The organism is Kitasatospora sp. CMC57 (assembly GCF_045866025.2).
Taxonomy (GTDB): domain Bacteria; phylum Actinomycetota; class Actinomycetes; order Streptomycetales; family Streptomycetaceae; genus Kitasatospora.
Genome location: NZ_AP035881.2, coordinates 2,966,926 through 3,023,616, shown reverse-complemented (window position 1 = coordinate 3,023,616; position 56,691 = coordinate 2,966,926). Strand labels below are relative to the sequence as shown.

50 protein-coding genes (2 of these 50 cut by a window edge) are annotated in these 56,691 nt (G+C 70.6%); 33 read left to right on the top strand and 17 right to left on the bottom strand.

The annotated features are described in order from the left end of the window. From ACKUU6_RS13250 to ACKUU6_RS13235, 4 genes are all read left to right on the top strand, one after another. A protein-coding gene (locus ACKUU6_RS13250) for a cystathionine gamma-synthase (protein ID WP_407988712.1) crosses the window boundary here: on the top strand, positions 1-266 show its final stretch. Its footprint begins 889 nt before the window's first position; the window shows 266 of its 1,155 coding nt (coding positions 890-1,155); the start codon falls outside the window, past its left edge; its stop codon occupies positions 264-266. Between the two features lie 125 nt (positions 267-391). Beyond that, the gene (gene ilvA / locus ACKUU6_RS13245; RefSeq protein WP_407988711.1) at positions 392-1,603 is read left to right on the top strand and encodes a threonine ammonia-lyase; all 1,212 of its coding nucleotides are present in this window, start codon (positions 392-394) and stop codon (positions 1,601-1,603) included. Positions 1,604-1,844: 241 nt separating this feature from the next. After that, entirely contained in the window at positions 1,845-2,852 is a 1,008-nt protein-coding gene (locus tag ACKUU6_RS13240) for an ATP-binding cassette domain-containing protein (RefSeq protein ID WP_407988710.1), read from the top strand. Continuing rightward, positions 2,852-3,709 (top strand): ABC transporter permease, encoded by an 858-nt coding sequence (locus ACKUU6_RS13235; RefSeq protein WP_407988709.1) that lies wholly within the window; start codon positions 2,852-2,854, stop codon positions 3,707-3,709. The genes ACKUU6_RS13240 and ACKUU6_RS13235 overlap by 1 nt, the downstream gene beginning before the upstream one ends. A gap of 87 nt (positions 3,710-3,796) precedes the next feature. Here the strand turns inward: ACKUU6_RS13235 and greA are convergent, their stop codons facing one another. Both greA and ACKUU6_RS13225 read right to left on the bottom strand, forming a co-directional pair. Continuing rightward, complete coding sequence (greA, locus tag ACKUU6_RS13230) at positions 3,797-4,294, bottom strand: transcription elongation factor GreA (protein ID WP_407988708.1); 498 nt, start codon at positions 4,292-4,294, stop codon at positions 3,797-3,799. A 220-nt stretch (positions 4,295-4,514) separates the two neighbouring features. Then, entirely contained in the window at positions 4,515-4,922 is a 408-nt protein-coding gene (locus ACKUU6_RS13225) for a DUF4307 domain-containing protein (RefSeq protein ID WP_407988707.1), read from the bottom strand. A 144-nt stretch (positions 4,923-5,066) separates the two neighbouring features. Here ACKUU6_RS13225 and mca point away from each other — a divergent pair, with 144 nt between their 5' ends. The 5 genes from mca to ACKUU6_RS13200 are packed head-to-tail and all read left to right on the top strand — an operon-like array spanning position 5,067 to position 10,128. Beyond that, entirely contained in the window at positions 5,067-5,951 is an 885-nt protein-coding gene (gene mca, locus ACKUU6_RS13220) for a mycothiol conjugate amidase Mca (RefSeq protein WP_407988706.1), read from the top strand. Positions 5,952-6,003: 52 nt separating this feature from the next. Beyond that, the gene (locus ACKUU6_RS13215; protein WP_407988705.1) at positions 6,004-6,201 is read left to right on the top strand and encodes a hypothetical protein; all 198 of its coding nucleotides are present in this window, start codon (positions 6,004-6,006) and stop codon (positions 6,199-6,201) included. Between the two features lie 36 nt (positions 6,202-6,237). Further along, positions 6,238-8,292 (top strand): thioredoxin domain-containing protein, encoded by a 2,055-nt coding sequence (locus ACKUU6_RS13210; protein WP_407988704.1) that lies wholly within the window; start codon positions 6,238-6,240, stop codon positions 8,290-8,292. Positions 8,293-8,319: 27 nt separating this feature from the next. Further along, positions 8,320-9,159, top strand: coding sequence for a GNAT family N-acetyltransferase (locus ACKUU6_RS13205; protein WP_407988703.1), 840 nt, complete (start codon positions 8,320-8,322; stop codon positions 9,157-9,159). 45 nt (positions 9,160-9,204) lie between these two features. Beyond that, positions 9,205-10,128, top strand: coding sequence for a hypothetical protein (locus tag ACKUU6_RS13200; RefSeq protein ID WP_407988702.1), 924 nt, complete (start codon positions 9,205-9,207; stop codon positions 10,126-10,128). Here the strand turns inward: ACKUU6_RS13200 and ACKUU6_RS13195 are convergent. Further along, the gene (locus ACKUU6_RS13195; RefSeq protein WP_407988701.1) at positions 10,125-11,054 is read right to left on the bottom strand and encodes a hypothetical protein; all 930 of its coding nucleotides are present in this window, start codon (positions 11,052-11,054) and stop codon (positions 10,125-10,127) included. The two genes, ACKUU6_RS13200 and ACKUU6_RS13195, sit on opposite strands and share 4 nt — an antisense overlap. 249 nt (positions 11,055-11,303) lie before the next feature. Between ACKUU6_RS13195 and ACKUU6_RS13190 the strand changes: the two genes are divergently transcribed. From ACKUU6_RS13190 to ACKUU6_RS13180, 3 genes are all read left to right on the top strand, one after another. Continuing rightward, positions 11,304-11,942, top strand: coding sequence for a papain-like cysteine protease family protein (locus ACKUU6_RS13190; protein WP_407988700.1), 639 nt, complete (start codon positions 11,304-11,306; stop codon positions 11,940-11,942). Positions 11,943-11,955: 13 nt separating this feature from the next. Further along, positions 11,956-12,795: a hypothetical protein gene (locus ACKUU6_RS13185; RefSeq protein ID WP_407988699.1), complete on the top strand. Its 840-nt coding sequence runs from the start codon at positions 11,956-11,958 to the stop codon at positions 12,793-12,795. Positions 12,796-12,970: 175 nt separating this feature from the next. Next, entirely contained in the window at positions 12,971-13,249 is a 279-nt protein-coding gene (locus ACKUU6_RS13180; protein ID WP_407988698.1) for a hypothetical protein, read from the top strand. Here the strand turns inward: ACKUU6_RS13180 and trhA are convergent. After that, positions 13,220-13,885: a PAQR family membrane homeostasis protein TrhA gene (gene trhA, locus ACKUU6_RS13175; RefSeq protein WP_407988697.1), complete on the bottom strand. Its 666-nt coding sequence runs from the start codon at positions 13,883-13,885 to the stop codon at positions 13,220-13,222. The two genes, ACKUU6_RS13180 and trhA, sit on opposite strands and share 30 nt — an antisense overlap. A 268-nt stretch (positions 13,886-14,153) precedes the next feature. Between trhA and ACKUU6_RS13170 the strand changes: the two genes are divergently transcribed. Beyond that, complete coding sequence (locus tag ACKUU6_RS13170; RefSeq protein WP_407988696.1) at positions 14,154-15,983, top strand: phosphoenolpyruvate carboxykinase (GTP); 1,830 nt, start codon at positions 14,154-14,156, stop codon at positions 15,981-15,983. Positions 15,984-16,109: 126 nt separating this feature from the next. Here the strand turns inward: ACKUU6_RS13170 and ACKUU6_RS13165 are convergent, their stop codons facing one another. Beyond that, positions 16,110-17,324: a pyridoxal phosphate-dependent aminotransferase gene (locus ACKUU6_RS13165; protein WP_407988695.1), complete on the bottom strand. Its 1,215-nt coding sequence runs from the start codon at positions 17,322-17,324 to the stop codon at positions 16,110-16,112. An 82-nt stretch (positions 17,325-17,406) separates the two neighbouring features. Between ACKUU6_RS13165 and ACKUU6_RS13160 the strand changes: the two genes are divergently transcribed. The 6 genes from ACKUU6_RS13160 (at position 17,407) to ACKUU6_RS13135 (ending at position 27,943) form a co-directional block, all read left to right on the top strand. Beyond that, positions 17,407-18,018, top strand: coding sequence for a prepilin peptidase (locus ACKUU6_RS13160; protein WP_407988694.1), 612 nt, complete (start codon positions 17,407-17,409; stop codon positions 18,016-18,018). Between the two features lie 177 nt (positions 18,019-18,195). After that, the gene (locus ACKUU6_RS13155; RefSeq protein WP_407992117.1) at positions 18,196-21,240 is read left to right on the top strand and encodes a TnsA-like heteromeric transposase endonuclease subunit; all 3,045 of its coding nucleotides are present in this window, start codon (positions 18,196-18,198) and stop codon (positions 21,238-21,240) included. Then, positions 21,237-22,379 carry an AAA family ATPase gene (locus ACKUU6_RS13150; protein ID WP_407988693.1) on the top strand — a complete coding sequence of 381 codons (1,143 nt, stop codon included), beginning with the start codon at positions 21,237-21,239 and terminating at the stop codon, positions 22,377-22,379. Before ACKUU6_RS13155 ends, ACKUU6_RS13150 begins: the two co-directional genes overlap by 4 nt. After that, on the top strand, positions 22,376-24,592 hold the full coding sequence (locus ACKUU6_RS13145; RefSeq protein WP_407988692.1) for a TniQ family protein: 2,217 nt from the start codon (positions 22,376-22,378) through the stop codon (positions 24,590-24,592). The genes ACKUU6_RS13150 and ACKUU6_RS13145 overlap by 4 nt, the downstream gene beginning before the upstream one ends. A gap of 364 nt (positions 24,593-24,956) precedes the next feature. Beyond that, positions 24,957-26,753 carry a GmrSD restriction endonuclease domain-containing protein gene (locus ACKUU6_RS13140; RefSeq protein WP_407988691.1) on the top strand — a complete coding sequence of 599 codons (1,797 nt, stop codon included), beginning with the start codon at positions 24,957-24,959 and terminating at the stop codon, positions 26,751-26,753. A gap of 80 nt (positions 26,754-26,833) precedes the next feature. Then, positions 26,834-27,943, top strand: a complete 1,110-nt coding sequence (locus tag ACKUU6_RS13135; RefSeq protein ID WP_407988690.1) for a hypothetical protein — start codon at positions 26,834-26,836, stop codon at positions 27,941-27,943. Between the two features lie 310 nt (positions 27,944-28,253). On the opposite strand, the gene ACKUU6_RS13130 is transcribed toward ACKUU6_RS13135, so the two are convergent. Then, positions 28,254-29,846, bottom strand: a complete 1,593-nt coding sequence (locus ACKUU6_RS13130; protein WP_407988689.1) for a chitinase — start codon at positions 29,844-29,846, stop codon at positions 28,254-28,256. Positions 29,847-30,193: 347 nt separating this feature from the next. On the opposite strand from ACKUU6_RS13130, the gene ACKUU6_RS13125 reads away from it, so the two are divergent. From ACKUU6_RS13125 to ACKUU6_RS13105, 5 genes are all read left to right on the top strand, one after another. Further along, the gene (locus tag ACKUU6_RS13125) at positions 30,194-30,988 is read left to right on the top strand and encodes an isoprenyl transferase (protein ID WP_407988688.1); all 795 of its coding nucleotides are present in this window, start codon (positions 30,194-30,196) and stop codon (positions 30,986-30,988) included. A 28-nt stretch (positions 30,989-31,016) separates the two neighbouring features. Continuing rightward, positions 31,017-31,142 carry an undecaprenyl diphosphate synthase family protein gene (locus tag ACKUU6_RS13120; protein WP_407988687.1) on the top strand — a complete coding sequence of 42 codons (126 nt, stop codon included), beginning with the start codon at positions 31,017-31,019 and terminating at the stop codon, positions 31,140-31,142. Positions 31,143-31,310: 168 nt separating this feature from the next. After that, complete coding sequence (locus tag ACKUU6_RS13115) at positions 31,311-32,645, top strand: PhoH family protein (RefSeq protein WP_407988686.1); 1,335 nt, start codon at positions 31,311-31,313, stop codon at positions 32,643-32,645. Positions 32,646-33,063: 418 nt separating this feature from the next. Continuing rightward, complete coding sequence (locus ACKUU6_RS13110) at positions 33,064-33,744, top strand: transglycosylase SLT domain-containing protein (protein ID WP_407988685.1); 681 nt, start codon at positions 33,064-33,066, stop codon at positions 33,742-33,744. A 363-nt stretch (positions 33,745-34,107) separates the two neighbouring features. Further along, entirely contained in the window at positions 34,108-35,391 is a 1,284-nt protein-coding gene (locus ACKUU6_RS13105; protein WP_407988683.1) for an AI-2E family transporter, read from the top strand. A 70-nt stretch (positions 35,392-35,461) separates the two neighbouring features. Here ACKUU6_RS13105 and ACKUU6_RS13100 read toward each other — a convergent pair whose 3' ends face one another. Continuing rightward, the gene (locus tag ACKUU6_RS13100) at positions 35,462-35,998 is read right to left on the bottom strand and encodes an alkyl hydroperoxide reductase (protein WP_405019030.1); all 537 of its coding nucleotides are present in this window, start codon (positions 35,996-35,998) and stop codon (positions 35,462-35,464) included. A gap of 3 nt (positions 35,999-36,001) precedes the next feature. Continuing rightward, a complete protein-coding gene (locus tag ACKUU6_RS13095; protein ID WP_407988682.1) occupies positions 36,002-36,553 on the bottom strand; it encodes a peroxiredoxin in 552 nt (183 codons plus the stop codon). Between the two features lie 130 nt (positions 36,554-36,683). On the opposite strand from ACKUU6_RS13095, the gene ACKUU6_RS13090 reads away from it, so the two are divergent. From ACKUU6_RS13090 to ACKUU6_RS13080, 3 genes are all read left to right on the top strand, one after another. Beyond that, positions 36,684-37,622, top strand: a complete 939-nt coding sequence (locus ACKUU6_RS13090; RefSeq protein ID WP_407988681.1) for a LysR substrate-binding domain-containing protein — start codon at positions 36,684-36,686, stop codon at positions 37,620-37,622. 61 nt (positions 37,623-37,683) lie between these two features. Beyond that, entirely contained in the window at positions 37,684-38,775 is a 1,092-nt protein-coding gene (locus ACKUU6_RS13085; protein ID WP_407988680.1) for an AAA family ATPase, read from the top strand. Beyond that, a complete protein-coding gene (locus ACKUU6_RS13080; protein WP_407988679.1) occupies positions 38,772-39,485 on the top strand; it encodes an HNH endonuclease in 714 nt (237 codons plus the stop codon). Before ACKUU6_RS13085 ends, ACKUU6_RS13080 begins: the two co-directional genes overlap by 4 nt. A 45-nt stretch (positions 39,486-39,530) precedes the next feature. On the opposite strand, the gene ACKUU6_RS13075 is transcribed toward ACKUU6_RS13080, so the two are convergent. The 3 genes from ACKUU6_RS13075 to ACKUU6_RS13065 all read right to left on the bottom strand — a co-directional run bounded on the left by ACKUU6_RS13075 (position 39,531) and on the right by ACKUU6_RS13065 (position 45,605). Then, positions 39,531-41,363: a SpoIIE family protein phosphatase gene (locus tag ACKUU6_RS13075; RefSeq protein WP_407988678.1), complete on the bottom strand. Its 1,833-nt coding sequence runs from the start codon at positions 41,361-41,363 to the stop codon at positions 39,531-39,533. 43 nt (positions 41,364-41,406) lie between these two features. Beyond that, positions 41,407-42,135, bottom strand: a complete 729-nt coding sequence (locus ACKUU6_RS13070) for a class I SAM-dependent methyltransferase (protein ID WP_407992116.1) — start codon at positions 42,133-42,135, stop codon at positions 41,407-41,409. A 500-nt stretch (positions 42,136-42,635) separates the two neighbouring features. Further along, a complete protein-coding gene (locus ACKUU6_RS13065; protein WP_407988677.1) occupies positions 42,636-45,605 on the bottom strand; it encodes an AfsR/SARP family transcriptional regulator in 2,970 nt (989 codons plus the stop codon). 182 nt (positions 45,606-45,787) lie between these two features. Here ACKUU6_RS13065 and ACKUU6_RS13060 point away from each other — a divergent pair, with 182 nt between their 5' ends. Continuing rightward, positions 45,788-46,015 carry a hypothetical protein gene (locus tag ACKUU6_RS13060; RefSeq protein WP_407988676.1) on the top strand — a complete coding sequence of 76 codons (228 nt, stop codon included), beginning with the start codon at positions 45,788-45,790 and terminating at the stop codon, positions 46,013-46,015. Between the two features lie 50 nt (positions 46,016-46,065). Here ACKUU6_RS13060 and ACKUU6_RS13055 read toward each other — a convergent pair whose 3' ends face one another. After that, on the bottom strand, positions 46,066-47,733 hold the full coding sequence (locus tag ACKUU6_RS13055) for a fumarate hydratase (RefSeq protein WP_407988675.1): 1,668 nt from the start codon (positions 47,731-47,733) through the stop codon (positions 46,066-46,068). 212 nt (positions 47,734-47,945) lie between these two features. On the opposite strand from ACKUU6_RS13055, the gene ACKUU6_RS13050 reads away from it, so the two are divergent. Both ACKUU6_RS13050 and ACKUU6_RS13045 read left to right on the top strand, forming a co-directional pair. Then, the gene (locus tag ACKUU6_RS13050; RefSeq protein ID WP_407988674.1) at positions 47,946-48,638 is read left to right on the top strand and encodes a DUF1707 SHOCT-like domain-containing protein; all 693 of its coding nucleotides are present in this window, start codon (positions 47,946-47,948) and stop codon (positions 48,636-48,638) included. Between the two features lie 274 nt (positions 48,639-48,912). After that, the gene (locus ACKUU6_RS13045; RefSeq protein ID WP_407992115.1) at positions 48,913-49,302 is read left to right on the top strand and encodes a WhiB family transcriptional regulator; all 390 of its coding nucleotides are present in this window, start codon (positions 48,913-48,915) and stop codon (positions 49,300-49,302) included. A 94-nt stretch (positions 49,303-49,396) separates the two neighbouring features. Here ACKUU6_RS13045 and glpX read toward each other — a convergent pair whose 3' ends face one another. Beyond that, on the bottom strand, positions 49,397-50,434 hold the full coding sequence (gene glpX / locus ACKUU6_RS13040; protein ID WP_407988673.1) for a class II fructose-bisphosphatase: 1,038 nt from the start codon (positions 50,432-50,434) through the stop codon (positions 49,397-49,399). Between the two features lie 230 nt (positions 50,435-50,664). Between glpX and ACKUU6_RS13035 the strand changes: the two genes are divergently transcribed. Further along, entirely contained in the window at positions 50,665-51,171 is a 507-nt protein-coding gene (locus ACKUU6_RS13035) for a DUF4245 domain-containing protein (RefSeq protein ID WP_407988672.1), read from the top strand. A 64-nt stretch (positions 51,172-51,235) separates the two neighbouring features. Here the strand turns inward: ACKUU6_RS13035 and ACKUU6_RS13030 are convergent, their stop codons facing one another. Together ACKUU6_RS13030 and ACKUU6_RS13025 are read right to left on the bottom strand one after the other, a co-directional pair. Continuing rightward, complete coding sequence (locus tag ACKUU6_RS13030) at positions 51,236-51,829, bottom strand: malonic semialdehyde reductase (RefSeq protein WP_407988671.1); 594 nt, start codon at positions 51,827-51,829, stop codon at positions 51,236-51,238. Positions 51,830-51,966: 137 nt separating this feature from the next. Continuing rightward, on the bottom strand, positions 51,967-52,203 hold the full coding sequence (locus ACKUU6_RS13025; protein ID WP_407988670.1) for an exodeoxyribonuclease VII small subunit: 237 nt from the start codon (positions 52,201-52,203) through the stop codon (positions 51,967-51,969). A 70-nt stretch (positions 52,204-52,273) separates the two neighbouring features. Between ACKUU6_RS13025 and ACKUU6_RS13020 the strand changes: the two genes are divergently transcribed. After that, on the top strand, positions 52,274-52,762 hold the full coding sequence (locus ACKUU6_RS13020) for a GNAT family N-acetyltransferase (protein ID WP_407988669.1): 489 nt from the start codon (positions 52,274-52,276) through the stop codon (positions 52,760-52,762). Here ACKUU6_RS13020 and xseA read toward each other — a convergent pair. Beyond that, on the bottom strand, positions 52,753-53,964 hold the full coding sequence (gene xseA, locus ACKUU6_RS13015) for an exodeoxyribonuclease VII large subunit (RefSeq protein ID WP_407988668.1): 1,212 nt from the start codon (positions 53,962-53,964) through the stop codon (positions 52,753-52,755). The genes ACKUU6_RS13020 and xseA overlap by 10 nt on opposite strands. Positions 53,965-54,069: 105 nt before the next feature. On the opposite strand from xseA, the gene ACKUU6_RS13010 reads away from it, so the two are divergent. Then, positions 54,070-55,407 (top strand): TerD family protein, encoded by a 1,338-nt coding sequence (locus tag ACKUU6_RS13010; RefSeq protein WP_407988667.1) that lies wholly within the window; start codon positions 54,070-54,072, stop codon positions 55,405-55,407. A gap of 7 nt (positions 55,408-55,414) precedes the next feature. Here ACKUU6_RS13010 and ACKUU6_RS13005 read toward each other — a convergent pair whose 3' ends face one another. Further along, positions 55,415-56,691, bottom strand: the 3' portion of a protein-coding gene (locus ACKUU6_RS13005) for an APC family permease (RefSeq protein WP_407988666.1). It continues 67 nt past the right edge of the window; 1,277 of the gene's 1,344 nt are visible here — the last part of the coding sequence; its start codon lies off the right edge, out of view; its stop codon occupies positions 55,415-55,417.

Genomic DNA, 56,691 nt, shown 5'->3' with positions numbered 1-56,691 from the left:
AGCAGATGAAGGCGTTCGGCGGGATGGTCTCGTTCCGGGTCAACGGTGGCGAGCAGGCCGCGGTGGACGTCTGCAACCGGGCCGAGCTGTTCACCCTCGGTGAGTCGCTGGGTGGGGTCGAGTCGCTGATCGAGCACCCGGGACGGATGACCCACGCCTCGGTGGCGGGCTCCGCCCTGGAGGTCCCGGCCGACCTGGTCCGGGTCTCGGTCGGCATCGAGTCGATCGACGACCTGCTCGCGGACCTCACGCAGGCGCTTTCGTAGGTTGCACCGTCCGGGGGCTCGGGGCCCTGCTGATGTGCGGCTCCGCCGCGTGGGCGGCTTCGACCACGCGGCGGAGCCACACATCAGCAGGGCCCCGAGCCCCGCGCGTGCCGAGTGAGGAATCGATGGACAGCTGGCCGATCACCCTGGACGACGTCCGGGGTGCGCAGAAGATGCTCGCCGGGGTCGCCCGGGTCACGCCGATGGAGAGCAGCCGGTACCTGGCGGGGCTGATCGGTGCGCCCGTGCACCTCAAGTGCGAGAACCTGCAGCGCACCGGTTCCTTCAAGCTGCGCGGCGCGTACGTCCGGATCGCCGGGCTCTCGCCGGTGGAGCGGGCCGCCGGGGTGGTGGCGGCCAGTGCGGGCAACCACGCGCAGGGGGTGGCGTTGGCCGCCTCGCTGCTGGGGGTGCGCTCCACCGTCTTCATGCCGCTGGCGGCGCCGCTCCCCAAGGTGGCGGCGACCCGCGACTACGGCGCCGAGGTCCGGCTGCACGGCAGCACCGTGGACGAGGCGCTGCGGGCCGCGCAGCAGTACGCGGACGCGACCGGCGCGGTGTTCATCCACCCGTTCGACCACTGGGACATCGTCACCGGCCAGGCCACCGTCGGGCTGGAGATCCTGGAGCAGTGCCCGGAGGTCCGCACCATCCTGGTCGGGGTGGGCGGCGGCGGGCTGCTGGCCGGGATCGCGGCGGCGGTGAAGCCGCTCCGGCCGGACGTCCAGGTGATCGGGGTGCAGGCGGCCAACGCGGCGGCGTACCCGCCCTCGCTGGCGGCGGGCCGGCCGGTCTCGCTGGAGCGGTTCGCCACCATGGCGGACGGGATCATGGTGGGCCGTCCGGGCGACATCCCGTTCGAGGTGGTGAACACCCTCGCGGACGGTGTCAGGACGGTCTCCGAGGAGGGACTGTCCCGGGCTCTGCTGCTCGGCCTGGAGCGCCTGAAGCTGGTGGTGGAGCCGGCCGGGGTGAGCCCGGTGGCGGCGTTGCTGGAACACCCCGAGAGCTTCCAGGGCCCGGTGGTGGCGGTGCTCTCGGGGGGAAACATCGACCCGCAGCTGATGCAGCGGGTGCTGCGGCACGGGTTGGTGGCAGCGGGCCGGTACCTGTCGATCCGGGTCCGGCTGACCGACAAGCCGGGGGCGCTGGCCGATCTGCTGGCGGTGCTCACCCGCGCGGACGCCAACGTGCTGGACGTCGCGCACGTACGGATCGACCCCCGGCTCGGCCTGACCGAGGTCGAGGTGGACCTGCACCTGGAGACCAAGGGCCCGGAGCACTGCGCCGTTGTGCTGGGCGATCTCCGGGACGCGGACTACGTGGTGACCCAGTAGCCGGAAAACCAGGGGCGGTTGTCAGTCCCAGCTGAGAGGGTGTCAGGGCGGATCGGCTCCGCGCTGTCCTCGCTGCGCCATGTGCCCGATCCTTGACGCGATATATCGCGAACTGTCATTCTCGCGATGCATCGCGTTTCTCCGATGTCCCTCCCCGGCACGGATCCCGGTTCGCCCGGGTACTGCCCTCGGGTCAGAGTGGGCATATCAGTCATATCGTCAGAGGAGATGAGGCAGGCTCATGGCGCCAGCCATCCAAGCCGAGAACCTGGTCAAGACCTTCGGTGACGTACGTGCCCTCGACGGCGTCAGCCTCGACGTACCGGAGGGCACGGTCCTCGGACTGCTCGGCCCGAACGGCGCCGGCAAGACCACCACGGTCCGCGTGCTCACCACCCTGCTCCGCCCGGACTCCGGCCACGCCGTGGTCGCCGGCGTGGACGTGCTCAAGCACCCGAACAAGGTGCGCAGCCTGATCGGCCTCTCCGGCCAGTACGCCGCCGTGGACGAGTACCTGACGGGCCGTGAGAACCTCCAGATGGTCGGCGAGCTCTACCAGATGACCGTCCGGGACGCGAAGGCCCGCGCCCGCGAGCTGCTGGAGTGGTTCAACCTCACCGAGGCCGCCGACCGCACCGCCAAGACGTACTCCGGTGGTATGCGCCGCCGGCTCGACCTGGCGGCCGCGCTGGTGGTCCGGCCCCCCGTGATGTTCCTGGACGAGCCGACCACGGGCCTGGACCCGCGCAACCGGCTCGCCCTCTGGGAGGTCATCGAGACCCTGGTCGAGCAGGGCACCACCCTGCTGCTGACCACCCAGTACCTGGAGGAGGCCGACCGCCTCGCCCACGACATCGCGGTGGTCGACCACGGCAAGGTGATCGCCCGCGGCAGCGCCGACGAGCTCAAGGCCCAGATCGGTGGCGAGCGGGTCGAGGTGGTGGTGCACCGGCGGGACGACGTGACCGAGGCGCTGGCCGCGCTGACCCCGTACGCCAAGGGTGACCCGTCGCTGGAGAAGAACACCCGCAGGATCACCGTCCCGGTCAGCGGTGGCGCCAAGGTGCTCGCCGACGTGATCCGCGAGCTGGACGCCCGCTCGATCGAGATCGACGACATCGGACTGCGCCGCCCGACCCTGGACGACGTGTTCCTCTCGCTGACCGGCCACGCCACGGCGGCGGAGGCCGAGAACGAGGACGAGCAGCTGCCCGCCAAGGGCCGCAAGAGCCACGGGAAGGACGCCTGATGACCACTGCCACCGAACACGCGATCGGCGGCGCCGTCCCCCAGCAGCGGCACGGCATCAGCGCGATGCTGCACGACTCCTGGGTGATCGCCAAGCGCAACCTGCGCCGGATGACCCGGATCCCCGAGATCGTGGTCTTCGGGCTGATGCAGCCGGTGATGTTCGTGCTGCTGTTCTCGTACGTGATGGGCGGGGCGATCCAGATCCCCGGCACCAACGCGAGCGCCAGCACGTACACCCAGTTCCTGATGGCGGGCATCTTCGCCCAGACCGTCACCTTCGCGGTGGCCGGCGCCTCGGCCGGTATCGCGGAGGACATGACCAAGGGGCTGGTGGACCGGTTCCGCTCGCTCCCGATGACCCGTTCCGCCGTGCTGGTCGGCCGTACGCTGGCCGACCTGGTGCAGACCGCCTTCACCCTGCTGGTGCTGATGATCGTCGCGGTGCTGGTCGGCTGGCGGATCCACGAGGGCTTCCTGAAGGCGCTCGGCGCGTTCGGGCTGCTGCTCCTGCTGGGCTACGCCTTCTCCTGGATCGGCGCGCTGATCGGCCTGTCGGTGCGCAGCCCGGAGGCGGCCACCTCGGCCGGTCTGATCTGGCTGTTCCCGCTGACCTTCATCTCGAACGCCTTCGTGCCGGTCAGCTCGATGCCGGGCTGGCTCCAGCCGATCGCCTACTGGAACCCGTTCAGCGCGACCGTGCAGGCCTGCCGCGACCTCTTCGGCAACCAGGTCGGCCCGGTCTCCGGCGGCTGGCCGATGGAGAACGCGGTGCTGCTCTCGGTGCTGTGGTCGCTGGCCATCACGGCCTTCTTCTCCTGGCTGTCGGTCCGCAAGTACCGCTCCGCGGTCGGTTGAGCCGGGTCCGCTCCGCCGTCGGCTGAACGCACGCGAGCGGCGGCGCCCCCATCGATGGGGGCGCCGCCGCTCGCGTGCGTCAGGGGATCAGGCGTGCGGCTTGGCCGCGATCACCTTGACCATCGCCTGCTTGCCGTTCGGCAGCTCGTAGTGCGCCTCGTCGCCGATCTTCTTGCCGTCGATGGCAGAGCCGAGCGGGGACTGCGGGGAGTACACGTCCACCTCGGAGGCGCCGGCCATCTCGCGGGAGCCGAGCAGGAAGACCATGGTGTCGTCCTCGTCGCCGTCGAAGGCGATCGTCACGACCATGCCGGGGGCCACCACACCGGAGTCCGCGGGGGCCTCGCCGACCTTGGCCCGTTCCAGCAGCTGGGTGAGCTGGCGGATCCGCAGCTCGCCCTTGCCCTGGTCGTCGCGGGCCGCGTGGTAGCCGGCGTTCTCCTTGAGGTCACCCTCTTCGCGGGCCGCCTCGATCTTCTTGACGATCTCGGCGCGCCAGGGGCCGGTCATGTAGTCCAGCTCGGCCTTGAGCTGGTCGTAGCCGGACTGAGTGAGCCAGGTCACGTTCTCGCTGGTCTGGGTCACAGGTGCTCCTCGTAGGTGCTGGGCTGCGCTGAGGGTTGGTATCAGCCGGGAACGGTCGTACTACAAAGCATCGCCCGCTCCCGTGCCGTCCGGCCGGAGAGGGGCGAAACCACGAGCCTAACAATTTCCGGACCGGAGCGGGAGGGGCCACGACCGGCTCCCACCGGCCGATTCCCGGTACGGATGCCCGGTCACGGCGTCGAGTATGCGCTCGAACGGATTACTTGGCGGGGGCGCAGCCGAGCAGTTCGGCGGCGGTGGCCCGGGCCGTGGTGCGCAGCGTGACCACCTCGTCGTAGTGCGATCCGGCGGCCGGGATCGGGAAGTCGTGCAGCCCCACCACACCGCCGTCCTCGGACTGCGCGCGGACGGTGCAGACGCCCGCCGTGCCGTCCTCCTTGACCACCGAGAGCTGCACCTGCATCGCCTCGGCGGAGACCACCTGGAAGCCGGGCATCAGACCGTTCATCACCGAGCCCTTGGCGACGTAGCTGACGCCCAGCCAGCCGACCAGCGCCAGGCCGAGCACGCCGCAGACCAGACCGGCGATCCGCAGCCGGCGGTCCGCCTCACGGTCGCCGCGCTTGCCGTAGCGGGCGGGGGCGACGGTCGTACGTCCGGAGTCCATGGTCGGCTCAGTCCTTTCGACGAGGGGCTGACGGTCCAGCGGGGGAATGGACGGGCCCTCCGGTCAGTCACTATAGGAGGGCAGTATCCGCGCCGGACGAGGCGGGGGACCGGCCCGAGGATGATTCCCGGAAGGAACCAGGCGTTGACTGAGCAGTTGCGACTGATGGCGGTACACGCGCACCCGGACGACGAGTCCAGCAAGGGCGCCGCCACCATGGCCATGTACGTCTCACAGGGGGTGGACGTGCTGGTCGCCACCTGCACCGGCGGTGAGCGTGGCTCGATTCTCAACCCCAAGCTCCAGGGCGACCCCTGGGTCGAGGAGAACATCCACGAGGTCCGCCGGAAGGAGATGGACGCAGCCCGCGAGATCCTGGGCGTCAAGCAGGCCTGGCTCGGCTTCGTCGACTCCGGTCTGCCGGAGGGCGACCCGCTGCCGCCGCTGCCCGAGGGCTGTTTCGCGCTCAAGGAGGTGGCCGAGGCGGCCGCCCCGCTGGTGAAGCTGATCCGCGAGTTCCGGCCGCACGTGATCACCACGTACGACGAGAACGGCGGCTACCCGCACCCCGACCACATCATGACCCACAAGATCACCATGGCCGCCTTCGACGCCGCCGGTGACCCGGACGCGTACCCCGAGGCCGGTGCGCCCTGGCAGCCGTCCAAGGTCTACTACAACCACGGCTTCCCGATGGGCCGGATCCGGGCCATGCACGCGTACCTGCTGGAGAACGAGCTCGAGTCGCCCTACGGCGAGTGGATCGAGGGGTGGGAGAAGAGCGGCCGCGAGGAGCGCGAGATCACCACCCGGGTGGTCTGCGACGACTGGTTCGAGACCCGGGACCGCGCGCTGATCGCGCACGCCACCCAGATCGACCCGGACGGCCCGTGGTTCCGGATCCCGCTGGAGGTCCAGCGGAAGGTCTGGCCGACCGAGGACTACGAACTGGTCCGCTCGCTGGTCGACACCGACCTCCCCGAGAACGACCTGTTCGCGGGCCTGCGCGCCCCCGTCGCCGCCGCCTGACCCCCCGACACGCCCCACCCCGGTGACCCGGCCTGCGGAGGGCCGGGTCACCATGGGAGACATGAGCACCCCGATGCACCTCACCACTCTCGCCGCCGAGACCTACGACAAGGCCAAGGTGACCCCCGGCCTGCTCGGCTTCGTGGTCTTCGCCGCCCTCGGCGTTGCCACCTGGTTCCTGGTCAAGTCGATGAACAAGCAGTTCGGCCGGGTGAACTTCACCGAGGAGCCGGAACAGCCCAAGGACTGACACCGTCCCGGCGCACCCATGCGCAAGGATGGGGTCATGCCGAACCGTCTCGCGGACGCGACCTCGCCGTACCTGCAGCAGCACGCCGACAACCCGGTGGACTGGTGGCCCTGGGGGCCGGCGGCCTTCGAGGAGGCGGCGCGGCGCGGGGTGCCGGTGCTGCTGAGTGTTGGCTATGCGGCGTGTCACTGGTGTCACGTGATGGCGCACGAGTCCTTCGAGGACGAGGCGATCGCCGCGTACGCCAATGAGCACTTCGTCGCGGTGAAGGTGGACCGCGAGGAGCGGCCCGACGTCGACGCGGTGTACATGGAGGCGGTGCAGGCGGCGACCGGGCAGGGCGGGTGGCCGATGACGGTGTTCCTGACGCCCGAGAAGGACCCGTTCTACTTCGGGACGTACTTCCCGCCCGTGCCCCGGCACGGCATGCCCGGGTTCCGGCAGGTGCTGGAGGGGGTCAGTGCCGCGTGGCGGGACCGCCGGGACGAGGTGGGGGAGGTGGCCGAGCGGATCAGGGTCGATCTGGCCGAGCGGGCCTCGGTGTACGGGGTCGGCGGTGGGACCCATCAGGTGCCCGGTACCGAGGAGCTGGCCAAGGCTGCGGCGGAGCTCGGCCGGAGTTACGACGCCGAGCGGGGCGGCTTCGGCGGGGCGCCGAAGTTCCCGCCGTCGATGGCGGTGGAGTTCCTGCTCAGGCACCACGCGCGCACCGGTTCGGCCGAGGCGCTGGAGATGGCCAGGCACACCTGTGAGGCGATGGCCAGGGGCGGGATCTACGACCAGCTGGGCGGCGGCTTCGCCCGGTACGCGGTGGACGCCGACTGGGTGGTGCCGCACTTCGAGAAGATGCTCTACGACAACGCCCTGCTGCTCCGGGTCTACCTGCACCTGTGGCGGGCCACCGGCGAGGAGCTGCCGCGCCGGATCGCGCTGGAGACCGCCGACTTCCTGCTCGCCGAACTCCGCACCCCCGAGGGCGGGTTCGCCTCCGCGCTGGACGCGGACAGCCTCGACCCGGCGACCGGGAAGTCCGCCGAGGGCGCGTACTACGCCTGGACCCCGGCGCAGCTGGCCGAGGTGCTGGGTGCCGAGGACGGCGTGCTGGCCACCGGGCTGTTCGAGGTGACCGGCACCTTCGAGCACGGCTCCTCGGTCCTCCAGCTGCTCGACGACCCGGAGGACCAGGAGGCGTACCGGCGGATCAGGGCCCGGCTGCTGACGGCACGCGCGACCCGGCCCGCCCCGGCCAGGGACGACAAGGTGGTGGCCGCCTGGAACGGTCTGGCGATCGCCGCGCTGGCCGAGACCGGCGCGCTGCTGGAGCGGCCCGACCTGGTGGAGGCCGCCGTCCGGGCCGCCGACCTGCTGCTCGCGGTCCACCTGACCGAGGACGGCCGCCTGCTGCGCACCTCCCGCGACGGCCGGGCCGGGGGCAACGCCGGTGTGCTGGAGGACTACGCGGACACCGCCGAGGGCTTCCTCGCGCTGTACGCCGTCACCGGCGACGCCGAGTGGCTCGGACTGGCCGGCGGTCTGCTCGACACCGTGCTGAGTCACTTTGTCGACACCGCGTCAGGTGCCCTGTACGACACGGCGGACGACGCCGAGCAGCTGATCCGCCGCCCGCAGGACCCGACCGACAACGCCACCCCCTCGGGTTGGACCGCCGCCGCGCAGGCCCTGCTCACGTACGCCGCCTACACCGGCTCCGAGCGCCACCGCACCGCCGCCGAACGGGCGTTGGGGATCGTCGGCGCCCTGGGCAGCCGGGCGCCCCGGTTCATCGGTTGGGGGCTGGCCGCCGCCGAGGCGCTGGCCGACGGGCCGCGCGAGGTCGCCGTGATCGGCCGGGCCGGGGCCCCCGGGACCGCGCTGCTGCACCGGACCGCTCTGCTCGGCACCGCGCCGGGGGCCGTGGTGGCGGTCGGCGAGCCGGGCTCGGCGGAGGTTCCGCTGCTGGTGGACCGGCCGTTGCTGGACGGTGAGCCGGCCGCGTACGTCTGCCACCACTTCAGCTGCGACGCCCCGACGGCGGACCCGACGGAGCTGGCCGGGAAGCTCGGTGGGCGGGTCGGAAATCTCGGTGCGTGACCGTCCGGTGGTCGGAGACAATGCGCCATGACCTGGACCCTCAGCTCCTCCCTGGACGACTTCCGCGCACAGGCCGGTGACTTCCTCGCCGCCCACCCGGCCGAGAACACCGTGCTGCTCACCCTGGTGCACAACCTCACCGTCGGCGGCCCGCACACCTTCGGCCCGGACGATCCGCAGTACGGCTGGTGGCGCCCCGCGCCGGACGCCCCGGTCGTCGGTGCGTTCGTGCGGACGCCGCCGTACCCGCTCAGGCTCAGCCTGATGCCGGAGCGGGCGGCCACCGAGCTGGCGCTCGCGCTGGCCGGGGTGGAGCTGACGGCGGTGGCCGGCGGGGTGGCCCCGGCGCACGCCTTCGTGGCGGCGCGGGAGGGGGAGTGGACGGTCACCTCCAACGAACGGCTTTACCGGCTGGGCGAGTTGACTGATCCGTCGCCGCTGCCCGACGGGAAGGTCCGGCCCGCCACGGCGGAGGACGTGGACCTGCTGGTGGAGTGGTTCGGGGCCTTCGTCGCCGAAGCGGAGCTGGCCGTCCCCGGCGAGAACCACCGGCCCACGGTCGAACGCCGGACCGCCGACGGGCACCTGCACCTCTGGGAGCACGAGGGCAGGCCGGTCTCGTTCGCGGGCGTCAGCCCCGTGATCGCCGGGATGTCGCGGATCGGGCCGGTCTACACGCCGCCCGAGCACCGGGGGCGGGGGTACGCGAGCGGAGTGGTGGCGGCGGGGTCGGCCCACGCACTGGCGGCCGGCGCGGCGGAGGTGCTGCTCTACACGGACCTCGCCAACCCGACCAGCAACTCGATCTACCAGAAGCTGGGCTACCGGGCCGTCGAGGACTGCGTCAGCCTGAGCTCCGGGAGCTGAAACCCGGATGATCGCCGGAAGCGGTCAGCGCTAGGATCCGGGGCCATGACAAGACGCGGCCTGACCCTGACTTTCGCGATATCCCTGGCCGTGCTGCCGGGTGTCGGTACGGCCCGCGCGGAGGTCTGCACGTCGATGCCGTCCGGTACCTACCGGACCGACGGCGTGTACGGCCAGATCCCCCAGGTGAAGCTGGGTGGCTCGCGCACGATCGACAACGTGCTGCAGCTCGACGCCCCCGACCAGGCCTCCGCCGTGTTCCAACTGCAGATCGTCTCCGTGCAGCAGCAGACCCCCGGGCCGTCGCCGTCTGCGCGGCTGAGCGTGGACGGCGGCCCGGCGCACGGCTTCTCGTTCACCTGGCAGCCGCCCCGGATGGCGGGGACGCTCGGCAGCTGGATCTCCAACGAGGTCCAGTTCGGCGGGCTGTCGCAGGGAAGGCACGTGCTGCACGAGACCCTGTCGATGCCCGTCGGCAGCCCGAACGGCGTGTACGAGCTCGGCGCGATGGTCGCCCTGGGCCCGTGCTCCAGGATCACGCCGACCAAGCTGGGCGGGGTGAGCTTCTCGTTCACCGGCGGGGCTCCGGCCACGGCGCCCGGTCCGGCCACCGGTGGTACGACCTCCAAGCCCACCGCTCGGGCCACGGCGACCGCGACGCCGGCACCGAGCCGGAAGCCGACGGCGAGCCCGACCCCTGAGCCGAGCCCGAGCACTGACGCGCCGTCACCCTCGCCCACGCCGAGTGCCGACCCGACCCCGACCGCTGAGCCCAGCCCCACGCCGAGCCCGACTCCGACCTCCAGCCCGAGCCCGAGCGCTGTTGCCCTGGCGGTCACCCCCGTGTCCCACAGCAGCTCCGGCCTGCCGTGGGCGCTGGGGGCGCTGGGGGCACTGGTCGCGGGGGTCGGCCTGGCGGTCGGTGCTGTGGTCGTACGCAGCCGTCGGCGCACCCCGGACAGCGTCTAGTCCCAGTCCCAGCGGATGCCCAGCAGACACGGCGTCAGGGCGCTGGCCACCAGGTGCACGCAGTGGTGCCCGTCGAGGGTCAACTCCTCGGTCTCGTACGGGTCGCCGCCCGGGCTGCGGGAGGTGAAGCGGTGACAGCGGACCGGGAGGGCGTCCGGGTGGAAGGTGACCTGGAGGACGTACTGCCCGGCGCCCGCGTTGAACCCGCGCACGTACTCGCAGCTGGGCCCGGCGGCGGGGGCGTCGTCGAAGCCGTAGCCGAGCAGGTGGGTGTCGCCGGTGCGTAGGCGGCGGTCCAACAGGAGCTCGGCGACCAGCAGTTCGGCATCGGGGTCGCGGCGGATCCGGCCGGGGCGGCAGTTCTCCTCGGCGCGGACCGTGACCCGGGAGATGTCGCAGCCGGGGTCGCCCTGGTAGAGCGCCAGGTACCGGTCGATGCCGTCCCGGTGGGCGCGGAGGGCGTGTTGGGAGTCGCGGCGGACCATCTGCCGGTCGGCGTCGATCCGGATCCGTTCGATGTGGGTGACGGTGTGCAGGCCGGTGTCCGGTGGGCCGGCGATGGTGGCGAGCAGGCCGTCCACCGCGGCGGCGGGGCCGATCAGGTCGCGGTACGGCCGGGTGGCCGGTGAGGCCGGGCCCGCGGGGGCCTGCCGGGGGCCGAGCAGCCGGGTGAGGGAGTGCTCGGGGAGCTCGAGCACCTCTTCCAACACCCGTACCGCACGCAGGGATTCGGCCCGCTCGGGGCGGCGGCGCCCCTGCTGCCAGTAGCTCAGACTGGTGACGCCGACCTGGACGCCGCGTTGGGCGAGGTGCTGCCGGAGCCGGTTCAGGGCGAGTCCGCGCGCGCTGATGGCGGCGCGCAGCGCGAGGTGGAACGGCCCGGTCCGGAGGACCGCCGCCAGCTCGGGCTGGACGGTCTGCTGCATGGCCGGCTCCCGTCTGCCTGGTTGACCGTGAATATTCACATGTACGCGGCGAGTTGTCACCCGTCGGGACGGATTCCCGGCCTCCGAAAGGGAGTTCCGTTCACACCCCGGGCGGTCCCGTTCACACCCGGCCAGGGCGGCCGATCAGGTGCGTTGACCGGATCACGCCACGGCTCGATGCTCTGTCCACCGCGTCCGGACGCGTCCCCCACATCCCCTCTCCTGCGGACTCGCAAGGAGGAGAAGCCCATGCCAACTTCCCGGATACGCCTGCGTCGGGCGGTCGCCGCACTCGCGCTCGGCGTCCTCGCTCCGGCTCTCACGGTGGCCACCGCCGCCCCTGCACCCGCCGCCACCATCCCCCACGCGCAGCCGACCCCGGTCACCCCGGGCGCCGTCTCGACCCTGGCGGCGCGCAAGCTCAACATCACGATGCAGTCGCAGCAGCAGACCAACTGGTGCTGGGCGGCGAGCGGCAACACCATCGCCACCTGGTTCGGCTACAGCTACAGCCAGAACCAGTTCTGCAACGTGGCCTTCAACCGCTCGGTGAACTCGACCTGCCCCAACAACCAGGCCACGCTGGGCAACGTGCAGACCGCGCTGAACTGGATCGGCATCAACTCCGGTTCTTACGTCACCGGTTACCTGCGCAACAGCACCGTGCAGACCGAGATCGACGCCAACCGGCCGATCGAGACCCGGATCCAGTGGAGCTCCGGCGGCGGCCACATGCACGTGATCTACGGCTACGACACCGGCAACAACTGGGTGTACTGGGGCGACCCGTGGCCCTCGAACAACCGCTACAACTGGGCCGACTACTCGTACTACGTGAGCAACAGCTCGTTCTCCTGGACCCACTCCCTCTACCGGATCGGTGCGTGAGGAGATGACCGACATGCGTAGGCACACCCACCGCCTCGCGGCCGTCACCGCGCTGGCCGCCACCCTCGGCCTGGCCCTCGCTCTCCCCGCCCAGGCAGCGGAGGGCGGCGCCCCGGCCGCGCCGGCTCCGGTCGCCCCGGCCGAGCTGAGCGCGGCCCGCAGCGCGGCCGGATCCCCGGCGGTGCTGGAGCAGTTGGGCCGGTTCTTCGCCCGGAAGGGCGTGCCGCCGACGAAGTCGCTCAACCTCGCCCCGGCCGACGAGGCCCGGGCCGCCGCACAGGCCGCACCCCGGCTGACCGGTGACACCGTGCCGGTCTACACCCTGGACGCGGCGTTCGTGGCGGGCACGGCCGGAGCGGCCGTGGCCAAGGCGGAGTTCGTGGCCAGCAAGGTGGTCGCGGCCGACGGGCAGACCGCCTCGGTCTGGACCGTCCGGCAGGACGGCGGCTGGCGGGTGGTCAACATCGCCACCGGCGGCGACGAGACCGACTACGCGGCGCAGGCCGCAGGCACCGGCGGCGGCACGGTCTTCCGGGAGCCGCAGCTGAACGCCTGGTACGTGCTGCGGGACGGCAGGGTGCTGCCGCTGGACGAGGACGCGGTCGGGTCCGTGGGCTCGGCCGGGGTCAGCCTGGCCGGGTACCAGCAGCTGGTGCACCAGCGGTACGGCGACAAGCTGCCCGGTTCGGCGTACGACCGGGCGGGCAAGGGCGGTGGTTACGAGGTGGCCGCCCCGGCTGCGGAGGCGGACGGGCTGCCGCCGCTGACGGCGGGGGTGGCGGGTGCGGCCCTGCTGGCCACCGCCATGACCGGGGTCGGCCTGGCAGTCCGCCGCCGTAGGCAGGACGGCTGACCGAGCGGGACCGGGAGGGCGGCGCGGGCAATCCCCGGGCCGCCCTTCCGTGTACCTCCGGTGCGCACCGACCCTGTGATTTGACGAACCGTTGCCCCTTCGTTTGCCCGGTCGCCAGGCCGGTATGTCACCGTGTGTGCTGTTGAGTACCCGGCGGGTGGCTGGAGGGGGAGCGATGGCGGCGCGGGAAGTGCGGGTGGAGAGCGCGCTGGTGGCCGTGGCCGCCGCGCTCGCGGTGGTGGTGGCGTACGTGGCCGGTGGCCCGCGGACGGTCTGGATCGTCTCGGCGGCCGAGGTCGCGCTGGTCATGATGGACGTGGCCCGCCGGTTCCGGGTGCGTACCCAGGACCGGCCCGGGCCACCGGAGCCGGAGGCCGCGCACTGCGAACGGTGCCGGCGTGCCAGGGAGCGGCTCGACGCCGGCTCAGCCGGTAACGCTGTAGGCCACCAGTGAGATGCCGACGTACTGGGCGATGAACGCCCCCAGGGTGAAGGCGTGGAAGACCTCGTGGAAGCCGAACCAGTCCGGTGACGGGTTCGGCTTCTTCAGCCCGTAGACCACTCCGCCCGCGCTGTAGAGCAGACCGCCGACGATCAGCAGGGTGACCACCGCCGCGCCGCCGGCCCGCAGGAACTCGGGCAGGAAGAACACCGCCGCCCAGCCGAGCGCCAGGTAGCAGGGCGTGTAGAGCCAGCGCGGCGCCCCGACCCAGAACACCCGGAACGCGATCCCGGCCAGCGCTCCGCCCCAGACCAGCCAGAGCAGCAGCTCCCGCTGGGTGCCCTCCAGCAACAGGATGGTGAACGGGGTGTACGAGCCCGCGATGATCAGGAAGATGTTCGCGTGGTCGAGCCGGCGCAGGATCGCGTCGCCGCGCGGCCCCCAGGTGAAGCGGTGGTACACCGCGCTGACCCCGAACAGCAGCCAGGCGCTGACCGAGTAGACCGCGCAGGCGATCCGGGCCTCGGTGGAGCCGGCCAGGCAGATCAGCACTATCCCGGCGGCGAGCGACGCGGGGAACATTCCCGCGTGCAGCCACCCGCGCCACTTGGGCTTGAGCTCGACCAATGCGTCCGTCATGGCCGACATGTTACCTACGGTCCCGTAGGTTACTGAAACGTAGGTAGTGACGATCGCCACTCTTGGACGTTATGGAGTATTGGATCGACGCCATCGGGGGGTCCGAGTCGGACTCCGGAGCCTTGTTACCGGCTGGTACTTCGCCAAGAAGGCGCAAAACTTCAGCCGAAATCGCCATCTTGCCGTGTTCGAGGCTTGAGGCCGGAGCTACGGTGTAACCACCCTCAACCCCCCGCGACGCCGTCTCCTAGCCGAGATGGCGTGAAACGGAGCGATCGTGTCGTACGAGAACTCTGCTCTCAGCGCATCCGCGCCCACCCGCCACAAGCGTCTGCTGGCCTGGGTGAGCGAGATCGCGGAGCTGACCCAGCCGGACCGCATCGAGTGGTGTGACGGTTCGGAGGAGGAGTACCAGCGCCTCGCCGATCTGCTGGTCGCCCAGGGCACCTTCAAGAAGCTCAACCCTTCGAAGCGGCCGAACTCCTACTACGCCGCCTCCGACCCGTCCGACGTGGCGCGGGTCGAGGACCGGACCTTCATCTGCTCCGAGCAGGAGAAGGACGCGGGCCCGACCAACCACTGGAAGGCCCCCGCCGAGATGCGGGAGATCTTCACCGGCACGGACGGCCTGTTCAAGGGCGCGATGAAGGGCCGCACGATGTACGTCGTGCCGTTCTCGATGGGCCCGGTCGGCTCGCCGCTGGCGGCGTACGGCGTGGAGATCACCGACTCCGCCTACGTCGCGGTCTCGATGCGCGTGATGACCCGGATGGGTCAGGCCGTGCTCGACCAGCTCGGTGAGGACGGCGAGTTCGTCAAGGCCGTGCACACCGTCGGCGCGCCGCTGGCGGAGGGTCAGGCGGACGTGCCGTGGCCCTGCAACACCACCAAGTACATCTCGCACTACCCGGAGACCCGGGAGATCTGGTCCTTCGGCTCGGGCTACGGCGGCAACGCCCTGCTCGGCAAGAAGTGCTACGCGCTCCGGATCGCCTCCACGATGGCCCGGGACGAGGGCTGGCTGGCCGAGCACATGCTCGTCCTCAAGCTCACCCCGCCCAGCGGTGCCGAGCCCAAGTACATCGCCGCCGCCTTCCCGTCCGCCTGTGGCAAGACCAACCTGGCGATGCTCCAGCCGACCATCCCGGGCTGGAAGGTCGAGACCATCGGCGACGACATCGCCTGGATGCGGTTCGGCGCCGACGGGCAGCTCCGCGCGATCAACCCGGAGGCCGGCTTCTTCGGCGTCGCCCCCGGCACCGGTGTGGACACCAACGCCAACGCGATCGACACCCTCTGGGGCAACACGGTCTTCACCAACGTCGCGCTGACCGACGACGGTGACGTCTGGTGGGAGGGCCTCACCGAGGAGCCCCCGGCGCACCTGACCGACTGGCGCGGCAACGACTGGACCCCCGAGTCCGGCACCCCCGCCGCCCACCCCAACGCGCGGTTCGCCGTCCCGGCCGCGCAGTGCCCGACCATCGCGCCCGAGTGGGAGGACCCGGCGGGCGTGCCGATCTCGGCCATCCTGTTCGGCGGCCGCCGGGCCACCGCCGTCCCGCTGGTGACCGAGTCCTTCGACTGGCAGCACGGTGTGTTCCTGGGCGCCAACATCGCCTCCGAGAAGACCGCCGCCGCCGAGGGCACCGTGGGCGAGCTGCGCCGCGACCCGTTCGCGATGCTGCCGTTCTGCGGCTACAACATGGGCGACTACTTCGGCCACTGGCTGAAGCTCGGCGCGCAGGCCGACCAGGCCAAGCTGCCGAAGATCTACTACGTCAACTGGTTCCGCAAGAACGCGGCCGGCGACTTCGTCTGGCCGGGCTACGGCGAGAACAGCCGGGTGCTGAAGTGGATCGTCGAGCGCCTGGAGGGCATCGGCGCCGGCGTCGAGACCCCGATCGGCGTGCTGCCGACCGTCGAGGGCTTCGACCTCAAGGGCCTGGACATCCCGCAGCAGGACCTCGACCTGCTCTTCACGGTGGATGCCGACATCTGGCGCCAGGAGGCCGCCCTGGTGCCGGCCCACCTGGAGCTGTTCGGCGAGCACACCCCCAAGGCACTCTGGGACGAGTACGAGGCGCTGGTGCAGCGCCTCGGCTGACGCGGCAGAGACGGCTACGGCCGGAGCCTCGGCCGGACGATCCTCCCCCGACCAAGAGGGGATCGTCCGGATCGGGACTCCGGCCGTAGCCGTCCGCCGACCAGGGCCGGCCGTAGCCGTACGGGATCAGGGCTGGACGTAGCCGGACAGGAAGTCGCCGATCCGGGTGACCGCGTCCGTGATCTCCTCCGCCCGGGGCAGCGTGACCAGCCGGAAGTGGTCCGGCTCGGGCCAGTTGAAGCCGGTGCCCTGGACGATCAGGATGCGCTGGGACCGCAGCAGGTCCAGCACCATCTGCGCGTCGTCCTTGATCTTGTAGACCTGCGGGTCCAGCCTCGGGAAGGCGTACAGCGCGCCCTTCGGCTTCACACAGCTCACGCCAGGGATCTCGTTCAGCAGCTTGTAGGCCGCGTCCCGCGACTCCAGCAGCCGGCCGCCCGGCAGGATCAGCTCCTTGATCGACTGCCGGCCGCCGAGCGCCGCCGCCACCGCGTGCTGGGCGGGCATGTTGGCGCACAGCCGCATGCTGGCCAGCACGGTCAGGCCCTCGATGTAGCTGCGGGCCCGCGTCCGGTCGCCGGAGAGCACCATCCAGCCGGAGCGGAAGCCCGCCACCCGGTACGACTTGGACATGCCGTTGAAGGTGACGCAGAACAGGTCGGGCGCCAGGGTGGCGAGCGGGACGTGCACCGCGTCGTCGTAGAGGATCTTGTCGTAGATCTCGTCCGCGTAGATCACCAGCTTGTGGCGGCGGGCGATCTCGACGATGCCCTCCAGAACCTCCAGCGGGTAGACCGCGCCGGTCGGGTTGTTCGGGTTGATCACCACGATCGCCCTGGTCCGGTCGGTGACCTTGGCCTCGATGTCCGCCAGGTCCGGGTACCACTCCGACTGCTCGTCGCAGCGGTAGTGCACCGCGGTACCGCCGGACAGGCTGACCGAGGCAGTCCACAGCGGGTAGTCCGGCGCAGGGACGAGCACCTCGTCGCCGTCGTCCAGCAGCGCGGTCATCGCCAGCTGGATCAACTCGGACACCCCGTTGCCGAGGAACACGTCCTCGACCGTGAGGCCGTGCAGGCCGCGCTCCTCGTAGTGCATCACCACCGCCCGGCGGGCGGAGAGCAGACCCTTGGAGTCGCCGTAGCCGTGCGCGGCGGAGAGGTTCTTCAGGATGTCCTGGAGGATCTCCGGAGGCGCGTCGAAGCCGAAGACGGCGGGGTTGCCGGTGTTCAGCTTGAGGATGCGATGCCCCTGGTCCTCCAGTCGCATCGCCTCATCGAGCACCGGGCCGCGGATGTCGTAACAGACATTGGCAAGCTTGCTGGACTGGATGACCTGCATGCCTCGTAATGCTACGGGGGGTCGTCTCCGATCATCGCGTGCTCTTGGACACAACATCAGGTCGGTCTGGCAGGCTGATTCCGTGATCGCGATTCTGGGTGGGGCTGCGGTGGGGTTCGCGCTGGCACCGGGGGTGCGCCGGGTGGTCGGCCGCTACGCGGTTCCGTACGAGGGGGAGCCCGCCGCCCGCGCGCTGCCGCTGCCGGTGGCGGCGCTGGTCTCGGTGGCGACCGGCGCGGCGGTCGGTGCGGGGTACGGCTCGGCCGGGTGGGTGGTGCTGGTCTGGGTGGCCCTGCTCGGTCTGGTGCTCGGCCTGGTCGACGCCTCGGTGCACCGGCTGCCCGACCCGCTCACCGCCACCCTGGCGGCGGGCACGGCCGTCCTGCTGCTGGTGACGGAGCGGCAGTCGCTGCTCCGCTGCCTGCTGGCCGCGCTCGCCCTCGGCCTCGGGTTCGCCCTGCTGGCGCTGCTCGCCCCGATCGGCCTCGGCGACGCCAAGCTGGCCCCGAGCCTTGGCGCGCTGCTCGCGGTCACCGGCTGGGGCACGGTCCTGGCCGGCCTGGTGTACGCCTTCCTGCTGGCCGGGCTGTGGGCCGTCGCCCTGCTGCTGACCCGCCGGGCCGGGCGGCAGGACGCACTGGCCTTCGGCCCGTTCCTGCTGCTCGGCACCCTGCTCGCGGCGCTGGCCGCCTGACGTGTAGGTTCCAGTTTCTGATGTCCCTTTCCGGATAGATATGTCCCCTGTCTGGCCCTGGGGACACTGAAGCTGGACCTGACATTGCCTACGGGCCCGACTCGTGAAGTTGACGGCTGCTCAGAATAGTTGCGCTCTGTCACAGCGGTTGGGTCTGCGGGAGTGCGCGTGCGTCCGGTGGTCGGTTCGTTCTCGGTGAGTCTGCGTCGGGACGACGGTGCCGTACGCGAGGGGTCTTGGGCGGCCGGGGCGAGTGATCCGGGGTTTGCGTCTGCGGTGCCGTGGCGCACGTTTCGCTGGCGGCACGGACAGCAGCACTACTCGGGGACGTACTGGTCGTCGACCATGAGCGACCACGTGATCTACGAGTCCAGGCTTGAACTGACACGACTGCTGTACGCGGACTTCGACCAGGATACGGAGTCGGTGTTCGCCCAGCCGTTCCTGCTGACGGCACAGGTGGGCCGGAGGACGTGTCGGCACGTCCCGGACTTTCTGATGCTGCGCAGGGGCCGCGTCCCGCTGGTGGTGGATGTGAAACCGCGGCATCTGCTGACCCGCCCGAAGGTGTCGTCGGCTCTGGGCTGGGCGCGTGAGGTGGTGGAGTCGCGCGGCTGGGAGTTCGAGGTGTGGTCCGAGCCGCCGGACGCGGAGCTGGCGAACCTGCGATTCCTGGCCGGCTACCGGCGCCCGTGGCTGTTCGACGCGGACCTGCTGGCGGAGGTGCGCCGAGCCGATCTGGACGGCGTGACGCTCGGCCAGGCATTCCGGGCGTTCGCTGACCGGCCGCGTGAGCTGGTGCGCGCGGCCGTCCTGCATCTGATGTGGTCGCAGCACCTGGTGACCGACTTGGCGACGCCACTGACGGCGAGGCACCGGCTGCGCGTGGGCGGTGACGCATTGGTGGCGGGGGCCGGCTCGCGTGACCTTCCGCGGCCGGTCGACGAGGACCGGGGTGGCGCATCGGTGGACGTGCTGAGGGAGCGCTTGTTGGCAAGGGGTGGCGGAGGACGGATGGGTGGGGCGGCGGTTCGTGTCGGGGTGGGTACCCGCTTCGTCTACGACGGCGAGGTCGTGGTGGTGGAGGAGATGTTCGGCTCCGCCCACGGCAACGAGGTACTCGTACGTGATCGGCGGGAGCGGCGGCTGCGGTTGTCACTGCGGGAGGTGCTGTCGTCGGGCCGGGCGTGGGTGGTCCCGGATGGCCTTGGCCCGGCGTCGGACGAGCCGCGGGAGACCGCGTCGGTGATCCTCGCCCAGCTGAGCGACGCGGCACTGGAGGAGGTTCGGGAGCGGGCGGCCGACGTGAACGAGATCTTGACCGGGTACCGGTCCGGATCCGAGGAGTTGGCTGGACCGGGTGAGCCGAGGCCCGAGTACACCGAGGGTGTCGGGTTGATGCGCCGGTACGAGGCGAAGGCGGCCGAGCGCCAGGTCAGCGTACGGACGGTCAAGCGCTGGGTCGCGGCTGCTCACCGGGAGCGCGAGGCGGCACTGGCCGGTGAACCGGCGATGGGTGATGCGGGGTCCGGTGGGCTGGGGCGGGCGGATGCGCGCTGGGTGGAGATGGCCCTGGAGATCATGAAGGAGCACGAGGAGGAGTCGACCCCGACCAAGGCCAAGGTCCTGGAGAGCATCGGTCCCCGGCTCGCGGCCCGTTATCCCGGCGAGGAGTTCAAGCTGCCGAAGCGGTCGACGGCTTACGGGTGGCTGGCGGAGCTGGAGCGGCGGGCGCCGACGTTCGAGGTCAGTGCCAAGCGGCGGCGGGACATCGCCACGCGGCCGGTCGCCGCATACGGGAAGCTGCGGCCGACGCGGCCGGGCGAGTACCTGCTGATGGACACCACCCGTCTGGACGTGTTCGCGCTGGACCCGTTGACGTTCCAGTGGGTCCAGCCGGAGCTGACGGTGGCGATGGACTGGTACTCGCGGTGCGTCACCGGACTGCGGCTGACCCCGGTGTCGACGAAGTCCGTCGATGTCGCCGCGACGCTGTTCCAGGCATACCGGCCCCGGACCGCGGGCAAGGACTGGCCCGCGCACGCCGTCTGGCCCGACCACGGTATCCCGCGCGGGATCGTGCTGGACCGCGACGCCATCGAGGGCCCGATGGCCGATGCGGCCAAGCCGGTCGGTGCCGCGAGTCCGGCGCTGGTCCCGGAGACGCTGGTGGTCGACCACGGCAAGGTCTACGTCTCGGAGCACATCACCAGCGTCTGCCGGCGCATGGGCATCTCGATCCAGCCGGCCCGGCTGCGAACGGGCCGGGACAAGGGCCCGATAGAAAGGTTCTTCCGGACCCTGCGTGAGGGGTTGCTGCAGTGGCTGCCCGCCTACAAGGGCCCGGACGTCCACTCACGGGGCCTGAACCCGGAAGGGGAGGCGTTCTTCTTCCTGAACGAACTGGAGGAGATCATCCGGGAGTGGGTCGCGGTCGTCTACCACCACAGGCCGCACGACGGCCTGGTGGACCCGCAGGTGCCGGGCCTGGAGCTGTCACCCGCGGCGATGTTCGACCACGGTGTCGCCCGGGCCGGGTACATCGAGGTGCCGCGCGACGCGGATCTGGCATTCGAGTTCCTGAAGACCGAATGGGTGCCGGTCCACCACTACGGGGTGGAGATCCGCCGCTGCCGCTACCGGGGAGACGCACTGGTCGGCCTGGCTGGCCGGACCAGCCCCTACACCGGGCCGAAGGCCAAGGGCCGCTGGCCGGTCCAGGTCGACCCGGACGACATCAACCACATCTACTTCCGGCACCCGAAGACCCGCCGCTGGTCAACGCTGACCTGGGAACACGCCCCGTCGGTGAGGTTCCCGATCAGCGAGGAAGCCCTGGAACTCGCCCGGAAGATGGAAGCGGTGAAGTACCGCTACCCGGACGACAAGCAGGCCGTCGCGTCCTTGCTGGAGCGGTGGAACCTGGGCCTGGGCATGACCGCGGTCGAACGCCGGATGGCGCTTCGCCTCGCCCGCGACCAGAAAGCCCTGACCCTGCCCCCGGCCGAGGACACCGATCCGCTGGCCGCGCTGCCGTCCCTGGCCCGGGCCCTGGGCCGTCCCACGCCTGGTACTGGGCCCGCCACAGACGAGGACGACGAGGCGGCGCCGGGGATCTACCCGGGCTTGGCGACCGGTGATGACGACGACGAGGAAGAACTCGACGACACCGCGGGACCGGACGGCGAGGACTTCTACGCGGATGCTCTGGAGGACGTGTGAGCGCGACGGCGGTGCCGCCTCGGTCGCGGTTGGACAATCTGACGCTGGCGCACAAGGAGGGCTGGCGGCAGTTGGTTCTCGCCCCGGACCGGGTGATGCCCGAGCTGCTGCCGCTGGCCGGCCTGCGGGCCCTGAGCCTTCCCGCGCGCGCGGCCTATGACCGTGCGCGCCGCGTCTGGCACGCCAACCTGGGACCGATCAAGACGCCTCAACTGGCGGCGCTGCACGAGGACTTGTGGGACATCGTCGACAGCAACCTGCAGGACGGCGACAAGGCCAAGGGTGCCGTCGCCGTTGACGCCTTCCCCGGGCTCGGGAAGACGACAGCGGTGCTGTCCTTCGCCAAGCAGTTCCACCTGCGTGAGATCGCGGAAGCGGGCCCGTTCACCGAGGACGGGCACGAACGCTGGCCTGTGTGCCGGGTCGGCTTGACCGGCAACACCGGTATGAAGGACTTCAACCGGGCGATGCTCGACTTCTTCGGCCACCCCGGGGAAGCCCGCGGCACCACCACCCAGATCGGCGAGCGGGCGCTGGACTGTTTCCTGTCCTGTGAGGTACGGCTGCTGGTCGTCGACGATCTGCACTTCCTGCGCTGGAGGAACCGCAGCGCCACCGAGATCAGCAACCATTTCAAGTACATCGCGAACGAGTTCCCTGTCACGCTGCTGTTCGTGGGGGTGGGCCTGGCCGAGCGCGGCCTGTTCGGCGAGGTCGACAGCGACGGCGACGAGTCCCTGGCCCAGACTGGCCGCCGCACTACCGCGCTGACCGTGGAGCCGTTCATGATCCGCCGCGAGGAGCAACGGCGTGACTGGCGCAACCTGCTGCTGGCGATCGAGCAGCGGCTCGTCCTGGCCAACTCCTACCCGGGGATGCTCGCCGACGACCTGTCCGACTACCTCTTCGCCCGCTCCACCGGCCACATCGGCTCCCTGATGACCCTGGTCAACCGAGGCTGCCAGCGGGCGATCCGCACCGGCGCCGAACGCCTGGACACCAAGCTGCTGGACCAGGTGAAGAACGACGCCGCGGCGGAGGCGGCCCGCACCCACGTGGAAGCGTCCCTTGCGGCGAAGCGGCTGACCAGCCGCCCCAAGCGGTCCGGCCGCGGGACAGCGCGGAAGGAGGGAACGTGAAGCCGGGCCGGACCCTCCCGCTGCGGCTGGCACCGCACCCGGGAGAAGCACTCGATTCGTACCTGGACGCACTCGCACACCGCCTCAACGTCCCGCTGATCGACCTCGGCTGGTCGTTCGGCCTCAAAGGTGGCCCTCACAGCGTCCTCCAGCGCCACGACATACCCGCCAACCGAGTCGTACTCCTGCGCGACCACGAAGCACAGGCGATCAACACCGCCACCGGCATCCCAATACCCGCGCTCCACGCGATGACCCTGGCCCGCTACGACCGGCGGGCCGTCATGATCGACCACACCAGCCGCCAGATCAACACCCGCACCCTGTGGGCCAGGGGTCGCGGATCACGCTACTGCCCCGACTGCCTCGCGGAATCCGGCGGACGGTGGCAAATCCGCTGGCGACTCGTCTGGAGCTTCGCCTGCACCACCCACCAGCGGATGCTGGCCGACACCTGTCCGGTCTGCGAGAGCATTCCCGGTTTCAGGGGCAGCGGTACCCATCAGCCGCCATCCCCTGGACACTGCCCAGCCCCCATCTCCCTGCCGGGCGACACCAGAGAACAGAGTCGCGGCCGTCACCGACGGTGCGGCGCCAACCTCGCCCAGACCTCCACACTGCTCCTACCGCCTGGACATCAGACCCTGGCCGCCCAGGACATCCTCGACCAGCTCATCGACATCGACACCGCGGCATTCGGCCTCTACACGGCCGCACCGGTACCGACGGCCACTGCGCTGGCCGACCTACGCGCGATCGCCGGCCGCGTCCTCGCCCACACCCTCCACCATGGCCTTCTCGACGCCATGGCCACCGACCCGGTCACTGTCGAACTGCACCGACTTGCCCGGCACCAACACGCCACCCAGCGCACAGCCCAACAACGCGTCGGCACCGCGCCGCCCCTGGCCGCCGGGGCCGCCCTCGGTCTGACCCACGCAGTTGGCGTCATGGCCGCCGACAACGCCGACACAGCCGCCAAGCGGCTGCGCTGGCTCACCTCCGCGCCGGGGCCGGACCGCCGGCCGACCCACGCCTCCACCCTCGACGACTGGGGCCGCAGCACCAGCGACACCTTCCGCCGTATCCAACTCGCCGCGCTCGGCCCCGCCCTGCGCCCCAACGACCAACTGCGCTACCGTGTTGGCGCTGTCGCACCCACCGTCCGCCTGGAGATGTCCGGCGCTCTCGCCCGCGCCCGACGCCGCAGTCTCCCCTCTACCTTCTGGCCCGCTTGGACCGCACGGCTCCTGCCGAGGCGGAACGGACACTCCGCAGTACGAGGATCGGCACTGGCCGCCTCTATCCTCCTGGTCGGCACGCGGCTCAACCACACGGAGGCGGCCGAACTCCTCGGTGGCGTGGTCAGGCACTGGCCGGTCACCACCACGCTGCAACGCATGCACGCCTCACCGCACTGGGACGACATCCGCACGGCGCTGACCGCACTCGCCGACCGCCTCGATGCCCAGCCCTCCGCCATCGACTACGAACGCCGACGGCACCTGGACTACACCGACCTGCTCCCGGACCCGCTGTGGGAGTCCATCCGCCAGCGCATTGCGGAAACCCAGCACACCCGGATGTTGAGCCTTCATGCGTCGTACGCCCGGCATCTGCTGTTCACCCGTCTCAGCGGCCTCCCCCCGACCTGCGCTCCGTTCCCACACCCCGGGACGGACGATGTCTTCAAGTTCCGACTGGCCAAGTTCGCCGGCCACCTGACACCCAGGCTCACCGCCGAGCTCGACCAGGCAGCCCAGGACTTCCTGGCGCTCCATCAGATCCGGAACGAGCCGATCGTCTGGCAGCCACCGGCCGAACTACTCGACGGCCTGACCCTGCCCGGCCCCGACCCGGCCGGCCTCGACCTGGCGGAGATCCACCGTCTCGTCCGCACCGACGGCGCCTCCCCCGCGATGATCGCCCGCCACTTCGAGACCACCAGCGAGGCGATACAGGCACTCCTGATCGACCACCCGGCTCCACAGCCCGAAGCCCGCCGCCAACATGTCCGTCACACCATCTCCCGCGAGCAACTCGTGGACCTCCACCACGAACAGCGCCTGTCACTCGGCGAGATCGGGAAGCTGACCGGCTACGGCAGGACCACCATCAGCGACCTCGCCCGCACCTACGAGATCCCCATCACCCCATACCGGGCAGGCAGATCGCTGAGCCGACCGAGTCCCCAGGCCGCCGAGCAGCCGTGACGCCCAGCGGCCAGGACGGTAGCGCAGCCACCACATGGGTGTCCCGAGGAAGTCGTGCCTGGCACTTCCCTGGGCCTGGTAGAGACGCCTTGAGGCTCAGCCCAGCGCCCGTCTGCAGGCACTGGTAGGCGAGTCAGAAGTCCGGTCCGTGTCCCAGCACAGAGTTGGCGACCCGGTGGCCCCGGCTACAGCTGTATTGACCGACAAGGACCACGAAGTTCTGCGGAGAAGCGGGATTCCTCCGATGGTGTCCTTTTCGTTCAGGGTTGGAGGTCCCCTGCGCTAGCCTGATACATCGTCACCCCTGACGCTGCGTCAGGCCGTTCAGTGAGCCATATCAACAATTGATCTTAAGGGGATTGAAGTGGCCGCGGCAGACAGTACGGAGCTCTCCGTCAAGGGCGAGAGCCTTCAGCAGCTCTATAGCGAGTACGGGAAGAATCGATTCCTGATTAATCGCCGGTACCAGCGGAAACTTGTTTGGACTGTCGAAGAGAAGGAAAGGCTAATCGATTCCGTTCTCAAGAAACTTCCCATTCCGCTAATCCTGCTGGCCGAAAGTCAGCATGAGGACGTGGCGCGCCTGGAAGTCATCGATGGACTTCAGCGTCTGAATGCTCTGTTTGCATTCATTGAGAACGAGTTCCCTGTTGATGGCAAATTCTTCGATATTGAGACACTGGCGGATACTAAGTTTCTCAAGGATGAAGGGAGGCTTGCGCAGCGAGAGCCCATCTTGGATCGCGCGACCTGTCGAGATTTCACCAACTATCAGCTACCCGTATCGACCTATCGATCGGCCAGTGAGTCATCAGTTGATGAAGTATTCCGTAGGATCAACTCATCCGGACGATATCTGAGCCCTCAGGAGATCCGTCAGGCCGGGTCGACAATGGAGATCTCTGGCCTGGTGCGGCGGATAAGTGCAGCCATCCGTGGCGACTCCTCGCTGACCGATTATGTCAATCTGAACGATATGCCGAAGATCAGTATCACCAATAGAAATCTCTCTTACGGTATCTTTGACGAAGGGATCTTCTGGATCAAGCAGGGGATTCTCTCGAACGATTCTGTGCGTGAGTCTCGTGATGAAGAGCTTGTTCTCGACCTCCTTCTTGATCTAATTTTGCGACCTCTAGCATCCAGTGGACTGGACTACAGAAATGCCGCCTATGCCGAGGATCGGTCATCTTCCTCCACCTCGGCGGGGCTTATTCGTTCGAGATTGCTGACCTTGGGGGCAGGTGAAGTCGAACGTCGCTTCATGGATACTCTCGACCTGATTCGGGAGACCCTTGATATTGCAGGCGCTCCGTATTCCACCTGGACCGTCACGCAGCAGAATCCGCGTGGAATTCCCCGCCACTTCCATGCGCTGTTCGTAGCTGTGGATCAGCTTCTCCATGAGGAGGATCTGGTTCCAAAGAGCAAGAAGGAATTCTCTGCTGCACTCAAGGGATTTTGGGATAAGGATCTGAGCATCCCAGGAGGAGGGAACTGGGGAGGGGAGCGGAAGACAACCTTGATCAACGCGGTCAAGGGACACTTGCGGCCCCACTTTGAGGCAACCAAGGATGAGCACAAGCTGAAGCTTCAAGAGCAGGCCTTCAGATTCGAGTCGACCCTACGCATGGCTCTGACTGAAGAGGCACTTTTCGAGCTGAAGCAAGGATTCTGCCAGCTGAATAAGCCCTCGGCTTTTGATGAGGGTAGCTTCAATAAGATTCTGAAGATTGCTAGCGCCATGGCTAACACTAGGGCCCAAGCCAAGGGTGTGATCTTCATTGGGGTCGCCGACGATGCCAGTGACGCGGCGGCCATCAAGAGGTTTACAGGTGTCAACAGTCAGCAGATCGACCGGTTTCATGTCACAGGCACGCAGCATGAGCTCGACGCGCTTGGCAAGTCCGTTGACGAGTTCTTTCGGTGGCTAATCGATAAGATCAAGAACTCTAAGCTTGAGCCTCGCTTTGCGGAAGCGCTCGCTAGTACGCTGAAACCTTTCCGATATGGAGACTATTTGCTTTGGACTTTGGAGCCTGCCGCGATGTCGGCTCCAGTTATGTATGATGGAAAATTCTTCGTAAGGAACGGCCCAAATACGGATGAGGTATTGGCGAGTGGCATGATTGAGCTCGTCAGGCGCTTTCCGGCATCGTGAGCATCGCTGACGATCCACGCTCTTGGTAGCAAAGGTTTTCAGGCCGTTGCAGACAGGTCCGGCAGACAGAGGGTGGGGATATGACGCTCCGACGAGGGCGAAAAGGCAATCTGGGGCTCGAAGTCCTGCCGTTGCTCGACCTTGCGCTGCCAGAACCTGGGCAGGAACTGCTTCGTGATCGGCATGCGGAGACGGTTACGGCGATCAGTGATGCTCTGCTCTCGTCGCTGGACAATCCGTCCAGGCTGCAGGGCTGGCAGGTACAGTACGCGTTTGAGGCTGTGGTTGTGGCTCTCGGCTCTGTTCGGCTGATCAAGACCGAGGACTCGGGGCTCTTCTACTTTGACGACGCGCAGGGTCAGATTCAGCCGCCGGACTTCCGCATCGTCCTGAACGATGGCGCGCAACTGCTGGTTGAGGTCAAGAACATCGCCCCTATCGGGAACGGTCTGGAGGCGAAGATACGCGCCGCAGACGTGACCGCAGCTCAGGCATACGCTCAGGCTACGGGCGGACGGTTGCTGTACGCCCTCTTCTGGAGCCGAATGAGGATGTGGACACTGGTCGATCCTTCCACCTTCCGCCTCGTCGGGAAGTACCAGAGGCTATCCGCCACCGATGCCGCCATGGCAAACGAGATGCACCTCCTTGGGGACGGGCATCTCGCGACCGAGCCGCCCCTCACCTTCTCGGTCGTCATGAACCGAGATCAAGAAAGGGTAGTTGAACGGCTTGGGGAGGGGGAGGAGACACGGGCGCTGACCATCGGAGGGGTGGAACTGCTAGCTGCTGGCCGCATCATCACCGCCCCCGACGAACGCAGGTTGGCCTGGTTCCTGATGCTGCACGGTGGCTGGTCGGAGACCCAGACATCGCACTTCGACGACGAGGGAAGGCTGGAGAGGCTGGACTATGTCTTCGCGCCAGATCTTCCGGATGACGTAGCGGTTCGCCAGATGGCAGAGCAAGGATTTGCATTCCTCGACACACTAAGCACGCTCTACACCCGTCAATTCTTGGAGGCCGTCACCACCGAAGATGGGGAGATTCGGGCGCTACGTGAAGAGCCAGAGCCGGCGGTACTCGCCCAGCTGATTCCCGACAGCTACTGGGAGCGGAAGCACCGGGTGCTGCGGATCTGGCGGTTCCAGATGCAGCCAGCTATCGACACCGCGCCTCCTGTGGATTGAAGGCTCGCCAACCGCCGCCCAAGGGCTGAAGGCAACTCGGCACTCGTTGTTCAGCGCGGCCACTTAGCTGGAGCTGAACGGCGAGGTGGCTGGCAGGGTCTTGGGTCGGGGAGGGACGCGGGACCTGGACGGCGCCGTGGGCCAATCCGCTGGACGTTGGAATCATGCCCAGGTCACGCCGACCTCAGGGGCCATAGGTTCCTGGAACCTACATGACGGCACGTCAACGCCGGCGCCCGCCGCACCTGGTGGGTACGGCGGGCCCGGTGGTACGCGGCCTCACCCTCATGGGCGGCGCACCGGGGAGGTGTTACGGCATGGCGTGGACGAACGGGCCCACCGTGTTGGAGAAGGCGTTGCCGTTGTTGGCGTCCCAGTTGGTCGACCAGGTCATCGCGCCGCGGATGGTCGGCCACTTGGCCGGCGGGACGAAGCTGCCGCAGTTGGTGCCGGTCGCCAGGCAGCTCAGCGCGTTGTTGACCACGCTCGGGGCCACGTAGCCGCCGCCCGCCGCCTTGCTGGAGGCCGGGACACCGATGCCGACCTGGTCCGGACGCAGGCCGCCCTGGATCTGGGTGCAGACCTGGGCGGTGATGAAGTCGATGGTGCCCTGGTTGTAGACCTTGCCGTCGCAGCCGTTCATGCCGCCCGAGTTGTAGAACTGGGTGTTCATGACGGTCAGGACGGACTTGGTCTTCAGCGCCAGCTGGAAGTACGCGCCGGCGGTGCTGTAGACGCCGATGGTCTCGGGCGCCATGGTCAGGACGAACGCCGAACCGACCTTGGCCTGGAGGTTGAGCAGTGCGTTGCCCAGGTGCTCCGGGTTGACGCCGTTCTCCAGGTCGACGTCGATGCCGTCGAAGCCGTAGTCCTTCAGCACCGCGTAGGCGCTGTCGGTGAAGGCGGCCGCGGCGGTGGCGTCGCCCACCGAGATGGCGCCGTTCTGGCCGCCGATGGAGAGGACGACCTTCTTGCCGGCCGCCTGCTTTGCCTTCACGTCGGCCCGGAACTGGGCGTCGGTGTAGCCGCCGAGCTTGCTGGACAGACCCGGGTCCAGCTGGAAGGTGATCGCCCCGGTCCTGGTCGGGACGGCGTCCGCGAAGGAGACCGCGATGATGTCGTACGCGCTCTGCACCTCGCCCAGCTTCTGGACGGTCGCGCCGTTGTCGAAGTTGTGCCAGTAACCGGTGACCACGTGCTTGGGCAGGCCGGTGGCGGGGGTGGTGGGTGTGACGGTCGGGCTCGGGCTGGCGGTCGGACTGCTGCTCGGGCTGGTGCTGGGACTCGTGCTGGGGCTCGCGCTCGGGCTGGCCGAGGCGGAGGCGCTCGCGCTGGGGGAGGGCGAGGCCGACGGGGAGGCGGTGCCGCCCGGGCCGGTCAGGGTGATGTCGTCCGCCTGGTAGGCGCCCTGGCCGTACCAGCCGTGCACGTACACGGTGATGCTGCTGACGCCTGCGCCCGTGGTGAAGGACGAGGAGAGCTGGTTCCAGCTGGACTGGCTCGACCAGGTGGACGGGTCGGTGCCGCCGGTGCCGCGTACGCCGAGGTAGGTGTACGGGCCCTGCACCCAGCCGGCCAGCGAGTAGCTGGTGTTGGGGAGCACGCTGACGGTCTGCCGGCACTCGGCGGTGTCCGAGGCGCTCGGGGCCGCGTTCAGCGCGTACGCGCCGGAGCGGGCGGGCGAGCCGACGACGCTCGCGCCGCCGGTACAGGTCCAGCCGGTGAGGTCGCCACCCTCGAAGCCGCCGTTGCTCACGAGGTTGCCCACGGCGGCGTTGGCGCCACCGGCGAACAGGGCGAGGCCGGTGGCGGCCAGCGCGAGCGCGGTGGTCCCGGCCGCGAGGGCGGCGGGGAGGGGGTTGCGTCGGCGCCGGTGGGACTGCTGTGGCAGCGATCGTGCCATGGAGACGCTCCTGTGGGGAGGGAGGAGCCGCCGCGGTGGGGGGCGCGGCGGCTCCGCGTGGGGGAGGGGAGGTCCGCAGTGGTACTCGGAGGGCGGCGACCGGTGGGGTGGGCTGCCGCTCTCGGTCACAAGCTGGACTAGACCATTGGGGGGCGTCAAGAACTCGGCGTCGGCTTACGGGACATTTAAGGAAGCGGAGACCGTTCCGTGTCCCGCGTCACGCCGCCGATCTGAGGCTGTGACACCTTCGGTACCTGCGGCTTTACCGTGCGGACCGGTCCGGGAGTAGGCTGCGCGAGGGTATTCGACGTACCCGAGGAGGACCGAGCACGGAGGGGTCGAACACCATGGGTCTGCGCGACGTCGTCGAGCGCACGCCGGGTCTCCGAACCCTGCTGGACAACGCCTACCGGCTCTACGGGCGCCGGGTCGAGGTCCACCTCGCGAACACCCCGCACCACATCGGCGTGATCCTGGACGGCAACCGCCGCTGGGCCCGCGCCACCGGCGGCACCACGGCCGACGGGCACCAGCGCGGCGCGGACAAGATCAGCGAGTTCCTGGGCTGGTGCGACGAGACGCACGTCCAGGTGGTCACGCTCTGGATGCTCTCCACCGACAACCTCTCCCGGCCGGCCGACGAACTGGTGCCGCTGCTCGGGATCATCGAGGACACCGTCCGGCGGCTCGCCGCGGACGGCCGCTGGCGGGTCCACCCGGTCGGCGCGCTCGACCTGCTGCCCTCGCGCACCTCCGATGTGCTCAAGGAGGCCGCCGAGGCCACCGCCGGCATCGACGGCATCACCGTCAACGTCGCGGTCGGGTACGGCGGACGGCACGAGATCGCGGACGCCGTCCGCTCCCTGCTCCAGGAGCACGCGGGCCGCGGCACCTCGATCGAGGAACTGGCCGAGATCCTCGACGTCGAGCACATCGCCGAACACCTCTACACCAAGGGCCAGCCGGACCCTGACCTGGTCATCCGCACCTCGGGCGAACAGCGGCTGTCCGGCTTCCTGCTCTGGCAGAGCGCGCACAGCGAGTTCTACTTCTGTGAGGCGTACTGGCCGGCGTTCCGGAAGGTCGACTTCCTGCGGGCGCTGCGGGACTACCAGCTGAGGAACCGTCGTCTCGGGCTGTGAAGCGGCGGGTCGCGGCGGGGCTGGGGGTGTGGGGGTCGTCCCCCACGGTGACGCAGCCTACTTCTGTGAGGCGTACTGGCCGGCGTTCCGGAAGGTCGACTTCCTGCGGGCGCTGCGGGACTACCAGCTGAGGAACCGTCGTCTCGGGCTGTGAGGTCCCGGCGGGAGCTGACGCACCGAAAGTTAACCAACGATGATCCGTCGTCGGGTTCGTGGTGCCGTTCGCCTGGGAATACCCCTGTCAGACCGGTACTCCGGCCAACCGGGGGCGCGGGGACCGGCATGCCGCGGGTGACGCAGGGTCATCCGCTCTGGAGGCCTAGTGGTCAGTACAAAGAGCCGCCGGACGCCAGACCGGCGCACGTACGTTCTCGACACCAGCGTGCTCCTGGCGGATCCACTCGCCATGACCCGTTTCGAGGAGCACGAGGTCGTCCTCCCCGTGGTGGTGGTCACGGAGTTGGAGGCCAAGCGGCACCATCCGGAGCTGGGCTACTTCGCCCGCCAGGCACTGAGGCTGCTGGACGACTTCCGGGTCCGGCACGGGCGGCTCGATGAGCCGATCCCGGTGGGCGAGCTCGGTGGCAGCATCCGGGTGGAGCTCAACCACTCGGACACCTCGGTGCTCCCGGCCGGCTACCGCCTCGGCGGTGGCGAGGCGGACACCCGGATCCTCGCCGTCGCGCGGAACCTCCAGGCCGAGGGGTACGACGTCACCGTCGTCTCCAAGGACCTGCCGCTCCGGATCAAGGCCAGTTCGGTCGGTCTGCTCGCCGAGGAGTACCGGGCGGAGCTGGCGATCACCTCCGGCTGGACCGGAATGTCCGAACTGCACGTCTCCGGCGACCAGGTGGACGCGCTGTTCGGCGCCGGCCACGACGTCGCGCTGGACGTGGACGGTGCGGCGGAGCTCCCGGTGCACACCGGGCTGGTGCTCACCTCGGAGCGCGGCCGGGCCCTTGGCCGGGTCACCCAGGACGGCCGGGTCCGGCTGGTCAGGGGCGACCGCGAGGTGTTCGGGCTGCGCGGCCGGAGTGCCGAGCAGCGGGTCGCCCTCGACCTGCTGCTCGACCAGGAGGTCGGGATCGTGTCGATGGGCGGCCGGGCGGGGACGGGCAAGTCCGCGCTGGCGCTGTGCGCGGGCCTGGAGGCGGTGCTGGAGCGGCAGCAGCACCGGAAGGTGATGGTCTTCCGGCCGCTCTACGCGGTCGGCGGGCAGGAGTTGGGCTACCTGCCCGGTTCCGAGTCGGAGAAGATGAGCCCCTGGGCGCAGGCGGTCTTCGACACCCTCTCGGCCGTCACCACCCCGGCCGTGATCGAGGAGGTGATCTCCCGCGGGATGCTGGAGGTCCTCCCGCTCACCCACATCCGGGGCCGGTCGCTCCACGACGCGTTCGTGATCGTGGACGAGGCGCAGTCGCTGGAGCGGAACGTGCTGCTCACCGTGCTGTCCCGGATCGGCCAGGGGTCGCGGGTGGTGCTCACCCACGACGTCGCCCAGCGCGACAACCTCCGGGTCGGCCGGTACGACGGGGTGGTGGCGGTGGTGGAGAAGCTGAAGGGGCACCCGTTGTTCGCCCACATCACGCTGACCCGCTCGGAGCGTTCGCCGATCGCGGCGCTGGTCACGGAGCTCCTGGAGGACGTGCAGCCCTAGGTCGACCCCGGTCATAACGGGGCAGAACCGGACAGCGGGACCTGGTACGAAGTATCAGGTCCCGCTGTCGTGACCACATCTGACGGACCCTCGTCGGCGTCTCGGGCAAACGTGCTGGTCGTGAAGTCTGTGAGATCCGCCACGCAAGAGGGAATTGCGTTGACCGGTCCCCGTGCGGCATGGTGAGGGTTCTGTCAGGCCCCGCGTACGGCACATATCACCCGACAACTACGGTTATCGGGCGCACAACTGAACAAGGATGAGCCGTACGCCGCCCGAACGAAACGCCGATCCGGTCACCGCCGGCCCGGTGCCGGGCCCGCGTCTCCCGTGACCAGCAGCACCATGGAGACCAGTGACCAGGGGCATGTTGCGCCCCAGTGGTCACGCGTACGGGGCGACGCCGGAAGGAAACCATGTGACTCGGATCTCGGTCCGGGGAGTTGCTGTCGCCTCAGCCACCGCCGTCACCGCTGTCGGTGCCGTCGTGGGTGTGGCCTCGGGCAGCGAGGGCGCGCAGACCCAGACGGTCGATGTCGCGGGAGCCACCCTGCTCCAGGACGTTCCGATCGGTGCGCAGGCGCAGGCCGTCAGCGACCACTTCACCGCGCAGGCCAACGCCCAGCAGGCGTCCGCCGACGCCGCGGCCAAGAAGGCTGCCGAGGAGGCCGCGCGCCAGAAGGCCGCCGCCGACGCGCAGGCCAAGGCCGACGCCGAGAAGGCCGCGAAGGCCGCCGAGGCGAAGCGCAAGGCCGACGAGGAGGCCGCGAACCGCGCCAAGGCGCGCTCCGTGATGGCCGCCGTCAGCCCGGGCTCGGTCCAGGACATGGCGCTCCAGATCATCGGCGACCAGTCCCAGTTCCAGTGCTTCAGCCAGATCGTGAAGCGCGAGAGCGGCTGGGACTACACCGCCAGCAACGCCAGCTCCGGTGCCTACGGTCTGGTCCAGGCGCTCCCGGGCAACAAGATGGCCTCCGTCGGCGCCGACTGGCGGACCAACCCCGCGACCCAGATCAAGTGGGGCCTGAACTACATGAACGACCGCTACGGCTCGCCCTGCGGCGCCTGGTCGTTCTGGCAGTCGCACCACTGGTACTAGACACACCGTCGGGCCACACGAAGGCCCCGATCCCGCTGGGATCGGGGCCTTCGCCGTTCTCCGTCCGGGAACGGGCCGCGCCGCCCGGAGCCGGCTGACCAGCGTGCCTCGGGCGGTGCGGTCCTGGATGCGGTACGCGACGCTCCGGAGTGGGTCCTGGTAGCTCCGGAGGTGCCGGTCCGCGGACGGTTGGTCCGTGTAACGGGGCAGTTCCCGTATTCAGGGGCATCGAAACATGATGATCTGTGACGGTTTGTCGGTTTCCCGTGGCCGAACTCGCGGGTGCTGGGCCGCCTCCGCCGGGTACGGTCGTCCCGGACGACCGTGGCGGACCCACGGCGCGAACGGGGAACGGTGGTCTAGGTGGCACAGGGCTGGTGGATGTCCCGGGTGGCGGTCCGGCTGGGCAGCGCGCTGCAACAGCGGGCGGCCATCGCGGCCGCCATGGTGGAGCAGCACGAACAGCTTCCGACGCCCCGGGACCCCGAGCCGGTGGTGGTCGAGGTCAGGCCCGAGCCGGTCCGCGAGTTCCACGCACCCCGCCCGGCCACCCCGGCCGACGCGGTGCCCTGGGGCCTGCGGGTGGCGGCCGAGTCGACCTGGCGGCTGCTGCTGCTGGCCGGCGCGCTCTACCTGCTGTTCCGGGTGGTCGACATGCTCCGGCTGGTCGCCTTCGCGGTGCTGGCCGCCCTGCTGATCTCCGCGCTGCTGGAGCCGACGGTCTCCTGGCTGCGCCGCCTCGGCGTGCCGCGTTCGCTGGCGGCGGCAGGAACGTTCCTGAGCGGGGTGGCGGGCATCGGGCTGGTCGGCTGGTTCGTGGTCTGGCAGGTGACCACCAACCTGCACTCGGTCACCGACCAGGTCCAGGTCGGCGTCGAACGGATCCGGGACTGGCTGGTCACCGGGCCGCTGCACCTGACGCAGCAGCAGATCACCGACTTCGCCAAGCAGATCTCCACCGCGATCGGCACCAACTCCGAGCAGATCACCTCCGCCGGGTTCACCGGCGTGACGATCGCGGTCGAGGTGCTGACCGGCGTGGTGCTGACCGCCTTCACCACGTTCTTCCTGCTCTACGACGGCGCCCGGATCTGGGGCTGGGCCCTCGGCATGCTGCCCCGGCAGTCCCGTTACGCGATGGCGGGCGCCGGGCCGAAGGCCTGGGCCACCCTGACCGCGTACGTGCGCGGGACCGTCTGCGTGGCCTTCATCGACGCGCTCTGCATCGGGATCGGCATCCAGCTGCTCGGCGTCCAACTGGCGCTGCCGCTGGCCGTGATCGTCTTCCTGGGGGCCTTCGTGCCGCTGGTCGGCGCGCTCGTCACCGGGACCATCGCTGTGCTGATCGCGCTGGTGACCCAGGGGCCGTTCACCGCGCTGATGGTGATGGTCGTGCTGGTCGCGGTCCAGCAGATCGAGGGGCACCTGCTGCAACCGCTGATCCTCGGCCGGGCGGTCCGGGTCCACCCGCTCGCCGTGGTCCTCGGGGTCGCGGCGGGCACCATCGTCGGCGGCATCGGCGGTGCGATCGTCTCCGTCCCGCTGATCGCCGTCACCAACACCGTGGTGGTCCACCTCCGCCGCCGCGCCGCGGCCGGCCAGCAGGTCTTCGAGGCCCTGGAAGCCGCGCGCGTCAACGGAGGTTGAGCGGGCATGCGCCAGGGGCCCGGAGAACGGTGTCGTTGTTCTCCGGGCCCCTGGCTGAAAAACCTCGTGCCTACAGTGCGGCGAGCACGGCCTCGGAGTCGAGGGTGGCCGCCACGGCCTGCAGCACTGCCGCGATCTTGATCGACGCCTGGATGACCTCGCGGTCGACGCCCGCCTTGCGGAGCACGCCCTCGTGCGAGTCGAGGCACTGACCGCAGCCGTTGATCGCCGAGACGGCGAAGCACCACAGCTCGAAGTCGGCCTTCTCCACGCCCGGCGTGCCGATGATGTTCATCCGCAGCCCGGCCCGCATCCCGCTGTACTCCTTGTCGGAGAGCAGGTGGGTGGTCCGGTAGTAGACGTTGTTCATCCCCATGACGGCGGCCGCGCCCTTGGCGGCGTTGTACGCCGCCGGGCTCAGCTCGGCCTTGGCGACGGGCTCCAGCTCACGCAGCACTGCCGGCGAGCGAGTCGCCATGGCGCAGGAGAGCACGGTGCCCCAGAGCTGCTGGGCGGGCAGCTCCGAGTTGCCTATGACCGCGCTCAGGTTGAGCTTGAGGTCCTTGGCGTAGTCCGGCAGAGCGGCCTTGAGCTCGTCCAGTGCCACGGGTCAGCCCGCCAGCAGGGTCTGGGCGTCGAGGGTGTCCTCGCCCTTGGTCCAGTTGCACGGGCACAGCTCGTCGGTCTGCAGGGCGTCGAGGACCCGCAGGACCTCCTTGGGGTTACGGCCGACGGAACCGGCGGTCACCATGACGAACTGGATCTCGTTGTTCGGGTCCACGATGAACACGGCGCGCTGGGCGGTGCCGTCCGCGCCCTCGACGCCGCAGGCCCGCATCAGGTCGTGCTTGACGTCGGCCATCATCGGGAAGGGCAGGTCGCGGAGGTCCTTGTGGTCCTTGCGCCAGGCGTGGTGCACGAACTCGGAGTCGCCGGAGACGCCGAGAATCTGGGCGTCGCGGTCGGCGAACTCCTCGTTCAGCTTGCCGAACGCGGCGATCTCGGTCGGGCAGACGAACGTGAAGTCCATCGGCCAGAAGAAGACGATCTTCCACTTGCCCTCGTAGGACTTGTGGTTGATCTCGGCGAAGGCGTTCGCGGCGTCGAGGTCGACACAGGCGTTGAGTTCGAACTCCGGGAACTTGTCACCGATCGTAAGCACGTTCGCTTCTCCAGGCTTGGAAACTGAGGGAAAGTGTCCGCATTGCGGACAGCATCCACAGTCGCATACGCCAACTGATAGCGGAAATCGTTAGACTTGATCCGATTGATCGGAGTCAGCTATCAGTACCGTGAACCCCAAGCCCCGCACCCCCACCCTCGCCCAGCTGAGGGCCTACCTGGCGGTCGCCGAGCACCGGCACTTCCGCGAGGCCGCCGCAGCGGGCGGCACCAGCCAGCCCGCGCTCTCCGGAGCGGTCGCCGCGTTGGAGGAGGCGCTCGGCGCGCAGCTGATCGAGCGTACGACGCGGCGGGTCATCATCACTCCCCTGGGGGAGCGGGTCGCCGATCACGCGCGCCGGGTGCTGTCGGCCCTGCACGCCCTCACCGAGGAGGTCGAGGCGGCCCGCCGCCCCTTCACCGGGCCGCTGCACCTCGGGGTGATCCCGACCGTGGCTCCGTACCTGCTGCCGACCGTGCTCCGGCTGGTCCGGGACGGCTACCCCGAGCTCGAACTGCACGTGCACGAGGAGCGCACCCCCGCCCTGCTGGACGGCCTGGCCGCCGGGCGGCTCGACGTGCTGCTGCTGGCGCTGCCCTCCGGCGGTTCCTCGCCGACCCGGGACATCCCGCTGTTCGACGAGGACTTCGTGCTGGTCACCCCGCCCGACCACGAGCTGGCCGGGCGGACCGACGTGCCCCGGGACGTCCTGCTCGACCTGGACGTGCTGCTCCTGGAGGAGGGGCACTGCCTGCGCGACCAGGCCCTCGACCTGTGCCGCGAGGTCGGTGCCGACGGCACGGGCGGCTCGACCCGGGCCGCCGGGCTCTCGACCCTGGTCCAGCTGGTGGCGGGCGGGCTCGGGGTCACCCTGCTGCCGGCCACCGCCCTGGACGTCGAGGCGGGCCGGACCGACCGGCTGGCCGCCGTCCGGTTCGCCCATCCGGCGCCGGGCCGCCGGATCGGTCTGGCTACCCGTCCCGGCTCGGCGCGGACGCCGGAGTACGAACGGTTCGCCGACTCGCTGCGCGAGGTTCTCGCCGAGTTGCCGGTCAGGATCGTGTCGTGACGGGTAATCACTCCTTGGGCTCGGTCCGAGGCTGACCGCGCGAACGGGGAGGGGTGGGCGGATGTACGTCTCCAGGCTCGAAGTGGAGAACCTGCGCGGTTTCCGGGGCGCCAGGAACGTCGATCTCGACCTGACCAGGCCGGACGGCTCGCACGCAGGCTGGACGGTGCTGGCCGGACCGAACGGCGCGGGCAAGAGCACCCTGCTGGCGGCCCTCGCGGCGGCGCTGGGCGAGGAGACCGATCCGGCGGGTTGGCTGGCGCCGGGTGCGGACGAGGGCGGCATCCGGCTGGACGGTGCGCACTGGCGGGTCACCCGTACCGACGATGGCTTGAGCGCGCGCCGCAACGGCGCGCACGGTTTCTGGGCCTGCTACCCCGCCCGGCGTGAACTCACCGACGGTGTCGGCTGGTTGGTCGGCCAGCAGCTGCAGGCCCTGGAGTACCGGCCCGGCGCGGTCGAACTGGTCGCCGGGGTCAGGGGGCTGCTCGACGACGGGCTGCTGCCGGCCGGCCACCGGATCGGCCGGATCGACAGCGACGGAGTCCAGATCGACGTCGGCGGCACCGAGTACGGTCTCTCCGGCGGCTTCGCCGCCGTGGTCGGCCTGGTGCTCGGTCTGCTGGCCCGGACCCACCACGCCTATCCGGAACAGGAGTTGGTGATCGAGGGCACGCCGCCCAGCGTGCCGGTGCCCGGGGTGGTGTTGATCGACGAGGTCGAGGCGCACCTCCACCCGGAATGGCAGCAGCGCCTGGGCGAGTGGCTGGTCGGGCACTTCCCCCGGCTCCAGTTCGTCGTCAGCACCCACAGCCCGTACGTCTGTCAGGCGGCCGACCCGGGCGGTCTGGTCCGACTCCCGGGCCCCGGCGAGGAGTCGGCGCCGTACGTGCTGGACGAGGACCTGTACCAGCGGATCGTCTACGGCAGCGGGGACGATGCCGCGCTGACCGAGCTGTTCGGGCTGCCGAGCGTCTACTCGCCGCAGGCGGAGGCCGAGCGGCGGCTGCTGATCGCGCTGGAGCGCAAGCTGTACGCAGGCCACGCCTCCAGCGCCGAGGTGGCCGAGTACCGCGAGCTGGGTGCCCGGCTGAACGCCTCGCTGTCGGCCAGGGTGGACGAGGCGAGGGACAGGCTGGGCGGTGCCCGATGATCCCGCTGCAACGTCCGCCGCTGACCGACCAGTTGGCGGCCGACCTGGCCCGCCGCACCGAGGCGATCCGAAAGGCAGGACCGACCACGGCGACCGGCCGGGCGGCCTGGCGGACCGCACGTGACCCCAAGGCCAAACTGCGCACGCTGCTGCACCGGATGACGCCCGGACTGCTGCGCTGCATGTACTGCGGCGACAACCTGGGCACCGACATCGACCACTTCGAGCCGATCGCCCGCGCGCCGCTCCGCACCTTCGACTGGCACAACCACTTGCTGGCCTGCGCCTACTGCAACTCCAACCAGAAGCGCGACCGCTTCCCCTGCGACCCGGCCAGCGGAATGCCGCTCCTGATAGACCCGGCCACCGAGGACCCGGCCGACCACCTGCGGCTCTACCTGGAGTCCGGCGCTTACCAGGGCCTGACCGCCAAGGGCCACGCCACCATCGACGTCTTCGCCCTCAACTCCCGCGCGGAGCTGGTCCGTGGCCGCCGACTGGCCTTCACCGTGGTCAAGGCGCTGCTCCGTGACTGGCACACCCGTACGGCGGCCGGCGACCACGCCACCGCGGCCGAGATCGCCGACGCGATCGACCTGCTCTGGCAGGCCGACGTGGTCCGTGCCGTGTACCGGCTGGCCGGCAACCGCCCGCTGGCCGAAGTGGTGCTGGGCCCGGAGGCGTTGGAGGCACTGACCGCCCTGGCCTGACCGCCCTGGCCTGACCGCCCTGGCCTGACCGCCCTGGCCTGGGCGTCAGGCGCCTCCGTCCTTCGGCAGCCGTTGCTCGAACCACACCACCTTCCCCGCTCCCAACCGCGTCGCCCCCCACCGCTCGGCGCAGCGCGCAACTATCTGCAACCCCCGCCCCCGCTCCTCCTCCGGCCCGGCCCGCCGGGCCCGGGGCAGCAGCGCACTGTCGTCGCCCACCTCGCACCGCAGCACCGATGTCCGCACCAGCCGCAGCGTCACCGGCCGGGTCGCGTGCTGGATCGCGTTGGTGACCAGCTCGCTCACCATCAGCTCGGTGTTCTCCGCCAGCGTCTCCAGTCCCCACCGGCGCAGCGCGTGCCCGGCCAACCGCCGTGCCCGGCCCGGGGTTTCGTGCCGGGGCTGGAGGTACCAGTACGCCACATCCCCGGCCGGGATGCCGTCGAAGGCGGCGGACAGCAGGGCGACGTCGTCGGCCCGGTCGCCGGGCGGCAGGATGCGGAGCGCCTCCTGGCAGAGGTGCTCGGGGGAGTGCCGGTGCGCGCCCTCCAGCCGGGCCCGGAGCAGTTCCAGACCGGTGGTCAGCGACCGCCGCCTGGACTCCACCAGGCCGTCGGTGAACAGGACCAGCGCCGAACCGGGCGGCGCGGGCAGCTCGACCGAGGTGAAGTCCACCCCGCCGACGCCGATCGGCGCCCCGGGCGGCAACTCCAGCAGCTCGGCCCGCCCGTCGGGACCGACCAGCACCGGCGGTACGTGACCCGCGTTGGCGAGCACCACCCGGTTCGCGATCGGGTCGTAGACCGCGTACACGCAGGTCGCCAAGTGCTGCTCCCGGCCCAGGCGTTGGGCCTGCTCGTCGAGGTGGTAGAGCACCTCGTGCGGGGGCAGGTCGAGGGCGGCGAGGGTCTGCGCGCTGGTGCGCAGCTGGCCCATGATGGCGGCTGAGGTGAGCGAGTGGCCCATCACGTCGCCGACGATCAGGGCGACCCGGTTGCCGGGCAGCGGGACGGAGTCGTACCAGTCCCCGCCGACCTGGGTGCCGCGCTCGCAGGGCAGGTAGCGGTGCGCCAGCCGGACGCCGGTCCGCTGCGGCAGGTGGGTGGGCAGCATGCTGCGCTGCAACTCGTCGGCGATCTCCCACTCCCGCGAGTAGCGCAGCGCGGTGTCCACCGCCAGGCCGCCCTGGGTGGCCAGATGGGCGGCGGTCGCGGTGTCGGTGGCGTCGAAGGCCATCGCGGAGTCGTACGCGGAGGTCAGCTCGAAGGCGTCCGAGGCCCGGGGGTTGCCGCCGAACGGCGTCGGCCCGGGTGCGGCCGGGGTGGTCTTGCCGGGCCGCCGGATCAGCAGCAGCAGACCGAGCACCGTCTTGCGGCCGCGCAACGGTAGGGCAAGCAGCGCGGTGCCGCTGGCGAGCCGGCCCAGCGTGCGGGCGCCGTAGAGCTCCTCAAGCAGCGGCCGGAGCCGGGCGGCTGAGGGGGTGCCGAGCACCACGGGACCGGTCGGGAACTGCTGGTCGAGCGCCCTGGCCACCGGCCCGCCGGGCCGCAGCCGACGCGTCCCGGCCCGGCGGCCGAGCCGGGTGCCGTGCCGGCGGTGGATGGTCAGCGCGACCGGGCTGCCCGGGTCGCGCTCCAGGTCGGGCAGCGGCTCGCGCAGGTGCACCACGGCCGCGTCGGCGAGCGCCGGGACCAGCACCTTGCCGAGGTTGCGAAGCGTCGCGGCGAGGTCGAGCGAGGTGTTGATCCGCCGGGTAGCGCTGTCCAGGTACGCCAGCCGCTCGGCCGTGCGGGCCCGCCCGCCCGGCAGCGGCGGCGGCCGGCGCTGGGACGGTACGGCGGGAGGCTGCCCGGTGAGGGGCTCGGTGAGGTCGCGCACGGGCTGCCGTTCTGCGAGAGGAGAGCTGGGGACCAACAGTCGATCAGCCGACCCGTCGACAGCGGAGGAACAGTTGCTCCTCCGGCGGCAGGGTGGTGCTGGCGGGGGCGTACGGGTGGCCGGAGTGCGCCTCGACCGCGAACCCGGCCCGGCGCAGCGTCTGCTCCAGCTCCTCCCGCAGGTAGCCGCTGATCCGTATCTCGTGGCCGAGGAACGGCAGCGGGGCGTGGTCGAGATCCGCCTCGACCATGCCGAGCGCGAGCAGGCCGCCGGGCCGGAGCAGCGTCCGGATCCGCCCGAGCACCTCGGGGATCTCCGCCTGCGGCAGCATGATGAGCGAGAAGAACGCGGTGGCCGCGGCGTACCGGCCCGCCGCCCCGGGCCCCAACCCGGCCGCGCCCCACGCCCGGACGGCCCGCTCGGTGGCGAGGTCGTACATGTCGATCCGGTGGTACCCGGCGGCCGGCACGCCCCGCCTGGCCAGCCGCAGCATGCCGTCCGAGAGGTCGACCCCGGTCACTCGCAGGCCGCCCTCGCTCAGCTGGCGGACCGTCGGATCACCGGTGCCGCAGCCGACGTCCAGCACCTCGGCACCCGGCTCCAGCGTGTGGAGCAGCCACTCACCGCAGGCCAACTGGCCTGCCTTGTCCGGAAACGCCTCGGCGTAGCGGGCGCCGATGGTGTCGAAGGCCACGGCCTGGAGTGCGCGTTCGGTGCGGCGGCGGTCCTGGTGGGCGGCGGAAGGCCCGTGGCCCCGGGCGGGATCGGATATCTGTCCGGTCGTCACGATTGAGAGGCACCTTTCCACCCTGGCCGCCACCCGCCGGTGCCCGGGCTGCCTCCTGGCGGCGCCGTCCACCCTGGCGTGACGGTCCGTCACGCTCCCGCGTCACTCTGCGTTGCGTCGCCGCGCTGCCTGTCGCTCCGCTCCCCTTGCCCGGCCCCGCCCGTCACTACGTCGCTGGCCTCCGAGAATAGGCGCGATCAACCGACCATAGGGTTCATTTCCGGCCAACTCGTGGTTGTCGGGATGAATATGGCCGGGATGACCGGAGCGCTCCGGAGCGGTCCGGGGTGGTGCGCGATCCCGCCTCACGCCGAGTGGCGCGAGGGGGTGGCCCGCGCTCATCCGAGACCGCCCGGGCGTTTATCGGATGTCAATCGGGCGGTGCCAGAGTAGGGACCAGCGCCGGGGAAGCGTCAAGGTGCTGCCGCAGCCGGGGGGCTGCGGGAGCACCGACGCGCGAGGGGGACCTGTCGGGGGACAGGAGATCACGGCGCGGGGGGTGCGGCGGGCTCGGTGTGCTGTTGCTGCTCGATGAGGTCCTGCACGGGGAGGACCTCGGGCACACCGAGCCGCGTGAACACGGCGAGCGCCTCCTGAAGACAGGCCAGCCCACGGGCGGGCTGACCCAGTTTCAGGAGCGCCTCGCCGAGCGCCGCGTTGGCCAGGCCCTGGCAGTACGCGGCATCCAGCTCCTGGGCGATGGCGAGCGACTCGTCCGCGGCTTCGGCCGCCTCGGCGTACTGGCCGTCGGCGAGCAGACAGGCGGCGAGTCGGGCGAGCGAGTAGCCTTCCCAGATCCGGCGCTGCTCGGCCTGGTAGAGCTGGTGCGCCTCGCGCAGGTGCGGCGCGGCCTCGCCGGGGGAACCGGTGGAGCGGAGCACTACACCGAGTTGGTAGAGCGTGTCCGCGAGGCAGGGGATGTTCCCGGAGGCCCGTGCGGCGGTGACCGCCGCCCGGGCGGACCGGGCGGCGTCCGTCGGCTGCCCGACGCCGAGGTAGGCGCGCGCGATGTTGCCGAGCAGCCTGGCCTCGCTGACCGTGGCGCCGAGACTGCCGCTGATGGCTCGGGCCTGCTCGAAGAACGGCAGGGCCTCGGCCGGCCGGTCGGCCAGGAAGATCACGACGGCGAGCAGGTTGGCGGCGGCGATCCGCAGGTGGGTCCGGTCACCCGGCCCCTGCAGCTCCAGGCTCCGCCGGAACGACAGCTCGGCATCGCTGTACTCCCCGGCGACGTGTTGGAGGAACCCGAGGGCGAGACTGATCCGGGCCAGCGCGGCCCGGTCGCCGTGCGGCCGGGCGTTGGCCTCGGCCGTGGCCAACGCGACCCGGATGCGCTGACCGTGGGTCGGGTCCTCGACCAGGCTGTTCAGCACGGTGAGCAGGTCCACCGCGGGGCGCAGCAGTTCGAGCGGCTCCTGGACCGCCGCCTCTATGGTGCTGAGCACCAGCGCGAGTTCGGTGCGCATCCAGGCCTGGGCGGCCGGTCTGTCGGCGATCCGCGTGCCGGCGGAGACCGGACGGTGCAGGGTCTCCGGGAGCACGTCGTCGGGTTCCAGGGCACGGGCCGCGTTCCGCATCGTGGCGAGCAGCGTGTCCAGGAGCCGAAGCAGGGACTGCTGTTGCTCGCCGGTGTCCTTCAGCTTCTCGTTCTGCCGCTGCGCGAACAGTCGGAGCAGGTCGTGGTAGCGGTACCGGCCCGGCGTGAAGCACTCCAGCATGTTGGCCTCGACCAGGGCCTCGGCCAGCGACTCGGCCTCCTCCTCGTCGGTGCCGAGCAGCGCCGCGACCGCCTCCAGCGGGAGGTCGGGGGAGTCCACCAGGGAGAGCAGCCGGAAGGCCCGGGCCTCCGCGGGCTGGAGCTGGCCGTACCCGAGGCCGATGGTGGTCTCCACCGCCAGGTTCCCGAGCTGGAGCTCGTGCAGCCGCCGCCGCTGGTCCGCTAAGCGCCGGGCGAGGTCCGAGACGCTCCAGCGCGGGCGGCTGGCCAGCCGGGCGGCCGCGATCCGGACCGCCAGCGGCAGGAAGCCACAGGCCGTCACCACTGCGAGCGCGGCCTCCGGTTCGGCCTCGACCCGCTGGCTGCCGACGATGGCCGAGAAGAGTGCCAGCGCCTCGTCGGGCGTCAGCTCCTCGACGTCGACCAGGTGCGCGCCGGCCAGGTCGGCCAGCCGGGAGCGACTGGTCACCAGCACCGCGCTGCCGGACACCCCGGGGATCAGGGGGGACAGCTGCCGGGCGTCCTTGGCGTTGTCCAGCAGGATGAGCATCCGGCGGTCGGCGAGCAGGGAGCGGTAGAGCGCCGCGCGCTGCTCCAGAGTGTCCGGGGTCTCGGTCGAGCCGAGCGCGTAGAGGAAGTCGCCCAGGACGACCGCGGGGTCGGCGGGGGAGGCGCTGGGCCCCCGCAGGTCGACGTAGAGCTGCCCGTCCGGGAACTCGGAACGGATGCTGTGCGCGAGGTGGACGGCCAGGGTGGTCTTCCCGACGCCGCCGATGCCCGCCAGCGAGGTGACCACCACGGCCTGGCCGGAGCCGCTGCGGAGCACGTCCCGGAGCTCCTCCACCAGTTCGGTACGCCCACTGAAGTCCGACACGTCGGCCGGGAGTTGGGCGGGCGGCACGAAGGCCGCGGCCTCCTCCTGGTCGACGCTCCTGGAGTCGGCCGGAGCCGGCATCAGGGTCGGGTCGGCGGCGAGGATCCGGGAGTGCATGGAGGCCAGGCCCGCCCCGGGCTCGACCCCGAGCTCCTCGATCAGGAGCTTCCGGGTGTCGGCGTAGACGCCCAGAGCCTCGGCCTGGCGGCCGCAGCGGTAGAGGGCGAGCATCAGCAGCTCGCGCAGTCCCTCGCGCAGCGGGTGCTCTGCGGCGAGCGAGCTGAGCTCGGTCACCGTCTCCGCGTGCAGGCCGATCTCCAGGGCCGCCGCGCAGCGCTCCTCGCCGGCTGAGATCTGACGCTCCGCCAGCCGGCTGCGGTGCGCATCGGCGTGAGGGCCGGGGATGCCGGCCAGCGGACGGCCGGTCCAGAGCGAGAGCGCGGAGGCCAGCAGCCGGTGTGCCCTGCGGTAGTCGCCCTCGGTCTTGGCCACTGCGGCGTTGGCGAGTTCATGTTCGAAGACCGAGAGGTCGAGCGACTCCGGCGCGATGCGCAGCGCGTACCCGTCACTCACCGAGACCAGCAGCTCGGCGGGCGCGCGCACCTCGCGGTCCGGCTCGATCAGCGCGCGCAGCCGGGAGACGTAGGTCCGCAACGCGGCCACCGCCTGCGGCGGAGGCCGGTCGCCCCACAGGCCGTCGACCAGGTCCTGGGTGGTGACCGGGCGGCCGTGGTTGAGCAGTAGTGCGACCAGGACGGCCTGCTGTTGCGGTGAGCCGAGTGCGAGCTGCTGCTCGCCGCGCCACGCCTGCACGGGGCCGAGCACCTGGAAGCGCAGTGGGTGCGGTTGCCCCTGTAGCTCCATTGAGAGATCCCCCGATGATGGCCAAGTGAGGCGCCAGCTTATGAGGAAGCCGGCAAACGCTGGAGAAGCAGACGGACCTCGTGGTGTTTATAAGACATTTAGCGGGATCCACGATACTGGGCCTCGGCCCTGACCCGTCCGTCCGGGCTGACACACAATCTCATTACCGGAAAGGCGGCGTCATGGCCGACACCGAGACCACCACCACGACTCCGGCCGAGACCCAGCCGGTGGCCGAGGTCGTACCTGTCGAGCAGACCCTCACCGCCGCGGACCCGGAGGCCCAGCTCCTCAAGGTCCTTGAGGTCCTGGACACCGATGTGCCGGAGACCGAGGTAGCGCCGGAGGCCGAGGCTCCGAAGAAGGACGGCGGCTTCGAGCCGCTCGGAACGGTGATCAACCTCCCGTAGCGCAGTCGAGTGCCCCGCCCCACCGCCCAGGTGGTGCGGGGCACTCGCCGTTACTCCGCCGACCGCACTCGCAGGCTGGTGATCAGCGGGCCTTCGGTGACCTCCGCGAAGAAGTCGTTGCCCTTGTCGTCGACCACGATGAAGGCCGGGAAGTCCTCGACCTCGATCCGCCAGACCGCCTCCATACCCAGCTCGGCGTACTCCAGCACCTCGACCTTGCGGATGCAGTCCTGCGCCAGCCGCGCCGCCGGGCCGCCGATCGAGCCGAGGTAGAAGCCGCCGTGCTCGGCGCACGCCTTGGTGACCTGCTTCGAGCGGTTGCCCTTGGCCAGCATCACCATCGAGCCGCCCGCAGCCTGGAACTGGTCGACGTAACTGTCCATCCGCCCGGCCGTGGTGGGGCCGAACGAGCCCGAGGCGAAGCCCTCGGGGGTCTTGGCCGGGCCGGCGTAGTAGACCGGGTGGTCCTTGAGGTACTGGGGCATGCCCTCGCCCGCGTCCAGCCGCTCCTTGATCTTCGCGTGCGCGATGTCGCGCGCGACCACCAGCGTGCCGGTGAGCGAAAGCCGGGTCTTCACCGGGTACTTGGCGAGCTCGGCGCGGATCTCGGACATCGGCTGGTTCAGGTCGATCCGGACCACCGCGTCGTCCAGGTGCTCGTCCGTGGTGTCCGGCAGGTACTTGGCCGGGTCGGTCTCCAGCTGCTCCAGGAAGATGCCGTCGGCGGTGATCTTGCCCAGCGCCTGGCGGTCGGCCGAGCAGGAGACGGCCATCGCGACCGGCAGCGAGGCGCCGTGCCTGGGCAGCCGGATCACCCGGACGTCGTGGCAGAAGTACTTGCCGCCGAACTGTGCGCCGATGCCGATCTTCTGGGTCAGCTCGGTGACCTTGGCCTCCAGCTCCAGGTCGCGGAAGCCGTGCCCGGTGGCCGCGTCGCCGCTGGTGGGCAGCTCGTCCAGGTAGTGCGCGGAGGCGTACTTGGCGGTCTTCAGCGCGAACTCGGCACTCGTACCGCCGACCACGATCGCCAGGTGGTACGGCGGGCAGGCCGCCGTGCCGAGCGAACGGATCTTCTGCTCAAGGAAGTTGAGCATCGAGTCCTCGTTCAGGATGGCCTTGGTCTCCTGGTAGAGGTACGACTTGTTGGCGCTGCCACCCCCCTTGGCCATGAACAGGAACTTGTACGCGTCGCCGTCCGTCGCGTACAGCTCGATCTGGGCCGGCAGGTTGTTGCCGGTGTTCTTCTCGTCCCACATGGTCACGGGGGCCATCTGCGAGTAACGCAGGTTGAGCTTGGTGTACGCGTCGTAGACGCCGCGCGCGATGGCGGCCTCGTCGCGGCCCTCGGTCAGCACGTTCTGGCCGCGCTTGCCCATCACGATCGCGGTGCCGGTGTCCTGGCACATCGGCAGGATGCCGCCGGCCGAGATGTTGACGTTCTTCAGCAGGTCCAGCGCGACGAAGCGGTCGTTCGGGCTGGCCTCCGGGTCGTCCAGGATCCGGCGGAGCTGGGCCAGGTGTGCCGGGCGCAGGTAGTGCGAGATGTCGTGCATCGCCTCGGCGGTGAGCAGCCGCAGGGCCTCGGGCTCGACCTGGAGGAAGCGCCGGCCACCGGCCTCGATGACGCTGACGCCCTCGGAGGTCAGCTTGCGGTACGGGGTGGGATCCGCACCGAGGGGGAGGAGGTCGGAGTAGGCGAACTCTGGCGTGGGAGCCATGCGTGGAGGTCCTTAACTGATCCGGCTGCGTCGACGAAGCACCCTCAAGACTAGGTCCCGGCCGAGCGACCGGTGCGCGCAGGGGAACCTGCGTGACCGGGGTCACTCCGACTGTCGGCGAACTCCCGTTCGGGAGGCGGTCCGGTGACTAGGCTTGCCCCGTGGACAACTCGTCGTCGCAGCAGGACCAGCCGGGCCCGTCGCCCCTTCCCATGACCACGTCCGAGGCCAAGCCGGACCTGACCAAGAAGCCGTTCGACGCGGCCCCGGTGCCGGAGGCCGAGCTGCGCGCCTCGGACGCCGACCGGGAGCGGATCGCCGAGCTGCTGCGGGACGCGTACGCCGAGGGCCGGCTGACCGTCGAGGAGCACTCCGAGCGGATCGAGGCGGCCTACGGCGCCCGAACGCTGGGCGACCTCGCGCCGCTCACCAGGGATCTGCCCGCGCACCGGCCGGTCTCCACCGAGAAGCCGCAGGGCGTCGCCCACCGGGCGGCTCCGGCGCAGGCGCAGCTGCCGGCCAGGAGCGAGTCCCCGACCATCCTGGCGATCTTCGGCGGGAGCAGCCGCAAGGGCCGCTGGCGGGTCGGCTCGCACCTGCGCGCGGTGGCGGTCTTCGGAGGGGTGGAGATCGACCTCACCGACGCTGTCTTCGAGTCGCCCGAGGTGGAGATCGAGGCCTGGGCGGTCTTCGGCGGCGTCGACATCAAGGTGCCGGAGAACGTCTCGCTGCACGGCAGCGGGGTCGGCGTCTTCGGCGGCTTCGAGGTCCGGGAGCAGACCGCGGCCGACCCGTATGCCCCGGTGGTCCGGGTGAAGGGCGCGGCCGTCTTCGGCGGCTGCGAGGCCAGGCCGCGGCGTGGTAAGAAGCTCCGCGAGTGGGTGCGCAAGCAGCTCGACGGCTGACGGTCCGCCGTCGCGCGGACGGTCCGCGCCTCACGGGGCGTCAACTTCCGGGCGGGCACTCGATCCTGGGTCGAGTGCAGTCCGTAGTCGACCGCATGCGGTGTGCATGAACCTGCCGGGGGCGGGGTAGTTCCTGACGCATATCGTTTCTTGTACGGCTGTGACCCCGGGGGCGGTTGAAACCTACGGATGCCGCGAGGTGGGGTCGGTTACGGGGCAGCCGGGCAGGGAGCCTTCCCCCCGAGTTCTCTTGAGCCCGTCAGGAGTAGCCGTGCTGCATCCCATCGAGTCCAGCGCCCGTGCCGCCACCCAGCCGGCGGCCCGCAGTACCACCGCTCCGGCGGCGGTGGCGGCGCAGCGGCTCGAGCACCAGGAGGACAGTCCCTGGCACACCGGGGCGGCCTGCCGAAGGGACGAGGCCGGGCTGTTCTTCGCCCCGTCGAAGGAGCCCACGGCGGCCCGGCTGTCCCGGGAGGAGCAGGCCAAGCAGGTCTGCGCCCGCTGCCCGGTCCTGCTGGAGTGCCGGGAGCACGCCCTCGCCCAACCCGAACCGTACGGCGTCTGGGGCGGCCTCACGGCGGCCGAACGCCGGGTGGTGCTGGCCCGGCGCCGCCGCCGGGAGGCCGAGCTCCGGATCCCGACCGCCCGCCGGATAGCGGGCTGAGCCTCCGGTCCTCCGCAGGGCGCCCGGTTGCAGTGTCCAGAGCTCGAAGTCCCTGGACAGTGCAACCGGGCGCCCTGCCCACGGAGCGGGAGGCTCAGTTGGCGCGGTCGAAGTCGATGGCGCTGTAGGCCCGCAGCTTGGAGAGCTTGTGGGTGGAGTCGATCTGGCGGATCGTCCCGCTCTTCGAGCGCATCACCAGCGAGCTGGTGGTGGCGGTGGCCTGGCGGTAGTGGACGCCGCGGAGCAGTTCGCCGTCGGTGATGCCGGTGGCGACGAAGAAGACGTTCTCGCCGCTGACCAGGTCGTCGGTGGTGAGCACCCGGTCGAGGTCGTGGCCGGCATCCAGCGCCTTCTGCCGCTCGGCGTCGTCCTTCGGCCACAGCTTGCCCTGGATCACGCCGCCCATGCACTTCATGGCACAGGCCGCGATGATGCCCTCGGGGGTGCCGCCGATGCCCATCAGCAGGTCGACGCCGGTGCCCGCGCGGGCGGTCATGATGGCGCCCGCGACGTCGCCGTCCGAGATGAACTTGATCCGGGCACCCGCCTCGCGGATCTCCTTGACCAGGCCGTCGTGGCGGGGCCGGTCCAGCACCATCACGGTGACGTCCTCGACCGAGCTGCCCTTGGCCTTGGCGACCCGCCGGATGTTCACGGCGGCCGGGGCGGTGATGTCGACGTAGTCGGCGGCCTCGGGGCCGCAGACCAGCTTGTCCATGTAGAACACCGCGCTGGGGTCGAACATGGTGCCGCGGTCGGCGACGGCCAGTACGGCGACGGCGTTGGCCATGCCCTTGGCGGTCAGCGTGGTGCCGTCCACCGGGTCCACCGCGACGTCGCACTCGGCGCCGGTGCCGTCGCCGACCCGCTCGCCGTTGTAGAGCATCGGGGCTTCGTCCTTCTCGCCCTCACCGATGACGACGACGCCGTTCATCGACACGGTGGAGACGAGGGTGCGCATGGCCTTCACGGCCGCGCCGTCGGCGCCGTTCTTGTCACCCCGGCCAACCCACCGGCCGGCCGCCATGGCGGCGGCCTCGGTGACCCGGACGAGTTCGAGCGCGAGGTTGCGGTCGGGGGCCTCCGGGGCCACCACCAGGGAGCTGGGGAAGTTGCTGTGCTGGGCGGTCATCGTCGATACCTCTCTGTACGCGACGGCCAGAGCGCCCGACAAATGCCTGGTCGAACGCCGTGATGAGGGTCCTGCGATCGTATCCGCCCACCGGAAGGCTGTCTGTGGCGCACCCCCGGCTGACCCCGCGTCCCGTCTGCGGCCACCGGATTCACCCCTCCGGGAGGACCCCGGTGGTCGGGTCGGGGGAGGGGATGGTTCACGATGAGGGGGTGGCAGGGAACAGCAGCATGAGAGGCCGGCAGACCGTACGGGACATGATCCTGTCGATGCTGGCGATCGGTGGCGTGGTCTTCGTCGGGTACCTCTTCATCCCGCACTCCGAGGGCTCGGGGCTGAAGGCGGTCGACTACCGCTCCTCGGCCGCGTCGGCCAAGCGCGCGGCGCCGTACCCGGTGCTGGCGCCGGAAGGGCTGACCGACCGGTGGAAGGCGACCTCGGTCGAGTACAACCGGGACAAGAAGCGGCCCGATGCCTGGCACCTGGGCTTCCTGACGCCCGCCGGCCAGTACGCGGCGGTCGAACAGAGCCTGGAGCCCCGCGAGAAGGCGATCACCGACGCGGCGGCGGGCGCGAAGGCCGAGGGCGGCACGACGACGATCGGCGGCCAGGAGTGGCAGCGCTACCAGGGCACGTCGTACCGGGCCCTGGTGGTCCAGAGCGGCAGCGCCACCACCGTCGTCACCGGCACCGCCGGCTGGGACGAGCTCACCGAGTTCGCCCGGTCGCTCCGGTAGGCCCCGGAACGGACCGAAGCCCCCGGCCGTGGCCGGGGGCTTCGTCGTACCTACGGGGTCACCGTCAGACGGTGGTGACGACCTCGTCGTACGCCAGGCGCGGGGAGCGCGGGTACCAGGCGTCGGCGCCCGGCTTGCCGATGTTGACGACGGCGAGCACCGAGTGGTTGCCGTCGGCGAAGAACTCCTTGTTGATGCCCTCGGCGTTGTAGCCGGTCATCGGGCCCGCAGCGAGGCCGGCGGCGCGGATGCCGACGATGAAGTACGCGGCCTGCAGGGCGCCGTTGAAGTGGGCGGACGCCTCGCGGACCGGGCGCTCGGTGAAGAACAGCTCGGCGGCCTGCGGGAAGGACGGGAGCTGGGCGGGCAGCTCCTCGTGGAACTCGTTGTCGGCCGCGAGAATGGCGACCAGCGGGGCGCTGGAGGTCTTCGCCTTGTTGCCGTCGGCCATGTGCTGCACCAGGCGCTCGCGGCCCTCGGTGGAGCGGACCAGCACCACGCGCAGCGGCTGCTGGTTGAACGCGGTCGGGGCGTACTTGACCAGGTCGTAGATCGCCTGGACCTGCTCGTCGCTGACCGGCTCGTCGGTGAAGGTGTTGGCGGTGCGGGCCTCACGGAAGAGCAGGTCCTGGGCGGCGGCGTCGAGAGCCAGGGTCATTGCGGGTCCACCTCTACGGGAAACGTATATGCGTCACGGAGCAGCGGTTTGCGCGCCGTTCGGTACGGTCCAACGTTAGGTGAAACTTAAACCATTCCGCAACTGGCGTGTGAGTCACGTCACATGGCGGGCGAACGCTACTCCCCGCCGGTCTCACCGCCCTCGGCGGCCAGCGCCGCGTCCAGCCGGGCCCGGGCGCCGTCCAGCCAGCGCTGGCAGACCTTGGCCAGCTGCTCGCCGCGCTCCCAGAGGGCCAGCGACTCCTCCAGTGGCACGCCACCGGCCTCCAGCTGCCGGACCACGTCGAGCAGCGCGTCCCGCGCCTGCTCGTAACCGAGGCTGTCGTCCGCGCTATTCCCCTGCTGCTCTGTCATTCCGTCAGCGTAGGCGCTGCGGCGGACAATTCGGGTGTGCTTCGGGCCGCCGCTGGCTACCCTCGGCGCCATGACGCCCCAGGTGAGACCCGCCGTGCCCGAGGACGCCGTCGAGCTGGTCCGGCTTCGCGGACTGATGTTCGAGGCGATGTCGGGCAGGCCGGACCCGGGCGGCTGGCAGCCCGTCGCCGAGCAGGTGCTCCGTGAACGGCTGGACGGCCCGGACGAGCTGCGCACCATGGCCGCCTTCGTGGTGGACGACCCCGACCGACCCGGGCGGCTGGCCGCCTGCGCGGTCGGCACCCTGGAGCGACGGCTCCCCGCGCCGGGGCACCCCGACGGCCTGTTCGGCTTCGTCTTCAACATCAGCACCGACCCCGCCCACCGCCGCCGGGGCCACGGCCGGGCCTGTACCGAGGCCCTGGTCGCCTGGTTCGACGCCCGCCGGGTCACCCGGATCGACCTGCACGCAACCGAGAGCGGCGAGGCGCTGTACCGCGCCCTAGGCTTCCACGAGCACTCCGTCCCGCTCTCCCGCGAGCGGCTGCTCTACTCCTGAGGAGCCGTCACCTCGAAGGCGCCCTTGGCGACCCGGGTGTGCAGCTGTTCACCGGGCGTCAGGTCGGCCGGGTCGGAGACCACCCGGCCGTCGGCGTGCTGGAGCACCGCGTAGCCGCGCTCCAGGGTGGCCAGCGGGGAGAGCGCGACCACCCGGGCCAGGGTGTGGCCGAGGTCGGACTCGGCGGCGTCCAGCCGGTGCCCGAGGACTCGCCGGGAGCGCTCCAGCAGCGCCGCGACCTGCTCGGCCGGGCCGTCCACCAGCCGGTGCGGGACGGCCAGCACCGGGCGGCTGAGCAGACCGGCCAGGCCCGCCTGCTCGCGTTCGACCCTGTGGGTGATGTGCCGCCTGGCTCGGTCCCTGAGCTGGTGCACCCGGGTCAGTTCCTCGTTCACGTCCGGCACCACCCGCTTGGCGGCGTCGGTGGGGGTGGAGGCCCGCAGGTCGGCGACGAAGTCCAGCAGTGGCTGGTCCGGCTCGTGCCCGATCGCACTGACCACCGGCGTCCGGGCGGCCGCCACCGTCCGGATCAGCCCTTCGTCCGAGAACGGCAGCAGGTCCTCCACGCTGCCGCCGCCCCGGGCCACGATGATCACGTCCACCTCGGGGTGCTCGTCCAACTGCCGTACCGCAGCGGTCACCTGGGCCACCGCCGCGGTGCCCTGCACCGGTACGTTCCGGATCTCGAAGCGGACGGCCGGCCAGCGGCGCCTGGCGTTCTCCAGCACGTCCCGCTCGGCGGCCGAACCCCGGCCGGTGACCAGGCCGACGCAGTGCGGCAGGAACGGCAGCCGCTGCTTGCGCTCGGCGGCGAACAGGCCCTCGGTGGCCAGCCTGCGCTTGAGGTGCTCCAGCCGGGCGAGCAGCTCGCCGAGGCCGACCAGCCGGATCTCGGTGGCCCGCAGCGAGAGGGTGCCCCGGGCGACGTACCACTCGGGCTTGGCGAGGACCAGCACCCGGGAACCCTCCTGGACGTCCTCGGCCACCTGCTCGAAGACCTGTCGGAAGCAGGTGACGGTCAGTGAGACGTCCCGGTCCGGGTCACGCAGCGTCAGGAACACCACGCCGGCCCCCGGCCGCCGGCTGAGCTGGGTGATCTGCCCCTCCACCCAGACCGCCCCGAGCCGGTCCACCCAGCTGCCGATGAGCGCGGAAACCTTGCCGACCGGGATCGGCGCTTCGGGAGAGCTGGTGTTGGCCATACCCGAGGCTAACCCCGCACGCCGACGCCGCACCGGTTCCGGCTCCCGGACAGGCCCTAGGGTGGGACGGGCGAGCAGGCGTCAACTTCGGGGAGCGACGGGCTGATGGTGATTTCCAAGGGTGCGAACGTACCGGTGGCGGCGGGCGAGGTGCTGGTCGAGCTGGGCTGGTCGACCGGCCCCGGCGTACCGGACGCGGATGCCTCCGCCCTGCTGCTCGCGGGCGGCCGGGTCAGGTCCGACGCGGACTTCGTCTTCTACAACCAGCCGCAGGACGTCACCGGCGCCGTACGGCACACCGGGAAGCGGGCGGCCCCCGGCTCGGTGGTGGACACCCTGACCGTCCGGCTGGCCGGGCTCGACGCGGCCGTGGAGACCGTCGTGCTGGCCGCCTCCAGCGACGGCGGCCGGTTCGGCGCGCTGCCGGGGCTGTACCTGCGGGTGCTGGACGCGGCCTCCGGCGCGGAGCTGGTCCGGTTCGAGGACCACGGGGCGACCACCGAGACGGCCTTCGTGCTCGGCGAGCTCTACCGGCGCGGCGACGGGTGGAAGTTCCGCGCGGTGGGCCAGGGGTACGACTCCGGTCTGGCCGGGCTGGCCACCGACTACGGCATCCAGGTCGACTCCGAGCCCGCTCCGGCCGCCGCCCCTGTCCCGCCCGCTCCGCCTGCGGCCCCGATGCCTCCCGTCCCGCCCATGCCCGCGCCGATGCCTGCCGCCCCGCCGGTGCCCGCTGCGATGCCCGCGCCGGCCCAGATGACCGCGCCGGCCGCCGCACCGCTCAGCTTCAGCAAGATCACCCTGACCAAGGAGGCCCCGCGCCTCTCGCTCCGCAAGCACGGCACGGTCGGCGGCCTGCTCCGGGTCAACCTCAACTGGGCCCCCGTCGGCGCGCCGCAGAAGCAGCAGTCGGGTGCGGCCGGCTGGCTGGCCAAGCGGATGAAGGCGGCCGGCCCGTCCGCGATGGCCGGCCGGGACCTCGACCTGGCCTGCCTCTGGCAGCTGCGGGACGGCAGCAGCGGGATCGTGCAGGCGATCGGGCAGCGGTTCGGCGCGCTGCACCAGCCGCCGTTCGTCCAACTGGCCAACGACGACCGGACCGGCTCGTTGGCCACCGGTGAGGACCTCTGGATCAACCTGGACCACGCCGACCTGATCCAGCGTCTGGTGGTCTTCGCGTTCGCCTTCGACAACCGGCCGCTGACCGGGCTGAACGGTCTGGCCACCCTCTACCCCGCCACCGGTGCGCCGGTCGAACTGCCGCTGGACGGCTGCGACTTCCCGGCCACCAGCTGCGTGGTCGCCCTGCTGGAGAACGACGGCGGTGGCCTGGTGGTGAACCGCGAGGGCCGGTACTTCCAGGCGGTCGAGGGCCGGTCGAACCACCAGCAGATCGACGAGGCGTACGGCTGGGGCCTGAACTGGAGCACCGGCCGCAAGTGACGACGGGTCAGCGCCCGCGCCGGCCGGCCGGGCTCTGCACCACCAGGACCAGCAGCCCGACGGCCAGCCAGACCGCGCCGACCCACTGCGCGGTGGGGGAGGCCTCGACCAGCACCCAGGCGATCACCGCCATGCCCAGCAGCGGGATGAGCAGGTGCCGCAGCCAGTCGTGGGAGTCGCCCCGGACGGTGTACCAGCCGATCACCGAGGCGTGCAGCAGCCCGAACGCGGACAGTGCGCCGACGTTCACCACCGAGGTCAGCCGGTCGAGCCCGTCGTCCCGGCTCGCCGCCCAGACCGCCGCCGCCAGGGTGACCACGGCGGCGGTCAGAAGCGCCCGCCGGGGCACCGCCGTCCGGGCGTCCACCGCGGACAGCGCCCGGGGCAGCTGTCCCTCCCGGGCCATCGCGAAGAGCAGTCGTCCGGCCGCCGCCTGCCCGGCGAGCGCGGCGAAGGCGGCGCCGATCGCCTTGCTGACCGCCACCAGCGTCTGTAGCCAGTGCCCGATCGAGGCGTTCACGGTGTCGTAGAAGGCCGAGCCCTGCCTGACCGGCTCGGCCGCCAGCTGCTGCGGCGTCACCGGCGTGAGCAGCGCGGCCAGATAGGTCTGGGTCACGAACAGCACCCCGGCCAGTGCGAGGCACCAGAGCACCGCCCTGGCCACCGCCGCCGAGGCACCGACCGCCTCCTCGACGAACGAGGCGATCGCGTCGAAGCCGAGGTAGGACAGCACCGCCACCGAGACCGCGGAGATCACGGCGGTCAGCGAGAAGCCGCCGACGCCGGTCAGCGGTGAGAGCCAGTCACGCTCGGCGCCGTCCCGGACCAGCACCACCACGGCCGAGACCACGAAGACCGTCAGCGCCACGATCTCCAGCACCAGCACGGCGAAGCCGACCGCCGCCGCCGTCCGGACCCCGGACAGATTGAGCGCGGTGGTCACCAGGACCGCAAGCACTGTCCAGACCCAGCGGGAGACGTCCGGCACCAGCGAGTGGAGCGCGATCCCGGAGAACAGGTACGCCACCGCCGGGATCAGCAGGTAGTCGAGCATCGCCATCCAGCCCGCCACGAACCCCCAGTTCTCGCCGAGCCCGGCTCGGGCGTACGCGAAGACGGACCCGGTCTGCGGCACCGCGCGCACCATCTGGGCGTAGCTGTAGGCGGTGAACCCCATCGCCACGGTGGCGGCCAGGTAGACGGCGGCCACCGCGCCGTGACTCTTGGCGTCCAACACGCCGAACACGCCGACCGGTGCCATCGGGGCGATGAACAGCAGCCCGT

Excerpts from the sequence above, each read along its gene's own strand:
- ilvA (WP_407988711.1), top strand. The coding sequence starts at position 392 with ATGGACAGCTGGCCGATCACCCTGGACGACGTCCGGGGTGCGCAGAAG.
- ACKUU6_RS13240 (WP_407988710.1), top strand. The coding sequence starts at position 1,845 with ATGGCGCCAGCCATCCAAGCCGAGAACCTGGTCAAGACCTTCGGTGAC.
- ACKUU6_RS13235 (WP_407988709.1), top strand. The coding sequence starts at position 2,852 with ATGACCACTGCCACCGAACACGCGATCGGCGGCGCCGTCCCCCAGCAG.
- ACKUU6_RS13225 (WP_407988707.1), bottom strand. The coding sequence starts at position 4,922 with ATGGACTCCGGACGTACGACCGTCGCCCCCGCCCGCTACGGCAAGCGC.
- ACKUU6_RS13215 (WP_407988705.1), top strand. The coding sequence starts at position 6,004 with ATGGGAGACATGAGCACCCCGATGCACCTCACCACTCTCGCCGCCGAG.
- ACKUU6_RS13210 (WP_407988704.1), top strand. The coding sequence starts at position 6,238 with ATGCCGAACCGTCTCGCGGACGCGACCTCGCCGTACCTGCAGCAGCAC.
- ACKUU6_RS13205 (WP_407988703.1), top strand. The coding sequence starts at position 8,320 with ATGACCTGGACCCTCAGCTCCTCCCTGGACGACTTCCGCGCACAGGCC.
- ACKUU6_RS13200 (WP_407988702.1), top strand. The coding sequence starts at position 9,205 with ATGACAAGACGCGGCCTGACCCTGACTTTCGCGATATCCCTGGCCGTG.
- ACKUU6_RS13195 (WP_407988701.1), bottom strand. The coding sequence starts at position 11,054 with ATGCAGCAGACCGTCCAGCCCGAGCTGGCGGCGGTCCTCCGGACCGGG.
- ACKUU6_RS13190 (WP_407988700.1), top strand. The coding sequence starts at position 11,304 with ATGCCAACTTCCCGGATACGCCTGCGTCGGGCGGTCGCCGCACTCGCG.
- ACKUU6_RS13185 (WP_407988699.1), top strand. The coding sequence starts at position 11,956 with ATGCGTAGGCACACCCACCGCCTCGCGGCCGTCACCGCGCTGGCCGCC.
- ACKUU6_RS13180 (WP_407988698.1), top strand. The coding sequence starts at position 12,971 with ATGGCGGCGCGGGAAGTGCGGGTGGAGAGCGCGCTGGTGGCCGTGGCC.
- trhA (WP_407988697.1), bottom strand. The coding sequence starts at position 13,885 with ATGTCGGCCATGACGGACGCATTGGTCGAGCTCAAGCCCAAGTGGCGC.
- ACKUU6_RS13165 (WP_407988695.1), bottom strand. The coding sequence starts at position 17,324 with ATGCAGGTCATCCAGTCCAGCAAGCTTGCCAATGTCTGTTACGACATC.
- ACKUU6_RS13135 (WP_407988690.1), top strand. The coding sequence starts at position 26,834 with ATGACGCTCCGACGAGGGCGAAAAGGCAATCTGGGGCTCGAAGTCCTG.
- ACKUU6_RS13130 (WP_407988689.1), bottom strand. The coding sequence starts at position 29,846 with ATGGCACGATCGCTGCCACAGCAGTCCCACCGGCGCCGACGCAACCCC.
- ACKUU6_RS13125 (WP_407988688.1), top strand. The coding sequence starts at position 30,194 with ATGGGTCTGCGCGACGTCGTCGAGCGCACGCCGGGTCTCCGAACCCTG.
- ACKUU6_RS13085 (WP_407988680.1), top strand. The coding sequence starts at position 37,684 with ATGTACGTCTCCAGGCTCGAAGTGGAGAACCTGCGCGGTTTCCGGGGC.
- ACKUU6_RS13080 (WP_407988679.1), top strand. The coding sequence starts at position 38,772 with ATGATCCCGCTGCAACGTCCGCCGCTGACCGACCAGTTGGCGGCCGAC.
- ACKUU6_RS13065 (WP_407988677.1), bottom strand. The coding sequence starts at position 45,605 with ATGGAGCTACAGGGGCAACCGCACCCACTGCGCTTCCAGGTGCTCGGC.
- ACKUU6_RS13060 (WP_407988676.1), top strand. The coding sequence starts at position 45,788 with ATGGCCGACACCGAGACCACCACCACGACTCCGGCCGAGACCCAGCCG.
- ACKUU6_RS13055 (WP_407988675.1), bottom strand. The coding sequence starts at position 47,733 with ATGGCTCCCACGCCAGAGTTCGCCTACTCCGACCTCCTCCCCCTCGGT.
- ACKUU6_RS13050 (WP_407988674.1), top strand. The coding sequence starts at position 47,946 with ATGACCACGTCCGAGGCCAAGCCGGACCTGACCAAGAAGCCGTTCGAC.
- glpX (WP_407988673.1), bottom strand. The coding sequence starts at position 50,434 with ATGACCGCCCAGCACAGCAACTTCCCCAGCTCCCTGGTGGTGGCCCCG.
- ACKUU6_RS13035 (WP_407988672.1), top strand. The coding sequence starts at position 50,665 with ATGAGAGGCCGGCAGACCGTACGGGACATGATCCTGTCGATGCTGGCG.
- ACKUU6_RS13030 (WP_407988671.1), bottom strand. The coding sequence starts at position 51,829 with ATGACCCTGGCTCTCGACGCCGCCGCCCAGGACCTGCTCTTCCGTGAG.
- ACKUU6_RS13025 (WP_407988670.1), bottom strand. The coding sequence starts at position 52,203 with ATGACAGAGCAGCAGGGGAATAGCGCGGACGACAGCCTCGGTTACGAG.
- ACKUU6_RS13020 (WP_407988669.1), top strand. The coding sequence starts at position 52,274 with ATGACGCCCCAGGTGAGACCCGCCGTGCCCGAGGACGCCGTCGAGCTG.
- xseA (WP_407988668.1), bottom strand. The coding sequence starts at position 53,964 with ATGGCCAACACCAGCTCTCCCGAAGCGCCGATCCCGGTCGGCAAGGTT.
- ACKUU6_RS13010 (WP_407988667.1), top strand. The coding sequence starts at position 54,070 with ATGGTGATTTCCAAGGGTGCGAACGTACCGGTGGCGGCGGGCGAGGTG.